Annotated in this window: 41 protein-coding genes and 2 pseudogenes (1 of these 43 cut by a window edge); 31 read left to right on the top strand and 12 right to left on the bottom strand. The window is 60.6% G+C overall.

The annotated features are described in order from the left end of the window. Positions 1-293: 293 nt before the first annotated feature. The 4 genes from GGD53_RS14215 to GGD53_RS14200 form a co-directional block, all read right to left on the bottom strand. On the bottom strand, positions 294-1067 hold the full coding sequence (locus tag GGD53_RS14215; RefSeq protein WP_038688615.1) for an amino acid ABC transporter ATP-binding protein: 774 nt from the start codon (positions 1065-1067) through the stop codon (positions 294-296). 17 nt (positions 1068-1084) lie between these two features. After that, positions 1085-2230, bottom strand: coding sequence for an amino acid ABC transporter permease (locus tag GGD53_RS14210; protein WP_184456958.1), 1146 nt, complete (start codon positions 2228-2230; stop codon positions 1085-1087). 1 nt (position 2231) lies between these two features. Next, positions 2232-3434 carry an amino acid ABC transporter permease gene (locus tag GGD53_RS14205; protein ID WP_184456956.1) on the bottom strand — a complete coding sequence of 401 codons (1203 nt, stop codon included), beginning with the start codon at positions 3432-3434 and terminating at the stop codon, positions 2232-2234. A gap of 94 nt (positions 3435-3528) precedes the next feature. After that, positions 3529-4554 (bottom strand): amino acid ABC transporter substrate-binding protein, encoded by a 1026-nt coding sequence (locus GGD53_RS14200; protein ID WP_184456954.1) that lies wholly within the window; start codon positions 4552-4554, stop codon positions 3529-3531. 346 nt (positions 4555-4900) lie between these two features. Here GGD53_RS14200 and GGD53_RS14195 point away from each other — a divergent pair, with 346 nt between their 5' ends. After that, complete coding sequence (locus GGD53_RS14195) at positions 4901-6091, top strand: cystathionine beta-lyase (protein ID WP_184456952.1); 1191 nt, start codon at positions 4901-4903, stop codon at positions 6089-6091. A gap of 141 nt (positions 6092-6232) precedes the next feature. Here the strand turns inward: GGD53_RS14195 and GGD53_RS14190 are convergent, their stop codons facing one another. Together GGD53_RS14190 and GGD53_RS14185 are read right to left on the bottom strand one after the other, a co-directional pair. Continuing rightward, complete coding sequence (locus tag GGD53_RS14190; protein ID WP_184456950.1) at positions 6233-7387, bottom strand: FAD-dependent monooxygenase; 1155 nt, start codon at positions 7385-7387, stop codon at positions 6233-6235. 29 nt (positions 7388-7416) lie between these two features. After that, positions 7417-7662 (bottom strand): zinc-finger domain-containing protein, encoded by a 246-nt coding sequence (locus GGD53_RS14185; protein ID WP_064802251.1) that lies wholly within the window; start codon positions 7660-7662, stop codon positions 7417-7419. Between the two features lie 155 nt (positions 7663-7817). Here GGD53_RS14185 and GGD53_RS14180 point away from each other — a divergent pair, with 155 nt between their 5' ends. The 6 genes from GGD53_RS14180 to clpA all read left to right on the top strand — a co-directional run bounded on the left by GGD53_RS14180 (position 7818) and on the right by clpA (position 13685). After that, entirely contained in the window at positions 7818-8603 is a 786-nt protein-coding gene (locus GGD53_RS14180) for an alpha/beta fold hydrolase (protein ID WP_184456948.1), read from the top strand. A 128-nt stretch (positions 8604-8731) separates the two neighbouring features. Then, positions 8732-9565 carry a serine O-acetyltransferase gene (gene cysE, locus GGD53_RS14175; RefSeq protein WP_184456946.1) on the top strand — a complete coding sequence of 278 codons (834 nt, stop codon included), beginning with the start codon at positions 8732-8734 and terminating at the stop codon, positions 9563-9565. Positions 9566-9697: 132 nt separating this feature from the next. Beyond that, positions 9698-9901: a DUF3126 family protein gene (locus tag GGD53_RS14170; RefSeq protein WP_008526943.1), complete on the top strand. Its 204-nt coding sequence runs from the start codon at positions 9698-9700 to the stop codon at positions 9899-9901. 272 nt (positions 9902-10173) lie between these two features. Further along, positions 10174-10554: a phasin family protein gene (locus tag GGD53_RS14165; protein WP_184456944.1), complete on the top strand. Its 381-nt coding sequence runs from the start codon at positions 10174-10176 to the stop codon at positions 10552-10554. A 277-nt stretch (positions 10555-10831) separates the two neighbouring features. Continuing rightward, positions 10832-11185, top strand: coding sequence for an ATP-dependent Clp protease adapter ClpS (clpS, locus tag GGD53_RS14160; protein ID WP_008526939.1), 354 nt, complete (start codon positions 10832-10834; stop codon positions 11183-11185). 10 nt (positions 11186-11195) lie between these two features. Continuing rightward, a complete protein-coding gene (gene clpA / locus GGD53_RS14155; RefSeq protein ID WP_064802257.1) occupies positions 11196-13685 on the top strand; it encodes an ATP-dependent Clp protease ATP-binding subunit ClpA in 2490 nt (829 codons plus the stop codon). Positions 13686-13760: 75 nt separating this feature from the next. On the opposite strand, the gene GGD53_RS14150 is transcribed toward clpA, so the two are convergent. The 4 genes from GGD53_RS14150 to GGD53_RS14135 all read right to left on the bottom strand — a co-directional run bounded on the left by GGD53_RS14150 (position 13761) and on the right by GGD53_RS14135 (position 16696). Beyond that, the gene (locus GGD53_RS14150) at positions 13761-14186 is read right to left on the bottom strand and encodes an HIT family protein (RefSeq protein WP_184456942.1); all 426 of its coding nucleotides are present in this window, start codon (positions 14184-14186) and stop codon (positions 13761-13763) included. 54 nt (positions 14187-14240) lie between these two features. Continuing rightward, a complete protein-coding gene (locus tag GGD53_RS14145; RefSeq protein WP_184456940.1) occupies positions 14241-15431 on the bottom strand; it encodes a GNAT family N-acetyltransferase in 1191 nt (396 codons plus the stop codon). A 78-nt stretch (positions 15432-15509) separates the two neighbouring features. Further along, positions 15510-16229, bottom strand: a complete 720-nt coding sequence (locus tag GGD53_RS14140; protein ID WP_184456938.1) for a glycerophosphodiester phosphodiesterase — start codon at positions 16227-16229, stop codon at positions 15510-15512. Continuing rightward, positions 16226-16696 (bottom strand): RidA family protein, encoded by a 471-nt coding sequence (locus tag GGD53_RS14135; protein WP_184456936.1) that lies wholly within the window; start codon positions 16694-16696, stop codon positions 16226-16228. Before GGD53_RS14135 ends, GGD53_RS14140 begins: the two co-directional genes overlap by 4 nt. A gap of 136 nt (positions 16697-16832) precedes the next feature. Between GGD53_RS14135 and GGD53_RS14130 the strand changes: the two genes are divergently transcribed. The 16 genes and pseudogenes from GGD53_RS14130 (at position 16833) to lpxB (ending at position 31963) form a co-directional block, all read left to right on the top strand. Continuing rightward, complete coding sequence (locus tag GGD53_RS14130) at positions 16833-17669, top strand: cell envelope integrity EipB family protein (RefSeq protein WP_085859393.1); 837 nt, start codon at positions 16833-16835, stop codon at positions 17667-17669. A gap of 197 nt (positions 17670-17866) precedes the next feature. Beyond that, positions 17867-18279 (top strand): annotated as a pseudogene (locus GGD53_RS14125) (toxic anion resistance protein); the annotation flags it as partial. Positions 18280-18281: 2 nt separating this feature from the next. Then, positions 18282-18505 (top strand): annotated as a pseudogene (locus GGD53_RS31695) (hypothetical protein); the annotation flags it as partial. 233 nt (positions 18506-18738) lie between these two features. Beyond that, positions 18739-19506: a 30S ribosomal protein S2 gene (gene rpsB / locus GGD53_RS14120; protein ID WP_003573382.1), complete on the top strand. Its 768-nt coding sequence runs from the start codon at positions 18739-18741 to the stop codon at positions 19504-19506. Positions 19507-19743: 237 nt separating this feature from the next. Then, complete coding sequence (gene tsf, locus GGD53_RS14115) at positions 19744-20670, top strand: translation elongation factor Ts (RefSeq protein WP_184456934.1); 927 nt, start codon at positions 19744-19746, stop codon at positions 20668-20670. A 96-nt stretch (positions 20671-20766) separates the two neighbouring features. Continuing rightward, positions 20767-21489: a UMP kinase gene (gene pyrH, locus GGD53_RS14110; RefSeq protein ID WP_064691480.1), complete on the top strand. Its 723-nt coding sequence runs from the start codon at positions 20767-20769 to the stop codon at positions 21487-21489. A gap of 163 nt (positions 21490-21652) precedes the next feature. Next, on the top strand, positions 21653-22213 hold the full coding sequence (gene frr, locus GGD53_RS14105; RefSeq protein ID WP_184456932.1) for a ribosome recycling factor: 561 nt from the start codon (positions 21653-21655) through the stop codon (positions 22211-22213). Positions 22214-22250: 37 nt separating this feature from the next. Further along, the gene (locus GGD53_RS14100) at positions 22251-22994 is read left to right on the top strand and encodes an isoprenyl transferase (RefSeq protein ID WP_088394209.1); all 744 of its coding nucleotides are present in this window, start codon (positions 22251-22253) and stop codon (positions 22992-22994) included. Continuing rightward, entirely contained in the window at positions 22994-23824 is an 831-nt protein-coding gene (locus tag GGD53_RS14095; protein ID WP_184456930.1) for a phosphatidate cytidylyltransferase, read from the top strand. The genes GGD53_RS14100 and GGD53_RS14095 overlap by 1 nt, the downstream gene beginning before the upstream one ends. A gap of 37 nt (positions 23825-23861) precedes the next feature. Further along, entirely contained in the window at positions 23862-24980 is a 1119-nt protein-coding gene (gene rseP / locus GGD53_RS14090) for an RIP metalloprotease RseP (RefSeq protein ID WP_184456972.1), read from the top strand. 202 nt (positions 24981-25182) lie between these two features. Beyond that, positions 25183-27522 (top strand): outer membrane protein assembly factor BamA, encoded by a 2340-nt coding sequence (gene bamA, locus GGD53_RS14085; RefSeq protein WP_184456928.1) that lies wholly within the window; start codon positions 25183-25185, stop codon positions 27520-27522. A 50-nt stretch (positions 27523-27572) separates the two neighbouring features. Then, on the top strand, positions 27573-28637 hold the full coding sequence (gene lpxD, locus GGD53_RS14080) for a UDP-3-O-(3-hydroxymyristoyl)glucosamine N-acyltransferase (protein WP_184456926.1): 1065 nt from the start codon (positions 27573-27575) through the stop codon (positions 28635-28637). Beyond that, on the top strand, positions 28630-29097 hold the full coding sequence (gene fabZ / locus GGD53_RS14075; protein WP_064802290.1) for a 3-hydroxyacyl-ACP dehydratase FabZ: 468 nt from the start codon (positions 28630-28632) through the stop codon (positions 29095-29097). Before lpxD ends, fabZ begins: the two co-directional genes overlap by 8 nt. Further along, positions 29094-29912, top strand: coding sequence for an acyl-ACP--UDP-N-acetylglucosamine O-acyltransferase (lpxA, locus tag GGD53_RS14070; protein ID WP_184456923.1), 819 nt, complete (start codon positions 29094-29096; stop codon positions 29910-29912). Before fabZ ends, lpxA begins: the two co-directional genes overlap by 4 nt. A gap of 3 nt (positions 29913-29915) precedes the next feature. Then, positions 29916-30797: an LpxI family protein gene (locus GGD53_RS14065; protein WP_184456921.1), complete on the top strand. Its 882-nt coding sequence runs from the start codon at positions 29916-29918 to the stop codon at positions 30795-30797. Continuing rightward, positions 30794-31963 carry a lipid-A-disaccharide synthase gene (gene lpxB, locus GGD53_RS14060; protein WP_184456919.1) on the top strand — a complete coding sequence of 390 codons (1170 nt, stop codon included), beginning with the start codon at positions 30794-30796 and terminating at the stop codon, positions 31961-31963. Before GGD53_RS14065 ends, lpxB begins: the two co-directional genes overlap by 4 nt. A gap of 28 nt (positions 31964-31991) precedes the next feature. Here lpxB and gltA read toward each other — a convergent pair whose 3' ends face one another. Continuing rightward, a complete protein-coding gene (gltA, locus tag GGD53_RS14055; RefSeq protein WP_008526864.1) occupies positions 31992-33281 on the bottom strand; it encodes a citrate synthase in 1290 nt (429 codons plus the stop codon). Between the two features lie 289 nt (positions 33282-33570). Here gltA and GGD53_RS14050 point away from each other — a divergent pair, with 289 nt between their 5' ends. Then, entirely contained in the window at positions 33571-36003 is a 2433-nt protein-coding gene (locus GGD53_RS14050; protein ID WP_184456917.1) for a ComEC/Rec2 family competence protein, read from the top strand. Here GGD53_RS14050 and lexA read toward each other — a convergent pair. After that, entirely contained in the window at positions 35984-36700 is a 717-nt protein-coding gene (gene lexA, locus GGD53_RS14045; protein ID WP_184456915.1) for a transcriptional repressor LexA, read from the bottom strand. The genes GGD53_RS14050 and lexA overlap by 20 nt on opposite strands. A gap of 198 nt (positions 36701-36898) precedes the next feature. On the opposite strand from lexA, the gene GGD53_RS14040 reads away from it, so the two are divergent. From GGD53_RS14040 to GGD53_RS14010, 7 genes are all read left to right on the top strand, one after another. Continuing rightward, complete coding sequence (locus GGD53_RS14040) at positions 36899-37795, top strand: VOC family protein (protein WP_184456914.1); 897 nt, start codon at positions 36899-36901, stop codon at positions 37793-37795. Continuing rightward, positions 37792-38637: a 3-deoxy-8-phosphooctulonate synthase gene (gene kdsA, locus GGD53_RS14035; RefSeq protein WP_184456912.1), complete on the top strand. Its 846-nt coding sequence runs from the start codon at positions 37792-37794 to the stop codon at positions 38635-38637. The genes GGD53_RS14040 and kdsA overlap by 4 nt, the downstream gene beginning before the upstream one ends. A gap of 141 nt (positions 38638-38778) precedes the next feature. Next, a complete protein-coding gene (gene eno / locus GGD53_RS14030) occupies positions 38779-40053 on the top strand; it encodes a phosphopyruvate hydratase (protein ID WP_184456910.1) in 1275 nt (424 codons plus the stop codon). 135 nt (positions 40054-40188) lie between these two features. Continuing rightward, a complete protein-coding gene (locus GGD53_RS14025) occupies positions 40189-40509 on the top strand; it encodes an FtsB family cell division protein (RefSeq protein WP_064802306.1) in 321 nt (106 codons plus the stop codon). 145 nt (positions 40510-40654) lie between these two features. After that, on the top strand, positions 40655-41701 hold the full coding sequence (pdhA, locus tag GGD53_RS14020; protein ID WP_011425209.1) for a pyruvate dehydrogenase (acetyl-transferring) E1 component subunit alpha: 1047 nt from the start codon (positions 40655-40657) through the stop codon (positions 41699-41701). 15 nt (positions 41702-41716) lie between these two features. Then, a complete protein-coding gene (locus GGD53_RS14015) occupies positions 41717-43099 on the top strand; it encodes a pyruvate dehydrogenase complex E1 component subunit beta (RefSeq protein WP_184456908.1) in 1383 nt (460 codons plus the stop codon). Between the two features lie 15 nt (positions 43100-43114). After that, positions 43115-43363, top strand: the 5' portion of a protein-coding gene (locus GGD53_RS14010) for a pyruvate dehydrogenase complex dihydrolipoamide acetyltransferase (protein ID WP_184456906.1). The gene runs 1104 nt beyond the window's last position; the window shows 249 of its 1353 coding nt (coding positions 1-249); the start codon lies at positions 43115-43117; its stop codon lies off the right edge, out of view.

Below are 43363 nucleotides of genomic sequence, written 5' to 3'. Positions count from 1 at the left end.
ATGAATGTTCATTCGCGGCGATCCCTCCGACTCGAGATGTGGTAGCTCCAGTCTCCTCGATCCGCTCCGAATGGACAACCTCCCGAAAGCTCACATCTAGGCATGGCCGAGACCGCGCCAGCGTGGCGGCCTCTCAATGAACCAATCCAGGAGATCGGCCCGCACTCGGGCGGCGGCGATTCCGGTCCTGCTGCCGGTATCTGCAATCTGTTACAGGCCGCCGCCCGCTGAACATGAAAGACCCGCCGAACCCAAAGGGTGCGGCGAGTCTTCAACAAGTTCAGCGTTCGGGGTCAGTGCAGGATCTGGCTGAGGAACAGCTTGGTGCGCTCGTGCTGCGGATTGTCGAAGAATTCGGCCGGCGAATTCTGCTCGACGATCTGCCCCTGATCCATGAAGATGACGCGGTTGGCGACTTGGCGCGCAAAACCCATTTCGTGGGTGACGCAGAGCATGGTCATTCCTTCTTCCGCGAGGCCGACCATAGTGTCGAGCACTTCCTTGATCATTTCCGGATCGAGTGCCGAAGTCGGCTCGTCGAACAACATGATCTTCGGGTTCATGCAGAGCGACCGGGCGATGGCCACGCGCTGCTGCTGACCGCCGGAAAGCTGGCCCGGATATTTATTGGCCTGTTCGGGGATCTTGACCCGCTTCAGGAAGTGCATGGCGATTTCTTCCGCCTGCTTCTTCGGCATCTTGCGCACCCAGATCGGCGCCAGCGTGCAATTTTCGAGGATCGTCAAGTGCGGGAAGAGGTTGAAGTGCTGGAACACCATGCCGACCTCGCGGCGCACCTCGTCGATCTTCTTCAGATCGTTGGTGAGCTCGGTGCCGTCGACGATGATCTGGCCCTTCTGGTGCTCTTCCAACCGATTGATGCAACGGATCATCGTGGATTTGCCCGAGCCGGACGGGCCGGCGATGACGATGCGCTCGCCGCGCATGACCTTCAGGTTGATGTCGCGCAGCACGTGGAAATCGCCGTACCACTTGTTCATGTTGATGATTTCGATCGCCACTTCCGTTGCGGAAACGGTGAGCTTCTTCGCTGGAGCTTCAGCCATGATTATTTCCCTCATTCTTATCGTTTGTGGCCGGTGTCGAGGTGACGTTCGATGAATGCTGAATAGCGCGACATGCCGAAGCAGAAAAGCCAGAAGGCGAAGCCGGCGAATATCAGCCCCGTCAGCGGCGTTACTGCGGTTGCCCAGTTCGGATCGACGAAGTTAAGGCGAACGATGCCGAGAAGGTCGAACATGCTGATGATCGATACCAGCGAGGTGTCCTTGAACATGCCGATGAAGGTGTTGACGATGCCAGGAATCACCAGCTTGATTGCCTGCGGCATGATCACCAACCGCATCTTCTGCCAGTAGCCCAGCCCGAGCGAATCCGCCCCCTCGAACTGGCCCTTGGGAATAGCCTGCAGGCCGCCGCGGATGACTTCCGCCATATAGGCGGAGGCGAAGATCGATACCCCGATGATAGCGCGCAGGAGCTTGTCTACCGTCCAGCCGGCCGGCAGGAAAAGCGGCAGCATGACGCTCGCCATGAACAGGACCGTAATCAGCGGCACGCCGCGGACGACTTCGATGAAAACGACGCAGAACGTGCGGATGACCGGCATCTGCGAGCGCCTTCCGAGCGCCAGGATGATGCCAAGCGGGAAGGAGACGGCGATGCCGACGAAAGAGAGCACCAGCGTCACCAGCAGCCCGCCCCAGAGTGGGGTCTCGACGATTTCCAGGCCAAATCCGCCGTAAAGCAGAAAGAAGGAAACAATCGGCAGCACGCCGAAGAGCAGGAGGGCGTTGATGCCCTTACGCGGCGCCGAAGGGATGAGCATCGGCACTAATAGGAGTACGAAAAGAATGCCGACCAGCGTCGGGCGCCAGCGCTCGTCGAGCGGATAACGTCCAAAGATGAACTGGTCGAATTTGGCACTGACGAAGGCCCAGCATGCACCGCTCCAGCCATCCGGCTGGATGCCACCCTGTACGGCAGTGGCGCAGAAGGTGCGGTCCGGGCCGCTCCAAACCGCCTGCACGAAGAGCCAGTCGAGCGCGTGCAGGAGGGCCCAAACGACAAAGACCAGCGCCAGGACGGTTAGGACGATGTCCTTGGGCGTCGCAAGCAGGTTACGGCGAATCCAAGCAACCGGGCCTTTCTCTGCCGAGGGCGGCGGTTCCGGCGCCAGTATGGCGGTTCTGACGAAAGCGTTGCTCATCTTACCTCTCCACCAGCGCCATCTTGGCATTGAACCAGTTCATCAACAGCGAAGTTACGACACTGAGGCTGAGGTAAATGACCATCCAGATGAGGATCACCTCGACAGCCTGACCGGTCTGGTTCAGCGTCGTGCTGCCGACGGCGACGAGATCGGCAAAACCGATGGCGATCGCCAGCGACGAGTTCTTGGTCAGATTGAGGTACTGGCTGCTCAGCGGCGGAATGATGATGCGGAAGGCCTGCGGAATGACGACCAGCCGGGTGATCGACGAGGGGTGAAGACCGAGTGCGCCTGCCGCTTCCGTCTGTCCCTTCGGCACGCCGCGAATGCCCGCGCGCACGATCTCGGCGATGAAGGCAGCGGTGTAGAAGGAAAGCGCCAGGAAGAGCGACATGAATTCCGGCCCGACGACGGAGCCGCCGGTGAGGTTGAATTTGCCCGCGATCGGATAATCGAAGGAAAGCGGCGCGCCTGCGACCAGGAAGACGATCAACGGTAGGCCGATCAGCAGGCCGATCGAAGCCCAGATCGTATGGAACGGCTGGCCTGTCGCTGCCTGCCGGCGATGCGCCCATCGGGCCGTGACGATAACGGCGATGATCGCGACGACCAAGGCGACGCCGACGAGCCAGAAAGTCTCGCCGAAAATCGGCTTGGGGAAGGAAAGCCCACGGTTGTTCAGATACGCCCCGAGCGGCAGATGCAGTGACTCGCGCGCATTAGGCAGAACCGCCAGAACACCCGAATACCAGAAGAAGATGACAAGCAGCGGCGGGATATTGCGGAAGACTTCGACATAAACCGTGCACAGTTTGGCAATCAACCAGTTCCGTGAAAGGCGGCCGATGCCGATGATGAAGCCGATGATGGTGGCGGTGATGATGCCGGTGATGGCGATCAGCAACGTGTTCAAAAAGCCGACCAGCAGCGCGCGGCCGTAGGTCGAATCGCTTGAATAGGCAATCAGCGACTGACCGACCTCGAAGCCGGCACGGCCGTTCAGAAAACCGAAGCCCGACGCGATGTTAGCGCGCGCCAGATTGACGGCAGTGTTGTGCGCAACCCACCAGACGAAGACGACCAGCAGGACGATGGTGAGAACCTGGAAGAAAATGCCCCGAATTGTCGGGTCGTAGAGGGCGGACTGAAAGCTCCAGCCGCTCCTGGATATACGTGTTGAATCCAAAGCCTGATGCGTCATGCTTGGCCAATTCCCCATTATGCTCCTTTTCGGAGCTTTTTTATTGGAGGGGAAAGGCGGTCGCCCGCCTTTCCGACTTCATGCGTGATGCCGCTCAGCGAACCGGCGGAGCGTACTGGATGCCACCCTTGTTCCACAGGGCGTTGAGGCCGCGCGCAATCTTGAGCGGGCTGCCCTGGCCGATGTTGCGCTCGAAGACTTCGCCGTAATTGCCGACGTTCTTGACGATATTGTAAGCCCAGTCGTTGGTCAGGCCGAGATCGGTGCCGATCTTGGTATCCGCCTCGACGCCGAGGAAACGCTTGATGTCAGGGTTCGGCGAGTTCTTCATGTCGTCGACATTGGCCTGGGTGATGCCGAACTCTTCAGCATTGATCATGGCATAGCCGACCCAGCTGACGATATCGAACCACTGGTCGTCACCCTGACGAACGGCCGGGGCGAGCGGTTCCTTGGAGATGATTTCCGGCAGAATCGCGTGTTCGTCCGGGTTCTTCAGCGTCAGGCGCAGCGAATAGAGACCGGACTGGTCGGTGGTGTAGACGTCGCAACGGCCGGCATCATAGGCGGCGTTGACCTCGTCCAGCTTTTCGAAGACGACCGGATTGTACTGAAGGTTGTTCGCCTTGAAATAGTCGGCGAGGTTGAGCTCGGTGGTCGTGCCCGACTGGACGCACACGGACGCGCCGGAGAGTTCCAATGCCGACTTCACGTTGAGGCTCTTGCGGACCATGAAGCCCTGGCCGTCATAATAGTTGACGAAACGGAAGTTCAGGCCGAGTGCCGTATCGCGGTTGATCGACCAGGTCGTATTGCGGGCGAGGACGTCGATTTCACCCGACTGCAGGGCAGGGAAGCGATTGGCGGCGCTGAGCGGCGTGAACTTCACCTTGGTGGGGTCGCCGAACACGGCAGAAGCGACGGCCTTGCAGAAGTCGACGTCGAAGCCCGCCCAATTGCCGGAAGCGTCAGGCGCGGCGAAGCCGGCGAGACCGGTGTTGACGCCGCACTGAATGAAACCCTTTGCCTTTACATCGCCGAGTGTGGTGGCCGAAGCAGCCGAGGTGCCAAGAGCGAAAACTGCTGCGCCGATCGCGGCGGACAGAAGCTTGTTCTTCATTTTTTTCCCAACCTTTTCCGTTGTATTATTTCTTGCGGGGCGTTCCGGCGGAAAAAACTCTGCCACCCCCATCGTCTCGACACCCTCCCGGCGCGAGTACCCTATCACAGTCGCAAATGTCACCATGGTCAAGTGTCGCCATCAATAATTGCGGCAAAATTCAGCATTTTGCCGGATTGCGCCACATTCGAAGGCGGTTGGCTAGGAAATGAGCGCCCAATTGCGGAAAAATAACGCGAATTTGGAAAAACCTAGCGACTGCGGTCCTCTCTTCGAGGGGTTGACCGGACCGGTCGAGGCGTCCAAAAGTCTGGTTTTGCGCCCCTCGCCAAAGGCTATTTCCCACATGAAAGACAAAGACAGCTTGCTGCAGACCGCCGGCATCAATACCCGCCTGACCCATATCGGCAACGACCCCTTCGACTATCACGGCTTCGTCAATCCGCCGGTCGTGCATGCCTCGACGGTGCTGTTTCCGAACGCGGCGACGATGGACAAGCGCTCGCAGAAATACACCTATGGAACGCGCGGTACGCCGACGACGGACGCGCTCTGCGAGGCGATCGATGCGCTCGAAGGTTCGGCCGGCACGATCCTCGTTCCCTCGGGGCTGGCGGCCGTCACCATTCCGTTCCTGGGCTTCGCAGCCGCCGGCGATCACGCACTCGTCGTCGATTCGGTTTATGGCCCGACCCGCCATTTCTGCGATACGATGCTGAAGCGGCTCGGTGTCGAGGTGGAATATTATGATCCGGCGATCGGCGCCGGCATCGAGGCGCTGTTCCGGCCGAACACCAGGCTCGTCCATACCGAGGCTCCAGGCTCCAATACCTTCGAAATGCAGGATATTCCGGCGATCGCGGCGGTCGCCCATCGCCATGGCGCCGTCGTCATGATGGACAATACCTGGGCGACGCCGCTCTATTTCAGGCCGCTCGATCACGGCGTCGACATCTCCATCCATGCAGCGACCAAATATCCATCCGGTCATTCCGACATCCTGCTCGGAACGGTGTCGGCCAATGCCGCGCACTGGGAGCGGCTGAAGGAGGCGAACGGCGTGCTCGGCATCTGTGGCGCGCCCGACGATGCTTATCAGATCCTGCGCGGATTGCGCAGCATGGGCCTGCGCCTCGAGCGCCATTATCAAAGCGCGCTTGATATCGCCGAGTGGCTGGAGGGCAGGGAGGATGTCGCCCGGGTGCTGCATCCGGCGCTGCCGAGTTTCCCCTCTCACAATATCTGGAAGCGCGATTTTACGGGCGCAAGCGGTATCTTTTCCTTCGTGCTTGCCGCGGAGAGCCCCGAGAAATTCAAGACAAAGGCACATGCTTTCCTCGACGCGCTCAGCATTTTCGGTCTCGGCTATTCCTGGGGAGGCTTTGAAAGCCTCGCGCTACAGGCCAATCTGAACGACCGCAAGGTCGCCAAGGCGCCGAAGGAGGGGCCGGTCATCCGCCTGCAGATCGGCCTAGAAGATGTGGCCGACCTCAAGGCCGATATCGAACGGGGTTTTGCGGCGGCAAGCGCCGTCTGAGCAGTTGCGGCTAAAGCATGTCGCGCAAAAGTGTGCAGCGGTTTTGCGGCAAGGACATGCGTAAAACAAACACCTAAAGCGCAGGGAGCGAATCTGAAAGATCGCGACGCGCTTTAGGGCGCTGCGGCCGCTTGCAGCGCCTTACAGCGTGCTCGGGGCCCGGTAGCCGTAAATCCAGTCGAGATCGGCCGCCAGGCTCTGTGGCGGCTTCAGGCCGAGCACGAGATCACGGCCGATCCGGATCGGCCCCTTCGCATGATAGGCAAATTTGTTGAAGGCGCCGCGCTGGCGAAGCTTTGCAATGCGCGGCGCGCGATGCCTTTCAAAGAGCGCCAGTGCTTCCGCCACCGGACGGTTTGAAAGAACCGCGGCAAGTTCGTAGGCGTCTTCGATCGCCATGGCCGCTCCCTGGGCGGCAAAGGGCATCATCGCATGCGCGGCGTCGCCGATCAGAACCGTCCTGCGGCCGTCCTGCCACGCGCCCGACGTGGTTCCGAAGAGCGGCCAGAACGTCAGCTTCGGCTGTTTTTCCAGCAGCGACACGATCGCGCTGTTCCAGCCGGAAAGCTGCGCCCTGAGCCTTGTGCGCTGCTCTGCCGTCGGCTCGTTTCCCCAGGCCTGCGGTGCGGCATTGCCCACGGTGATCGCCACCATGTTGATGCTGGCGGTCTCCCTCAGCGGGTAGCAGACGAGATGCGCCGATCCGCCGAGGAAAGCCGAAACGCTTGTCCGGTCGAGAAAACCCGGCGCCTCGCCTTCAGCAAGGGTGAAGCGATAGGCGATATTGCCGGAAAAGCGCGGTGAGGGGCTGCCGGGCACGGATTGCCGGAGCTTCGACCAGACGCCGTCCGCGCCGATGACGACATCGGCAGCCCGCTCGACAGGCGGCGAATTCGATTCCATTCGCACGCCGAGATGAAGCCGGCAGAGCGGATCGGCTTCGACTGCGGTGAGAAGTGCATTCTGCAATGTGGCGCGATGCAGCACGCCATAGGGTGCCCCCCAGCGCTCCCGCGCGAATTTGCCGGCCGGCACGGCCGCAAGCTGGCGCAGCGAAGCGCCTGACATCAGCCGGATCGCCTCCGGTTCGAGCCAGACTTTTGAAAGTCCCTCGAGGACACCGAGTTCTGCCAGAATGCGGGAGGCGTTCGGCGAAACCTGCAAGCCGGCGCCGACCTCGGCGAGTTCATCCGCCTGCTCGAAAATCTCCGAACTGATGCCCCGCCGCGAAAGCGCAAGCGCAGCGGTCAGCCCGGCAATGCCGGCGCCGATGATGGCGGCATGTTCGACCGGCATTATCAGGTCCGATCCGGATTCTGGACGGTTTACGCCGCCTTCACGTGGAAAACGCAGCCGGCCGGATTGGTCTGGCTCGGCTTGAGAGAAGGATTATAGCGGTAAAGCGTCGAGCAGTAGGAACAGACCTTCTCGTTGTCGTCGCCCATGTCGATGAAGATATGCGGATGGTCGAAAGGAACCGAAGCGCCGGTGCACATGAATTCCTTGACGCCGACTTCGATGACGCGATGACCGCCGTCGTTCTGGAAGTGGGGAATGTTGTGGCCGGCCATGTCGCTCTCCGAATGCTTTGAAAGTGCGCGGACCTTATAAGCCTTCGCCGCAAATGTGTAGAGCCAAAGCGCCGCGCCGGGCACAGTTTTTACCCACTATTTTGGCTTCACGCCGAGAGGCGGCTCGACTATGGTCGCGCCAAAAGGAAGGCCCGATGAACCTGAATACACCTGCATTTTCAAGCTTCACTCATGACGGATTGGAGATCGCCTTTTTCGATGAGGGCGACCCGTCCGGCGTGCCTGTCCTGCTGATCCATGGTTTTGCCTCGACGGCGAACGTCAACTGGGTGCATCCGGGATGGTTGAAGACGTTGGGAGATGCCGGCTATCGGGTGATCGCCATCGACAATCGCGGCCATGGCGCGAGCGACAAGCCGCACGATGCCGAAGCCTATCGCCCCTGGGTCATGGCCGGCGATGCGATCGCCTTGCTCGATCATCTCGGCATCCCTGAGGCCAATCTCATGGGCTATTCGATGGGCGCGCGCATTTCCGTTTTTGCGGCACTCGCCAATCCGCATCGCGTCCGCTCGCTGGTGCTCGGCGGCCTCGGCATCGGCATGACCGATGGGGTCGGCGACTGGGACCCGATCGCCGATGCGCTGCTTGCTCCGTCGCTGGAGGTCGTGACGCATGAGCGCGGCCGCATGTTCCGCGCCTTCGCCGAGCAGACGAAGAGCGACCGCACTGCGCTTGCCGCCTGCATCCGCGGCTCGCGCGACCTCGTCGCTCGCTCCGATATGGGCAAGCTCGACATGCCGACACTGATCGGCGTCGGCACCAAGGACGATATCGCCGGCTCGCCGCAGGAACTGGCCGCCCTGATGCCCGAGGCCGAAGCGCTCGATATTCCCGGCCGTGATCACATGCTCGCCGTCGGCGACAAGGTTTTCAAGCAGGCGGTGCTGGCCTTCTACGCAAGGGTCGCCGAGGGGTGACATCATCGTGATGCCGAAAAATCATGCTAAAAAACCATGGTGACGGCACCCATTTATGTTATTGGCGTTTTCCACTATATATGGGCATTCCGAAAACGGCATTCCGGCTGGCAACGAGGAGAGCGGCGATGGTCGCCAAGACAGATATTCGTGCTTTTGAGACTGGCCATCCGCTGAAGGTGATGGACCCCATCTGGGACAGCCTGCGCGAGGAAGCTCGGATCGCGGCCGAAAAAGACCCGGTTCTTGCCGCCTTTCTCTACTCGACGGTCATCAATTACCATTCGCTTGAGGAATGCGTCATCCACCGCATCTGCGAACGTCTCGATCATCCCGATATGCAGGCGAACCTGCTGCGTCAGACTTTCGAGGAAATGCTCATCGACTGGCCGGAGTGGAGTTCCATCCTGCGCGTCGACATCCAGGCCATCTATGACCGCGATCCGGCCTGCCTGCGCTTCATGGAGGCGGTGCTTTATTTCAAGGGTTTCCATGCGCTGCAGACGCATCGTCTCGCCCACTGGCTGCTGAACCGCGGCCGGCGCGATTTTGCGCTCTATCTGCAGAGCCGCTCCTCCAGCGTCTTCCAGACCGACATCAATCCCGCGGCTCGTATCGGCAAGGGCATCTTCCTCGATCATGCGACCGGCCTGGTCGTCGGCGAGACGGCCGTCATCGGCGACAATGTTTCGATCCTACATGGTGTGACGCTCGGCGGCACCGGCAAAGAGGGCGCCGACCGTCACCCGAAGATCGGCAGCGGCGTCATGATCGGCGCCGGCGCCAAGATCCTCGGCAATATCGAGATCGGCTATTGCTCGCGCGTTGCCGCAGGTTCCGTCGTGCTGAAGGCGGTGCCGCCGAAGAAGACGGTAGCAGGCGTTCCGGCCAAGGTCGTCGGCGAGGCCGGTTGTTCCGAGCCGTCGCGCAACATGGACCAGGTGATTGGCGCCGATATCTGAGCGCTAAGGGATGAGGGAAGGTCGGCAGGCACCGGACGGGGACAGGCCACGCCAAGTGGCAACCTTGCCTTTACACCGCTGCTTTTCCTGTGCAAGAAGCGGCCAATCAAGACCGCTTACGGAGATGACAGAGTGAAGCCAGAAGAAATCAAGAAGCTCGACGCCTACTTCAAACGTACGCTCAACCCGCAGATCGTCGTCAAGGCGCGTCCGCGTAAGAATGATTCTGCGGAAGTCTATCTCGGCGAAGAATTTCTGGGCGTCGTCTATGTCGATGACGAAGACGGCGACCGCTCCTACAACTTTTCGATGGCGATCCTCGACGTCGATCTTTGATCGTGCATGAGAGCTTGAAGTGGACCGGGCGGCGACATCCGCCCGGTCTTTTTTGTTTTTTTGCTGCCGAATCAAATTTTTTTTAAAACGCCTGGTTGTGGCATTGTACCATATATTAGCAAAAACCGTTAAAGAGGTACGTTCACCGGCTCGCTCGCTTTGTCTTACTGCTGTAACACAACCGTGAGATGTTTTGCGCCGCACAAGACTACTTGACTATTTGTGCATTGCGGCTACCCTGCCGCCATCCAACAGCCCAACGGAGGACGGCCATGTTCAACTTTGACGAAGCCAACAAAAAGAGCAAGGAAGCCGTCGACACGGCGCTGAGAACCTATTCCGACACGACCAGGGGCTTTCAGGCGATCGCCGCCGAAGCTGCTGAATATTCGAAGAAGTCCTTTCAGGATGCCGTAACGCATTTCGAAACTTTGGCGGGCGTCAGGAGCTTCGAGGCCGCTTTCGAACTGCAGACCAGCTACGTCAAGTCGGCCTATGAGAGCTTCGTCTCCGAAACGACGAAGCTCGGCGAAATGTACGCCGATCTCGCCAAATCCGCGTACAAGCCCTATGAGGCGCCGATCGCTGCTGCTGCCGCTGGCGTAGTCAAGTCGCCGAAATCGCCGCAGCCGGCGACCCCCGCTGCTGCCTGAAGCAACGTCGAATGCGCAACCTGCGCTACATATTGAAAAATTAAGGCCGGCTACGCATCTGTAGCCGGTCTTTTTTGTTTCCACTTTCATTGCTGCGCCCGCATGCGGGCCGTCCGGGGACTTTTTAGGTCTTTCCCGTGCATGCCGGCATTTCTTGATTGCAGTGTCTGACAGGGGGCTTAAAATCGGCCCATTATGAACTAAGTTAGTGTTTCAGATATTCGACGGGAAAAGCACCCTCCCATGCTCCGCCGGATTGATCGAGGAATGAATGACAATGATCGCAAAGCCGATCCGGATGCAGAACGATAGCGAAAGGAACGGGGACAACGGAAATCGCGGAACCTCGGTCATCACGCGCACCAAGCCGAAGACCAAGAAGCCCAACCTCTATCGCGTGCTGCTTTTGAATGACGATTATACGCCCATGGAATTCGTCATTCATATTCTGGAGCGTTTTTTTCAGAAGGACCGTGAAAGTGCCACCCGCATCATGCTCCATGTCCACAATCACGGCGTCGGCGAGTGCGGAATATTCACATACGAGGTAGCGGAAACGAAGGTCAGCCAGGTGATGGACTTCGCCCGGCAACACCAGCATCCGCTGCAATGCGTCATGGAAAAGAAGTGAGGATCTGAACGTGCCAACATTTTCGCCTAGTTTAGAGAAGGCGCTCCATCAGGCACTGACCTTTGCCAACGAGCGGCATCATGAATATGCGACGCTCGAGCATCTGCTGCTCGCACTGATCGACGATGCCGATGCGGCCGCGGTCATGGGCGCCTGCAATGTCGATCTCGATGCGCTGCGCAAGACGCTCGTCGAATATGTCGACAACGAACTTTCCAATCTGATCACGGGTTACGACGAGGATTCCAAGCCGACCTCCGGTTTCCAGCGTGTCATCCAGCGCGCCGTCATCCATGTGCAGTCATCCGGCCGCGAGGAAGTGACCGGCGCCAACGTGCTCGTTGCGATCTTCGCCGAGCGCGAAAGCCATGCCGCCTATTTCCTGCAGGAGCAGGAGATGACCCGCTACGATGCCGTCAACTACATCTCCCACGGCATCGGCAAGCGGCCGGGCGCGTCGGAGACCCGCACTCCGCGCGGCGCCGAAGAAGAGGCCGAGAGCAAGCCGACGGCGCGCGGCGGCGAGGAAGAGGGCGGCCCCAAGAAGCAGCAGGATGCGCTCAAAGCCTATTGCGTCAATCTCAACGAGAAGGCCAAGGGCGGTAAGATCGACCCGCTGATCGGCCGTCATGCCGAGGTGAGCCGCACCATTCAGATCCTGTGCCGCCGTTCGAAGAACAATCCGCTCTATGTCGGCGATCCCGGCGTCGGCAAGACGGCGATCGCCGAAGGCCTTGCCAAGCGCATCGTCGAAGGCAAGGTTCCCGAGGCGCTCGCCGATGCGACGATCTTCTCGCTCGACATGGGTACGCTGCTCGCCGGCACACGCTACCGTGGCGACTTCGAGGAACGCCTGAAGCAGGTTGTCAAGGAGCTGGAAGAATATCCGGGCGCCGTGCTGTTCATCGACGAGATTCATACGGTGATCGGCGCCGGAGCCACCTCGGGCGGCGCGATGGATGCATCGAACCTGTTGAAGCCGGCCCTGTCGTCGGGCGCGATCCGTTGCATTGGTTCGACCACCTACAAGGAATACCGCCAGTTCTTCGAGAAGGACCGGGCGCTGGTGCGTCGTTTCCAGAAGATCGACGTCAGCGAGCCGTCGATCAATGATGCGATCGAGATCATGAAGGGCCTGAAGCCCTATTTCGAAGAGTATCACCACCTGCGCTATTCGAACGACGCCATCAAGTCGGCCGTCGAACTCTCGGCCCGCTACATCTCCGACCGCAAGCTGCCTGATAAGGCGATCGACGTGATCGACGAAACGGGTGCGGCCCAGATGCTGCTGCCGCCGTCGAAGCGCCGCAAGCTGATCACCGAAAAGGAGATCGAGGCGACGATCGCGACGATGGCCCGCATTCCGCCGAAGACCGTCTCCAAGGACGATGAGGCCGTGCTTGCCAATCTCGAGCAGGAACTGCGTTCGGTCGTCTACGGCCAGGACATCGCAATCGAAGCGCTTTCGACATCGATCAAGCTGGCGCGTGCCGGCCTTCGCGAGCCGAACAAGCCGATCGGCGCCTATGTCTTCTCCGGTCCGACCGGCGTCGGCAAGACCGAGGTGGCAAAGCAGCTGGCAGCATCGCTCGGCGTCGAGCTCCTGCGCTTCGACATGTCGGAATATATGGAGCGGCACACGGTCTCGCGCCTGCTCGGCGCACCTCCCGGCTATGTCGGCTTCGACCAGGGTGGTCTCCTGACCGATGGCGTTGACCAGCATCCGCATTGCGTGGTCCTGCTCGACGAAATCGAGAAGGCGCATCCGGATATCTACAATATCCTTCTGCAGGTTATGGACCACGGCACCCTGACCGACCATAACGGCAAGAAGATCGACTTCCGCAACGTCATCCTGATAATGACGACGAATGCGGGCGCTTCCGAAATGGCCAAGGCCGCGATCGGCTTCGGCTCGTCCAAGCGCACCGGCGAGGACGAGGAGGCGCTGACCCGTCTCTTCACGCCGGAGTTCCGCAACCGTCTCGACGCGATCATTCCGTTCGCGGCGCTGCCGACGGCGGTCATTCACAAGGTCGTGCAGAAGTTCATCATGCAGCTGGAGGCCCAGCTTTCCGAAAGGAACGTCACCTTCGACCTGCACGAGGATGCGATCGCCTGGCTTGCAGAAAAGGGTTACGACGAGAAGATGGGCGCCCGCCCGCTGGCCCGCGTGATCCAGGACACGATTAAGAAGCCGCTCGCCAACGAAATCCTCTTCGGCAAGCTGAAGAAGGGCGGCGTCGTCAACGTCACCGTCGGCCCGAAGGAAGATGGCAAGCCCGGTATCCTGCTGGAAGCCATTCCGGATACGGCGCCGATCAAGCCGAAGCCGGAAGCCGAGGTCGTGCATCCCGAAGCCGACGACGAGGATGATGGCGAGCTGAAGACGAAGACGGCCCGCAAGACCCGCGCCAAGACGGTGCCGCAGGCCGAGCCCGAGGTCCGCGACGCTCCCAAGAAGGGAAGCACGGTTCCCAAGGTTCCGCGCAAGAAGTGAGAGCTCGTCACCGAATTAAAAAAGGCCGCGTCACCCGCGGCCTTTTTTGTTTCCCGTCGTTGCCAGGAATTCGCGTTATGCCAGGGCCGCCCGGATCTTTTCGGCATGGGCGGCAAGCACGGCGCCGTCCTCCATCCTGCCGGAATGCGGCTTGAGCGCCACGCCCTCATGGCGGGGGATGATGTGGAAATGCAGATGGAACACCGTTTGTCCGGCTGCCGGTTCGTTGAACTGGGCGATGAACACGCCATCGGCGTCGAAAACTTCCTGGACCGCCTGGGCGACCTTTTGAACGACGGTAATGGCATGGACGAGGGTGGCGGGATCGGCATCGAGAATATTGCGCGAAGGCGCCTTCGGAACGACGAGCACGTGGCCCGGCGCTTGCGGCATCACATCCATGAAGGCCACCGTATGCTGGTCCTCGTAGATTCGGTTCGAGGGAATTTCGCCGCGCAGGATCTTGGCGAAGATATTGTTGTCGTCATAGGCGCTGGTCATCGCGAAATCTCCTCACGTTCCATTTGATCGGGTAGCGCGCTCGGCAGGGCGGCGTCAATCCTCCTGCTGACGCTCACCCTTGCGGAAGGGGCTGTGCTCGCTCAGCAGTTCACTCATCTGTTCGACATCGGCGCGCTCGCGCGCGAGATAATCGCCGATCGCGCGGCGCAGCCCGCCATGGGCGATATAATGGGCGGAATGCGTCGTCACCGGCAGGTAACCGCGAGCGAGCTTATGTTCGCCCTGCGCTCCGGCCTCGACCCGTTTCAACCCCTTCGCCAGGGCGAAGTCGATCCCCTGGTGATAGCAGACCTCGAAATGCAGGAAGGGGTGGTCCTCGATGCAGCCCCAGTGACGGCCGTAGAGCGCATCGCCGCCGATGAAATTGATCGCGCCGGCAATATAGCGCCCGTCGCGCTTGGCCATGACGAGCAGGATATCGTCGGCCATGCGCTCGCCGATCAGAGAGTAGAATTTGCGGGTGAGATAGGGCCGGCCCCATTTGCGGCCGCCGGTATCCATGTAGAATTTGAAGAACTGGTCCCAGATCCGCTCCGTCAGATCGCGCCCGGTCAGCCAGTCGATGCTGATGCCGTTTTCGAGCGCGGTGCGACGCTCCTTGCGCAATGCCTTGCGTTTGCGCGAAGCGAGCGTTTCGAGGAACTCGTCGTGATTGGCATAGCCGTCATTGATGAAATGAAACTGCTGGTCGGTCCGGTGCAGATAGCCATCCATCTCGAAGACGCCGATCTCCTCGTCCGGCACGAAGGTAATATGGGCCGAGGAAATACCGAGCCGGCGCACGACCTCCTTCAGGCTTTCGGCAATCGCGCTCTGGATCGGCAGCCGCTGCAGCCCTTCGGCGACGAGAAGACGCGGGCCGGTCGCGGGTGTAAATGGGATCGAGCACTGCAGCTTGGGATAATAACGCCCGCCGGCCCGCTCGAAGGCGTCGGCCCAGCCGTGGTCGAAGACATATTCGCCCTGGCTGTGGCTCTTGAGGTAGCCGGGCAGGGCGCCGATCAGCTCGCCGCGATCGGTTTCGAGCAACAGGTGGTGGCCGAGCCAACCGGTTTCGGCCGTGGCCGAGCCGGATTCTTCCAGCGATGATAAAAAGGCATGCGAAACGAAGGGGTTATAGGCAAGCGTGTTGCCACCCTTCGACGCCCCGGAAAGCCTGGACCAGCTCTCCGGGAAAATCGCGGTGAAGGAGCGTTCTACGCGAATGGACAGTTCATCGGTCATGCGGCGGATGCGAAGCCTGTGGGAGGAGGGTTTCGGCTCTGTTTCAGTCTGCGCATGATCTTGGCCAAAAAGCGAGCGTCAAACGGCCACGCGCGGATCGAAGCCTTCGAAAGTCATCTGGTCTGCATTGGCAAAAGTGCGCCGGCGCGCCTCTTCGTCTCGCACCGTCCAGGTGATAACCGGAATGCCCTTGTCGCGTTCGCCCGTGATGAAGGCATTCGGCAGGTCGTCATAATAATAGGAGATGAAATCGAGACCGATCTCCATCGCCTTGGCATGGGTCTCAAACTCCTCCGGCGTGTTGCCATTGGCGGTCAGCCCGAGCGGATAGGGCGAGCCAAGCGCCTTCAGATCGCGCAGCAGCCAATGGTCGAAGCTCATCAGCGCAACCTTGCCCTCATAGCCTTCCAGCACTTCGAGGACGGATTCGGCAAAACCCTCGTCATCGGCCTCACGGCCCTTCAACTCCAGCACCAGCGGAACCTTGCCCTGCACAAGATCGAGGAGTTGGCGGAGCGTCGGCACCTTGTCGCCCGTGCCGCCGACGGCGATCAGCCCGAGTTCCCGGGAGGTGCGCTCGCGGATGTCGCCGTTCAGATTGCACAGACGCTGAAGATCCTCGTCATGAAAGATGATCGGCACGCCGTCGGAGGCGTAATGCAGGTCGCATTCGATCGCAAAGCCGGCTTCGGCAGCGCGCGAGAAGGCCGAAAGCGTATTCTCCCAGACAAGCTTATTCAGGTCGTGATAGCCGCGATGGGCGACCGGCACGTCCTTGATCCAGTCCGCATTGGTCATTCTGCGATTTCCATGATAGCGTCGATCTCGACGGCGGCGTTCAGCGGCAGAGCGGCCATGCCGACGGCGGCGCGCGCATGTTTGCCGGTCTCGCCGAGCACACCGGCGATCAGGTTCGAAGCACCGTTGATGACGAGATGCTGCTCGATGAAATCGGGCGCCGAGGCGACGAAACCGTTCACCTTGATGACGCGCCGAATGCGGCCGAGGTCGCCGCCGAGCGCGGCCTTGGCCTGGGCCAGGATGTTGATGGCGCAGAGTTCGGCGGCGCGCTGGCCGCTCGCTACGTCGACGGTCTTGCCGAGATGGCCCGATACGGCGACTTTGCCGCCGTCGAGCGGCAGCTGCCCGGAGATGTAGAGAAGATTGCCGCTGATGACATAGGGAACGTAGTTTGCGGCAGGTGCTGCGGCTTCAGGCAGGGTTATCCCCATCTCAGTCAGGCGCGCTGCAATTTCGTCGGACATTTTCGTCTCCGCTTTTGTTGTCAATTCTTCAAAAATTATGCATCAAGACTGGAATCTTTAATATGACAGTTTCGAGCCTCGATTTGGCCGAAAGTGTTCTTATAACATCGCGGCCGAGTCCAACAGGAGTTAATGAATGTTCCGATCGAGTCTAGTCGCTCTGCTTCTCGCCGGCCTTTCCGCCCATGCATGGGCGGCTGCGCCTGCGGCAAGTGCTGCGATCGCGACCGGCCTCATCGCCCATCGCGCGGTCTACGATCTGGAATTGAAGGATGCGTCGGACCGCTCCGGCATCGCCTCCATGTACGGCCGCATGGTCTATGAATTCGACGGCAGCTATTGCCAGGGCTTCACCACCAATTTCCGCTTCGTGACGCAGATCGACACTGGCGACAGCGTGCGCGTCAGCGATCAGCAGACAAAGACCTTCGAGAACCTGAAGGACCGCAAGTTTACCTTTGACACCAAATCCTTCACCGACGACCAGCTCGACAAGGAGGTCAACGGCGCGGCCGAGAATCAGGCCAATGGCGTCAAAGTCGATCTCAAGCAGCCGGCGAGCCGCGAGCTGCAGCTTGGCGAAAGCCGCTTTCCGACAGAGCATATGCTCGATGTGATCCAGAACGCCAAGGAGGGAAAACGTTTCTTCGAAGCCCGCGTTTTCGACGGTTCCGATGACGGCGACAAGTCGCTGGTGACGACGACGATCGTCGGCAAGCAGGAAACGCCCGCTGCCGAGGAGGCCGATGCCGGCAATGCCGGCGCCTTCTCGAAGACGGCCTTCTGGCCGGTGACCATCGCCTATTTCAACGAGAATGCAAAATCGGATTCGCTGCCGGTCTATCGCATGTCGTTCAAACTCTACGAGAACGGCATCACCCGCGACCTGACGATGGATTATGGCGATTTCGTCCTGACCGGCAAGCTCGCCAAGCTCGAGCTGCTGGATCACAAGGCTGAGGTCTGCAAGTAGGCCGCGGTTTTTCCGCTGTCATAAAACTGTATCGTAAAGTTCATTATTGTGTCGGCGACCAGCGATGATTGAGTCGCCTTCTGTCGTCCTGCTCTTGTGATCGGTGCGATTCCAGCGGCCAGTCCATTGCGACGGGGCCTGCAGTTGCGAAATAGGCCTCCAGACCATTACCCGCCGCAAGCCTGGAAAGCCTCACTATGGCCGATACCGATCTCGCGACTGTACAGAATGCCGTCCTGCCGGTTGCGCCGCCGATCCGGCGGAAGTTGCCCGCATTTCCGATAGCATCGATATCACCGACCGAGCCGGCATTTCGGTCTATGGCGACCGCGCCCAGCAGGCTGTCAGCGATTATGCCGACAGGATCCTGCGCGAGGTCCGCAACAAGGATCTCGGCGAGGTCGGCCGGCTGCTGACCGACATCATCCTCAAGTCGAAGAGCCTCGATCCGGCATCGCTGAAAGACAAGGGCTTCCTCAGCCGCATGTTCCTCTCCGCAAAAGCGCGGCTCGAACGCTTTAAGGAGGAGTTCGAGGACGTAGCCGGCCAGATCGACCGGATTGGCCTGGAGCTCGACCGTCACAACGACACGCTGAGGCGCGACATCGCGCGCTGATCGTCGTCGACGAGAACGCCAACCGCCTGATCGAGGCGCTGATCAGCCCGCGGCTGCAGGAGCTCGCCTGGACGCGGCACGGCTTCCGTGGTCCGCTGGGACGGCGACCGGAAACGCCGACAGCGCAATCACCAGCCTGCTGTCCGCGGAGATCGACGCCGTCCTGCCGATGCCCGATGCCGGCGTCGTGCTGGCGCTGCTGCCGACACTCGCAAGCTGAGCGGCGGTATTTTCAGGGCAGGGCAGTCGGCCGGAAATCCGGCATAATCCTTGTTTTTATGCCGAATGGAATGTTTCCCTTGCTTTTATGCCCAACGGAATGTATGGGCACCGGCATTCCACACGTAAGGCATGGGATCGTCCGGGAGAAATCCGGGCTGTTCCGCCGGTGGCATCCTCGACGAGGGTGCTGTTCGCCTTGCGGAGGTTCAACCGGAAAAGGAGTAACAAGGCATGGCATTGCCTGATTTTTCTATGCGTCAGCTGCTTGAAGCAGGCGTCCACTTCGGCCACCAGACCCATCGCTGGAACCCGAAGATGAAGCCGTATATCTTCGGCGATCGCAACAACATTCACATCATCGATCTGGCTCAGACCGTTCCGATGCTGTCGCGCGCCCTTCAGGTCGTCAGCGACACCGTTGCCCGTGGCGGCCGCGTTCTCTTCGTCGGCACCAAGCGCCAGGCGTCCGAGATCATCGCCGACAGCGCCAAGCGCTCGGCCCAGTACTACGTCAACTCGCGCTGGCTCGGCGGCATGATGACGAACTGGAAGACGATCTCCAACTCGATCCAGCGCCTGCGCAAGCTCGACGAAATCCTCAATGGCGAAGCCCAGGGCTTCACCAAGAAGGAACGCCTCAACCTCGAGCGCGAGCGTGAAAAGCTCGACAAGGCTCTCGGCGGTATCCGCGATATGGGCGGCACGCCCGACCTGATGTTCATTATCGACACCAACAAGGAAAAGATCGCGATCGACGAAGCCAAGCGCCTCGGCATCCCGGTCGTCGCCATCATCGATTCGAACTGCGATCCGGACCTGATCGACTATCCGATCCCGGGCAACGACGACGCATCGCGCGCCATCGCCCTGTACTGCGAGCTGATCTCCCGCGCTGCCATCGACGGCATTGCGCGCCAGCAGAGCTCTTCCGGCCGTGATCTCGGCGCATCCTCCGAAGTTCCGGTCGAGCCGGCTCTCGAGGAAGCAGCCGAAGGCTGATGAAGGCGGGCGGAGACAAAACTCCGTCGAAGCTTGCATAGACTGGGAAGGCCGCTCGCGACTCATCGAAGTTCGGCGGCCTTACCTGTTTCAAGGCGGAGGCGTCAGGCGCTCCGCCAGTAAAGTTTCGTTATGGCGCGTCTTCATCACGCTGTCATACATACAGGTACATTTCGTGCCTCAATCCGGTGCCGCGCCGCTTTGCGGTCCACCGTTTGAACCGACAAGAGGAAGATAATGAGCGAGATTACGGCTGCAATGGTGAAGGAACTGCGCGAAAAGACCGGCGCAGGCATGATGGACTGCAAGAAGGCTCTTGCTGAAACCAGCGGCGACATGGAAGCGGCGATCGACTGGCTGCGCGCCAAGGGCATCGCCAAGGCCGACAAGAAGTCGGGCCGTACCGCCGCTGAAGGCCTCGTCGGCGTTTCGAGCGAAGGCACGAAGGCCGTCGTCGTCGAAGTCAACTCCGAAACCGACTTCGTCGCCCGCAACGATGCCTTCCAGGATCTCGTCCGCGGCATCGCCAAGGTCGCCGTCTCGACGGATGGCACTGTCGAGGCCGTCGGTGCTGCGACCTATCCGGCATCCGGCAAGTCCGTTTCCGACACGATCAAGGATGCGATCGCAACGATCGGCGAGAACATGAACCTGCGCCGTTCGATCGCTCTGTCCGTCGAAGACGGCGTCGTCGCCACCTATATCCACAATGCGGTTTCCGACGGCCTCGGCAAGCTCGGCGTTCTCGTCGCGCTGAAGTCGACCGGTGACAAGGAAGCCCTGAACGCAATCGGCCGCCAGGTCGCCATGCATATTGCGGCGACCGCGCCGTTGGCGATCCGCCCTGAGGAAGTCGATGCCGCCGTCGCCGAGCGCGAGCGCAACGTCTTCATCGAGCAGTCGCGCGCTTCCGGTAAGCCCGACAACATCATCGAAAAGATGGTGGAAGGCCGCATGCGCAAGTTCTTCGAGGAGGTCGCCCTTCTCTCGCAGGCTTTCGTCATCAATCCTGATCTGACGGTCGCTGCCGCCATCAAGGAAGCTGAAAAGGCCGTCGGCGCGCCGATCGAAGTTGCCGGCATGGCCCGTCTTCTGCTCGGCGAAGGCGTCGAGAAGGAAGAGACCGATTTCGCAGCCGAAGTCGCGGCTGCCGTCAAGGGTTGATCTTCCAGCCATAATTCTGAAAACAAGAAGGGCATCGCGTGACAACGCGGTGCCCTTCGTGTATCGGGCATTCACGGCAATTTACGAGGAGCCAAGATGTCTTTAGAGCCTGTCTATAAACGCGTTCTGCTCAAGGCTTCCGGCGAAGCGCTCATGGGTGGCCAGGGTTTCGGGATCGATGTCGCGGTGGCGGACCGCATTGCATCCGATATCGCCGAGGCAAGGCATATGGGCGTGGAAGTCGGCGTCGTCGTCGGTGGCGGCAATATCTTCCGCGGTGTTGCAGTCGCATCCAAGGGCGGCGATCGGGTGACCGGCGACCATATGGGCATGCTCGGCACCATCATCAACGCGCTCGCGCTCGCAACCTCGCTGCGCAAGCTGAACATCGATACGGTGGTGCTTTCGGCCATCTCCATGCCGGAGATCTGCGAGAGCTTCTCGCAACGAGCGACCCTTTATCATCTGTCGATGGGACGCGTGGTGATCTTTGCCGGCGGCACCGGCAATCCCTTCTTCACCACCGATTCCGCCGCCGCACTGCGTGCTGCCGAAATGGGCGCCCAAGCGATCTTCAAGGGCACGCAGGTGGACGGCATCTATACCGCCGACCCGAAGAAATATCCCGATGCGACCCGCTTCGACCGCCTGACGCACCAGGAAGTGCTGGACAGGGGCCTTGCGGTGATGGACGTTGCCGCCGTGGCGCTTGCCAGAGAAAATTCCATTCCGATCATCGTCTTCTCGATCCACGAGAAGGGTGGTTTTGCTGAAATCTTGACGGGCGGTGGCCTCAAGACCATCGTCTCCGACAACTGATACAAGCCGCGCCGCGGTTTCGGCGCAGCCCTCGCTAGAACATGATTGAGCTTTAGGTCCGGTTGGCCTGAAATCTGAAACATGTTCTACATTAAAGAATTAGAGCATGAGACGTGCCGAAAACCGCTGACTTTTCGGCATCGCTCTAAACGGGAGCATCGACATGAGTGAAGGTATCGATATCAAGGAACTGAAGCGCCGGATGGACGGCGCGGTCTCCGCATTCAAGAGCGACATCGCATCGCTGCGCACCGGCCGTGCTTCGGCCAACATCCTCGATCCGGTCACGATCGAGGCCTATGGTTCGCGCGTGCCCTTGAACCAGGTCGCCAACATCACCGTGCCCGAGCCGCGCATGCTGACGGTTTCCGTCTGGGACAAGTCGATGGTCAGCGCCGTCGAACGCGGCATCCGCGAATCCAATCTCGGCCTCAACCCGATCGTCGACGGCCAGAGCCTGCGCATTCCGCTGCCGGAATTGAACGAGGAGCGCCGCAAGTCGCTCGTCAAGGTGGCGCATGACTATGCCGAGAAGAGCAAGGTGGCGATTCGCCATGTCCGCCGTGACGGCATGGACGGCCTCAAGAAAGCCGAAAAGGACGGTGTAATCGGCCAGGACGAGAGCCGTGCGCGATCCGAACGCGTACAGAAGATGACGGACGAGACGATTTCCGAAATCGACCGCTTGCTTGGGGAGAAGGAAAAGGAAATCATGCAGGTCTAGTGGACCTGTGCCTTTGCCTGGAAAGACCGGACGGGAAATGTCGGAATCTGTATTTGTAACTGTGCCAGAGCATGTTGCCATCATCATGGACGGCAATGGCCGTTGGGCCAAGCAGCGCGGCTTGCCGCGCACGATGGGCCATCGCAAGGGCGTCGAGGCGGTCCGCGAGACAGTACGCGCCGCCGGCGCGGCCGGTATAAAATATCTCACCCTCTTCGCCTTTTCCTCGGAGAACTGGCGCCGGCCCGAAGCCGAGGTTTCCGATCTGCTCGGTCTGCTCAAGGCTTTCATCCGGCGTGACCTTGCCGAGCTTCATCGCCAGAATGTGCGCATCAAGGTGATCGGCGACCGCCACAGCCTGCGCAGCGACATTCTCGGCCTGCTGCTTGAGGCGGAGGAGACCACCAGGGACAACACGGCGCTGACGCTGGTCATCGCCTTCAATTACGGCTCGCGCGATGAAATCTCGCGCGCCGTCGTGAGTCTCGCGAGGGACGTCGAGTCCGGCCGCCTGCGGGCACAGGACATCACTCCCGCGCTGATCAACGCCCGTCTCGACACGGCCGGCATCCCGGATCCGGATCTCATCATCCGCACCAGCGGCGAGGAACGGCTTTCCAACTTCCTGCTTTGGCAGGCCGCCTATTCGGAATTCATCTTCATCCCGGAATATTGGCCCGATTTCAGCCCGGAGATTTTCCGCTCGGCGCTGGAAAAATTCGCCTCCCGCGACCGGCGCTTCGGTGGCCTGTCATCGCAGGCAGCCGCGGTCGGCACCTGATGCAGAGGGAATTGAAGCTCCGCATCGTTTCAGGATTGATTCTCGCGGTCATCGTTCTTGTCGCCACCTGGTATGGCGGCCCTGCCTTTCGCACCCTGGCGGTGGTGATCGGTCTGCTGATCTACTATGAATGGTCTAAGATAACCGGCATTGCGCGGGATTGGGTCGCCAATGTGGTCGGTTGGATCGGCGAAGCGGCGATCGCCTTCCTTGTGCTTGTCGGCAATTTCGAATTCGCCGCCGGCATGCTGGCCGGCGTCACCGCCGTCGGCATAGCCCTGATCATCCTGCACGGCACGAGTCGCTGGCTGCCGGTCGGCCTCTTCTATGCCGGCGCCACAGGCCTGGCGCTCGCCGCGATCAGAGGCAACGACCAGCCCGGTCTTTACGCCATGCTTTTCGTCTTCGCCGTCGTCTGGGCGACCGATATCCTCGCCTATTTCGTCGGCAGGGCGCTCCGCGGACCGAAGCTTGCCCCGTCGATCTCGCCGGGAAAGACATGGTCTGGCGCTATCGGCGGCGCCGTTTCCGCGGTCGCAGCCGGCGTCCTTCTCGCCCATTTCCTCCTTCCGGGCACTGAAGTCGTCGCCGCCGGCGTGGCGCTCATCCTGTCGGTCTGCAGCCAGTCGGGCGATCTTTTCGAATCCGTCATCAAGCGAAAATTCGGCGTCAAGGATTCGAGCCGTCTCATTCCGGGCCATGGCGGCGTCATGGACCGCGTCGACGGACTGATTTTCGCCTGTTTTGCGGCGTTCTTGCTTGCTACACTATTTTCCCTGATAAAGGGGGCTGGCATGACGTCGCTCGGAGCGGCATTGTTCGGCCTCTGATGACGCGGCAGCCTGACAGAAGGAACCCACAGACGTGATGACCGGCATATATGCATTCGTGATGGGGAATATCGTCACCTTCATCCTGGTGCTCTCGCTGCTCGTCTTCGTGCATGAGATGGGCCATTATCTTGTCGGGCGCTGGAGCGGCATCCGTATCCTTGCCTTTTCGGTCGGCTTTGGTCCCGAGCTATTCGGCTTCACCGACCGCCATGGAACGCGCTGGAAGATCTCAGTGATCCCGCTCGGCGGTTACGTCCGCTTCTTCGGCGATGAGGATGCGTCGAGCAAACCGGACAGCGACAAGCTTGCCGCCATGTCCGAGGAGGAGAGGGCGCGCTCCTTTGCCGGCGCCAAGCTGTGGAAACGTGCCGCGACCGTCGCAGCCGGTCCGATCGCCAATTTTCTGCTGGCGATCGCCATCTTCACGGTTCTCTTCACCGTCTATGGCCGCATGATCGCCGACCCGGTCGTTGCCGAGGTCAAGCCGGAGAGCTCGGCGGCCGCCGCCGGCATCCTTCCCGGCGACCTCCTGGTTGCCATCGATGGCGGCAAGGTCGAGACGTTTGAAGATGTGCGCCGCTATGTCGGCATGCGCCCCGGCCAGAGGATTGTCGTTACAGTCGAGCGCGGCGGCCAGAAGCTCGATGTGCCGATGGTGCCGCAGCGCGTCGACCAGACCGATCAGTTCGGCAACAAGATGGAAGTCGGTCAGATCGGCATCGCTACCGACAAGAACTCCGGCAATTTCCGGCTGCAGACCTACACTCCGCTCCAGGCGCTGCGTGAGGGCGTGATCGCCAGCGGGCAAATAGTCACGGACACCTTCAAATATATCGGCAACATATTCAGCGGATCGATGCGGGCCGATCAGCTGGGCGGGCCGATCCGTGTGGCTCAGGCTACCGGCCAGATGGCGAAGCTTGGCGTTGGGGCAGTGTTGCAGCTTGCTGCGGTGCTGTCGGTTTCGATAGGATTGCTTAACCTGATGCCGGTTCCGGTACTTGATGGCGGCCACCTGATGTTCTATGCGGTGGAAGCGGTCAGAGGAAAACCGCTGGGTGCCAAGGCTCAGGAAATTGCATTTCGTATAGGCCTGGCAATGATATTGACATTGATGGTTTTCACGACCTGGAACGACATCAGCCTGAGCTGAAGGTAAACGCGTAAGGCAAGGGAATTACTATTTATTTACGATGTTTCAAGGCTGTAGTGGCGAATGGGTCACGCTTGGAAATGAAGTAAACAGAAATTAACGCCCTCCCTTGCTTGTATGTCAAAAGCGGGTAAAACGACACACGTGACCGGAATCGGGTTCTCCCGGGGACGGGGACGAGGGAAAAAAGGTAATAGGTGAAATGAAGGCTGGTTCAAAGTTTTTGAACGCAGTATCGGCGGTTGCGCTGTCTGCTAGTGTTGTTGCTTCGGGCGCAGGTGCTTTGACGTTCGTTTCCGCTACGGCCGCCGAGGCCGCGGTCATCCAGCGCATCGATGTGCGTGGCGCAAGCCGCGTCGGCGCGGAAGCCGTCCGGTCGAACCTCACCATCACGCCCGGCAAGAGTTTCTCGAACACTGATATCGATAACTCGGTCAAACAGCTTTACGGCACGGGCTACTTCTCCGATGTGAAGATTTCGGTTTCTGGTGGCACGCTGGTCGTCAACGTCCAGGAGGCCCAGCTCGTCAATCAGGTCGTCTTCAACGGCAACCGCAAAATCAAGGACGACAAGCTCGCGACGATCGTCCAGACGCATGCTGCCGGTCCTTACAGCGACACGCAGATTCAGTCCGACATCCAGGCGATCAAGGATGCCTATGCCGCCACCGGCCGCAGCGAAGTCGAAGTGACGACGCAGGTGGTGCCGCTGGGCGAAGGCCGCGTCAACCTTGCTTTCGTCATCAACGAAGGTGACCGCACCAAGATCGATGCGATCAATTTCGTCGGCAACAACGCCTATAGCGCCGGCCGCCTTGCTGCCGTAATTCAGACAAAGCGTTCGAACTTCCTTTCGTTCCTGACCCGCAAGGACGTCTACAACGAAGACAAGCTCCACGCCGACGAAGAAGCGCTGCGCCAGTTCTATTACAATCGCGGCTATGCCGACATGCGCATCGTCTCTTCCGATGCCAGCTTTGACGAGGCAACCAACAAATACACGCTCACCTTCAACATCGAGGAAGGCCAGCGCTACAATTTCGGACCGGTGACTGTTCAGTCCACCGTTGAAGGCGTCGGCTCGGATCAGCTGCTGCCGCTGGTGCGCACGAAAGAAGGCCACCTCTACAGCGCCAAGGAAGTTCAGAAGTCGATCGAAGCGATTTCCGATCAGGTGGCCTCCGCCGGTTATCCCTTTGCGCGCGTCACGCCGCGCGGTAACCGCGACCTCAACAACAACACGATCGGCGTCGAATATCTCGTCGACCAGGGCGAGCGCGCCTATGTCGAGCGCATCGAGATCCGCGGCAACAGCCGCACGCGCGACTACGTCATCCGCCGCGAATTCGACATGAGCGAAGGCGACGCCTTCAATCAGCAGATGATCACCAAGGCCAAGCGCCGCCTGGAAGCGCTCGGTTACTTCTCTTCGGTCAATATCTCCACCCAGCCGGGTAGCTCCCCGGATCGTGTCGTGGTGGTGGTCGACGTGCAGGATCAGTCGACCGGTTCGTTCGGTGTCGGCGCGGGTTATGCCGCCGGCGGTGACGGTCTGCTGCTCGAAGCATCGATCGAAGAAAAGAATTTCCTTGGTCGCGGTCAGTACATCCGCATCTCGGCCGGCGGCGGTCAGGAAGGCTCGCGCGCCTACGGCGTCAGCTTCACCGAACCCTATTTCCTCGGCTACCGCCTGGCGGCGGGCTTCGACGTCAACCACAGCGAAACGTCGAGCAACGACAATTACGACTACGAGGAAACCAGCGTCGTTCTGCGCGTCACGGCGCCGATCACCGAAGATCTGGCGACGACTTTCCGCTATAACTACAAGCAGATGAAGTACGACGCTGACAACAGCGACCTTTCCGATCTGTCCGCTCCGTATCAGCACCTGGTTGAGGACAGCCCGTGGACACGTTCTTCCGTCTCGCAGACGCTGACCTACAACACGCTCGATGACACGGTTCTGCCGCGCGAAGGCATCTACGCGACGGCGACGCAGGAAATTGCCGGCCTCGGGGGCGACTCGCAGTTCTACAAGATCTACGGCAAGGCCCGCTACTACCACCTGCTCGCCGACGATGCCGATATCATCGGCTCGGTTTCTGCTTCGGCGGGTTATGTCGTCGGCTTCGGTGAGCACCTGAACGTCTTCGACCAGTTCACGCTGACCAATGGCGACATTCGTGGCTTCGAGAACAAGGGTATCGGCCCGCGCGTCAGGGGTGACAACGACGATCCGCTGGGCGGTACAACCTACTTCACCGCATCGGCCGAAGCGACTTTCCCGATGCCGGGCTTCCCGCGCGACTTCAACCTGCGCGGCGCGGTCTTCGCCGACGCCGGCACGTTGTTCGGCAACGACGTTGATCTGAGGGGCGACGGCATTGAGGGCGAAGACGCCTCGCTGCGCGCTTCCGTCGGTGTCGGTGTCGTTTGGCAGTCTCCTTTCGGTTCATTGCGTCTGGATTACGCAATCCCGGTCCTCAAGGAAGACTTCGACAAGACGCAAAACTTCAAGTTTGGCATCAACAACCAATTCTGATATCGGCAGTCCGGAACTGTAAGACTCAATTCCGTTCTGGAGCATTGCCGATGGAGCAAAACGTTTTTTTTCTGCCCCATGAAGGTCTGAAGCTCGCTGAGCTGGCAGGGTTTCTTGGGGCGGAACTCGCCAATTCCGATCATGCCAATGTCATCGTCAGGTCCGTCGCCCCCATCAGCCGGGCGCGGGCAGGCGATGTCTGCTATATCCTGTCTCGCCGCAACCGCGAGGAGTTTGCGACATGCGAGGCCTCGGCGGTGATCTGCGACAAGGCGCTTGCCGATCTCGTTCCTCCGCATCTTCCGGTTATCCTTTCGTCCAATCCGCATGCTGCCTTCGCAATGGCGGGCGGCCTGTTCTACCCCGCAGCATTGCGTCCGGTCGCTCTTTCGGGTGAAAGCGGGATTGCTCCGAGCGCAGTGATTGATCCGAGCGCCAAACTCGAAAAGGGCGTGATCGTCGAACCGCTGGCCGTCATCGGTGCGCAGGCCGAGATCGGGGAAGGAACCCGCATCGGCGCGAACAGCGTTATCGGTCCGAACGTCAAGATCGGCCGGGATTGTTCGATTGCGGCTGGAGCGAGCATTCTTTGTGCGCTGATCGGCAATGGCGTCATCATCCACAACGGTGTTCGAATCGGCCAGGACGGTTTTGGTTATGCACCGGGTCCGCGCGGCATGATCAAGATCGTTCAGATCGGCCGGGTGATCATCCAGGACAATGTCGAGATCGGCGCCAACACGACCATCGACCGCGGTGCCATGGACGACACGGTGATCGGCGAGGGGACCAAGATCGACAATCAGGTCCAGATCGGCCACAACGTCCAGATCGGCCGCCATTGCGCCATCGTTTCGCAGGTCGGCATCGCCGGCAGCACGAAAATCGGCAATGGCGTGCAGATCGGCGGCCAGGCGGGAATCAAGGGACATGTGACGATCGGCGATGGCGTGCAGATCGCTGCCAAAAGCGGTATCATGACCGACCTTGCCGCCGGCGGACAATATGGCGGTATACCTGCACGTCCGCTAAAAGACTATCTGAGAGAGGCCGCGCAACAGGTATCGAAATCCAAGTTGCGCGGGAGGAACCCTGGAGGCAAGCAAAATGACTGAGGAAGCCACGACCACGCTTTCTTCGGCTGATATTACCGAGATCATGAAGCTGCTGCCGCATCGCTATCCGTTTCTCATGGTCGATAAGATCATCGGGATCGACGGAGACAACACGGCGATCGGCATCAAGAACGTCACGGTGAACGAACCGCATTTCACCGGCCATTTTCCGGAAGCGCCGATTATGCCCGGGGTTTTGCTGATCGAGGGCATGGCTCAGACGGCGGGTGCCATCTGCGCCAAGAAGGAAGGTCAGACCGGTAACCTCGTCTACTTCATGACCATCGAGAATGCGCGCTTCCGCAAGCCGGTCGTGCCCGGCGACCGCGTCGAATTCCATGTCAAGAAGAACAAGCAACGCGGCAATATCTGGAAATTCCATTGCGACGCCAAGGTTGACGGCGCACTTGTCGCCGAAGCTGACATCGGCGCGATGATCGTTCGTAAGGATCAGGCATGAGCAAGATCGCCGAAAGCGCCCGTATTCATCCGATGGCTGTCGTCGAAGACGGGGCTACCATCGGCGAGGGCGTCAAAATCGGTCCTTTTTGCCATGTCGGGCCGCATGTCGTCCTGCATGCGAATGTCGAGCTCCTGGCGCATGCGGTCGTCACCGGCCGCACTGTGATCGGCAATGGCACGCGCATCTTCCCGATGGCCGTCGTCGGCGGTGATCCGCAGAGCGTGCACCACGGCGGTGAGGAAACGACGCTGACGGTCGGCGCCAATTGCACGATCCGTGAAGGTGTGACGATGAACACCGGCACGGCCGATTTCGGCGGTGAGACGATCGTTGGCGACAACAATCTTTTCCTTGCCAATTCCCACGTCGCGCATGACTGCCGGGTCGGCAACCATGTGATCATGTCGAACAACGTCATGCTCGCCGGCCATGTCGTCATCGAGGATCGCGTGATCCTAGGCGGCGGCTCGGCTGTTCACCAGTTTACCCGCGTCGGCCGCCACGCCTTCGTCGGCGGCCTGTCGGCGGTGAGTTACGATGTCATTCCCTATGGCATGCTGAACGGTAATCCCGGTCTGCTGGGCGGCCTCAACGTCGTCGGCATGACGCGGGCCGGCATCGACCGCGCCGTCATCCACCGGGTGCGCCGCGCCTACAAGGCGATCTTCGAAGGAACGGGTTCCGTGCGCGAAAACGCCGCCGCGATCCGCGAGGAATATGCCGATTGCGAGCAGGTCGTGCAGATCCTCGACTTCATTGCGGCCGAGAGCGACCGCGCGCTGTCCTCGCCGACCCGGGGGCAGAAGGGCTAGTCCGTGGCTTTAACAGGCGACACCGCTGCGGGCCGGCTGGCGATCATCGCCGGCGGTGGCCTTCTGCCTTCCTATGTCGCCGAAGCCGCGCGCGCGGCTGGCGAAAATCCCGTTATCGTCGCGCTGAAGGACGAGAGTGATCCACGCTGGGAAGGCTATGATCACGCTGTTATCGGCATCGGCGATTTCGCCGCCCTCGAGGGTCTCTTCAACCGATACGGCGTCGGACGTGTGGTGATGTCGGGAAGCGTGCGCCGCCGGCCGGAATGGCGCGAGGTGCGCCCGACGTTGCGCATCCTGATGAAGGTTCCGGCCGCCATTCGCACACTGCTCTCCGGCGGCGACGATACGGTTCTGCAGATGGTGATCCGGTTGATCGAGGGGAACGGCCGGCGCGTCGTCGGCGCCCACGAGATCGCCCCCGACCTGCTCGCTTCCGTTGGCCCGCTTGGCGCCGCCGCGCCCGGCGAGGAAGACCGGCGCGATATCAGCCAAGCCGCCAATGCCGCCGAGACGCTTGGCCGGCTGGATGTCGGCCAGGGTGCAGTCAGCATCGGCGGGCGCGTCGTCGCGCTGGAAGGACTTGAGGGCACAGATGAGATGCTGGACCGTGTCGCCGGCCTGAGGGCCGCCGGACGGATCTCGCCGCGCCGCCGCGGCGTGCTCGTCAAGCTCTGCAAGCCGCAACAGGACATTCGCGCCGACCTGCCGGCGATCGGCGTTGCCACAATTTTGAACGCTGCGAAAGCCGGCCTTGCCGGCATCGCAATCGAAGCCGGTCGCTCGCTGGTGCTCGATCGGGCCGCAGTCATCAGCGCCGCCGACGAGGCTGGGTTGTTTGTCTGCGGCATCGACCGCGGTCTGCCGGCATGGGGGCTCGAATGAACGGAGCGCCGCTGAAGATCGCCGTCATTGCCGGGGAAGTGTCGGGCGATCTGCTCGGCGCTGATCTCATCGCTGCGCTGAAGCGGATTTACAGTGGACCGGTGGAGCTTGTCGGCGTTGGCGGCGAGGGGCTGCAGGCGGAGGGGCTGAACTCCCTGTTCGATTTTTCCGAGCTGTCGATCATGGGCGTCACCCAGGTGCTGAGCCGGCTGCCAAGGCTGTTTGGCCTGATCCGTCGCACCACGGCTGAGATCATCGCCGCAAAACCGGATATCCTTGTCATCATCGACAGTCCCGATTTCACCCATCGCGTCGCCAAGCGGGTGCGCACCGCGTTGCCCGATCTGCCGGTCGTCAATTACGTCTGTCCAAGCGTCTGGGCCTGGAAGGAATATCGCGCCACGCGCATGCTCGGCTATGTCGATCACGTGCTTGCCGTCCTGCCCTTTGAACCGGCAGCCATGCAGCGCCTCAATGGTCCGACGACAACCTATGTCGGGCATCGTCTGGTCGCCGATCCAGCGCTGCTGGAGACACGTCGCCTGCGCGTGGGAAGGCAGCCAGGCAATGGCCCGATCCTGCTTCTTCCCGGATCGCGCTCCTCCGAGATCCAGAAGCTTCTGCCTTACTTCGAGGTCGCCACGAATGAACTCGTCGCCCGCAACGGGCCGACACGCTTCATTCTGCCGACGGTGACGCACAGGCAAGCGCTTGTCCGCGAAATGACGGCTGGGTGGGCCGTAAAGCCGGAGATCGTCGTCGGCACGCAAGCAAAATGGAAGGCCTTTGCCGAGGCCGATGCAGCCATGGCGGCGTCCGGAACCGTTATTCTCGAACTCGCCCTTGCCGACGTTCCGGTCGTCTCTGCCTACAAGGTCGACTGGATCATGCGCATGCTGACATCGGGCATCAAGACCTGGACCGGCGCGCTGCCGAACCTGATCGCCGATTACCCGGTCGTGCCGGAATATCTGAACGATGTCGTTCGCGGCGCAAGCCTTGCACGCTGGATGGAAAGGCTGTCGGTCGATACCTATCAGCTGAAGGCGATGAAGGAAGGTTACGATCTCATCTGGCAGCGCATGCAGACGGAAAAGCCGCCCGGCGAACAGGCCGCCGAAATCCTTCTCGACGTTTTGAAAAAGAAAAAACCCGGCCATTCCTGACCGGGTTTCTTTTTGAGCTCTGAAGCGATCAGCGCTTCGAAACCGGGATGTAGTCGCGCTTGGGTTCGCCGACATAGAGCTGGCGGGGACGGCCGATACGCTGTTCCGGATCCTCGATCATCTCGTTCCACTGAGCGATCCAGCCGACGGTGCGGGCAAGCGCGAAGAGCACGGTGAACATGGTGGTGGGGAAGCCCAGCGCCTTCAGCGTGATGCCGGAATAGAAGTCGATATTCGGATAGAGTTTCTTCTCGATGAAATATTCGTCGGTGAGCGCGATGCGCTCCAGCTCCATCGCCACTTCCAGCAACGGATCGTCCTTGATGCCGAGTTCGCCGAGCACTTCATGCGTCGTCTTCTGCATGATCTTGGCGCGTGGATCGTAGTTCTTATAGACGCGGTGACCGAAGCCCATCAGGCGGAACGGATCGTTCTTGTCCTTGGCGCGGGCGATATATTCCGGAATGTGGTCGACCGTGCCGATCTCGTTCAGCATGTTGAGCGCGGCTTCATTGGCGCCGCCGTGCGCGGGGCCCCAGAGGCAGGCAATGCCGGCGGCGATGCAGGCGAACGGATTGGCGCCCGACGAACCGGCGAGACGGACGGTCGAGGTCGAGGCGTTCTGCTCGTGATCGGCATGCAGGATGAAGATGCGGTCCATGGCGCGGGCAAGCACCGGATTGACCACATATTCCTCGCAGGGGACGGCAAAGCACATGCGCAGGAAGTTCGACGCATAGTCGAGGTCGTTCTTCGGGTAAACGAAGGGCTGGCCGATATGATACTTGTAGGCCATGGCGGCAAGCGTCGGCATCTTGGCGATCATGCGCAGGCTGGCGACCATGCGCTGGTGCGGATCGGTGATGTCGGTCGAGTCGTGATAGAAGGCCGACAGCGCGCCGACGCAGCCGCACATGACGGCCATCGGATGCGCATCACGGCGGAAGCCGGTGAAGAAGCGGCTCATCTGCTCATGCACCATCGTGTGGTGCGTGACGCGATAGTCGAAATCCTTCTTCTGCGCAGCCGTCGGCAATTCACCGTAGAGCAGGAGGTAGCAGACCTCGAGGAAATCGCCATGCTCGGCGAGCTGCTCGATCGGATAGCCACGGTGCAGCAGCACACCTTCGTCACCGTCGATATAGGTGATTTTCGATTCACAGGATGCGGTCGAGGTGAAGCCCGGATCGTAAGTGAAGGAAGCGGTGTTCTTGTAGAGGGCACCGATGTCGATGACGCTCGGGCCGATCGTGCCGCTTTTGACGGCGAGGTCGACTGATTTGTCACCGATTTTTATTGTAGCGCTTTGATCCGTCATGCTGTCCTCCGAAATGTCGGTGGCGCCACAAAAGCGCCATAGGGGTTAAGCGTCCTTTCCGATAGCTATATGATCGTGACGCTAATGCCAAGTTACCGTGATGGCATTTTGTGCATTGCGGCATCACCTTTTAGGCACTGCAGCGATGAGCCGCACGCATAGCGGAAGCCGATGATTCGACTGACCTTTTGCTCCTTTGGTTTTTGCGTCTTATTTCAACCGATTATTCTTGCCGGATTTACGTGAAGGTTGCATTCTGACGACTTCGCGGGGTGATCTTGGGCGGGGCATGCAGGAATTGACGACAGCCGAATTGCGGCCGCAAGCGGGCGTCGGCCTTGCCGATCCGCCGGATTTTCCTGCGCCTGCGGTGGTGACTCAATCGGTAAGGACGCAGTCGCAGACCCCATTGCGTCGTCGGCTGCTGGCCGCCACCTGGCAATCGCTGCGTGCCGGAGCCTGCATGCTGGGCGAAGAGGCCGATCATGGCCGCCTGCTGCTGTTCTCGCCGGTCTTCCTCGGCGCCGGCTCGGCCTTCTGGTTTCTCGGCGGATCGGATTTTCCCCTCGTTGCATCGCTGCTCTGCCTGCTGGCGTCGGCGGCCGCGGTTTTCCTCACCGGTCCCAGCCGGCCGGCCTTGCGCGCAAGTTTCATGGCGCTCGCACTTTTCGCCGGCGGCATGCTCTCGGCTCAGTTCGAGAGCTGGCGGGCTTCGACGGTGATCCTCGATTCATCCGTGACAACGACGGTGACCGGCCGCGTCGAACGGCGGGAAGGCGACGGCAGCGGGCGCTGGCGCTACATTCTTGCCGTCACCGGCACCGAGGCGCCGGAGTTGAAACGGCCGCCAAGACGCATCACCGGGATCGTCCGGGGCGCCGATGTGCCTTTCGAGATCGGCGACATCATCACCGGCAGGGCACGGCTGACGCCGCCGGCAGGCCCCGCACTTCCCGCGCTCAACGACTTCTCCTTCGGTGCCTATTTCGACGGCATCGGCGCCAACGGTTTCTTCTACGGTGCGCCGGAGAAGCTCGACGCGCAGGTCGGCCCGCAGGCGGCCAGGTGGACGTCGGACGCGCTGCTCGAATGGCTCTACCGGCTGCGCAGCAGCATCGGCGACCGCATAAGATCGATCCTGCCCGGCGACACCGGCGCTTTTGCCGCTGCCCTGGTGACGGATGAACGGCGCGCCATCTCGAAGACGACGACGGAGGCGCTGCGCCAGTCCGGCCTTGCCCATATCGTCGCAATCTCGGGCCTCAACATGGCGCTGTCGGCCGGCATCTTCTTCGTCGGCTTCCGGATGCTGCTCAGCCTCTTTCCCGGTGTCGCCCAAGCCTGTCCGACAAAGAAGATCGCCGCTGCCGGTGCGCTCATCGCCGTCACCGCCTATTACCTGATCTCCGGTTTCGGGGTTTCGGCCGAGCGCGCTTTTATCATGATGGCCATCATGCTGATTGCCGTCTTCTTCGACCGGCCGTCGATCAGCCTGCGCAATGTCGTTCTCTCCGCGCTCATCATCATCGCCATTTCACCTTCGGAAGTATTGGGACCGAGCTTTCAGATGTCCTTTGCCGCGACATTGGCTTTGGTATCGGGCTATCAGCTGTGGAAGGACAGGCGTGTCCGCGAAAACGCTTTTCCGAAATTGCCGATCATCAGGCCGGTGGCCGTAGTCGCCAGTTTCTTCGGCGGCGTCTTCCTCACCTCGCTGATCGGCGGCTTTTCCACCGCACTGTTTTCGATCGAGCATTTTCATCGCCTGACGGCTTATGGCCTGCCGGCAAATCTTGCGACGATGCCGATCATCTCCTTCATCGTCATGCCGGCCGGGTTGCTGGCGATGTTGCTCATGCCTTTCGGTCTGGACGCTCCGCTCTGGAAGGTGGTCGGATTCGGCCTCGATCTGGTGATTGCGGTTGCCAAGACGGTGTCCGGCTGGGGCGGGGATATCGGCATCGGCCGCTTGCCCGGCTGGTATTTCGCAATGGCGGTGGCAGGCTTTCTGCTGCTGACGCTGCTGCGTACCCGGCTGCGCCATATCGGCACATCGATCATCGCCATCTCGACCCTTATCGTGCTGCTTCTGCCGGTTCCCCGGCCGCCGGATCTGGTGATTTCGGAGGATGGCAGTCTGGTTGCGGTCGTCGCGGCTGAGGCAATAGCGTCCAACCGTGAAAACCCGCCGGATTTCATCTTCGACCAGTGGCAGCGAGCGCTGGTCCTGCCGACACATGATCCGCCGAAGATGCTGGATGGTCCGGCTATCCCGGCGGAAGGAGAAGACCGCCGTGTCAGGCTTTCCCGCGATCAGCAGAACGAAGCGAGTGCAGCGATGCGGGCAGCCGCAGCAGGCGGTGAAGCAAACCGCTTTTCCTGCGTCAAGAAGGCCTGGTGCACATCAAGACTCGGCAATGGCCATATCGTCACCGTCATCGACAATGCCGCCTATCTTGGCCCGGCCTGCGATACGGCCGATATCGTCGTGACCTCGGTCCGTCTGCGTTTCAACAACTGCCGTTCAGGTGGCGCGCTTTTCACCGGCGAGACGCTACGCAGGACCGGTTCCGTCGAATTGCGCTTCGCCGACAGCGGCCCGGAGGTCACCACCGCCTTCGATGCTTTGTCGCGACCATGGATGCGCCATCGCGCCTATGATTGGCGCAACGATCGTTTTACCGATTCCAGCCTATCCGGCGTCAGTGATAGCGACGGATGAGGCCGACGAGCTTGCCCTGCACCTTGACCCGGTCGGGCCCGAAGATGCGGGTCTCGTAGGCCGGGTTGGCGGCCTCGAGCGCGATCGAGGCACCCTTGCGGCGGAAACGCTTCAGCGTTGCTTCCTCGTCATCGACGAGGGCAACGACGATATCGCCGGGACTTGCGGTGCTGCCGTTGCGGATGATCACGGTATCGCCGTCGAAGATGCCGGCGTCGATCATCGAATCGCCTTTGACCTCCAGCGCATAGTGCTCACCGGAGCCGAGCATATCCGCGGGAACGACGATATCGTGAGTGTTGTTCTGGATCGCCGAGATCGGAACGCCGGCGGCGATACGCCCCATGACCGGCACGGAGATGGAGTTGCCATTGTCGGCGACCGGCTTTGGCGCAGCGGGGGCGGCGACCGGCTGGGGCTTGCCGAGGCTGCCCTCGATGACGCTCGGCGAAAAACCGCGACGCTGAAGACTGGGGTTATAGGCCTCCGGAAGCTTGATCACTTCGAGCGCCCGGGCGCGGTTCGGTAGGCGGCGAATGAAGCCGCGCTCCTCGAGCGCCGTGATCAGCCGGTGAATGCCGGATTTCGAGGCGAGATCCAGGGCATCCTTCATTTCGTCGAAAGAGGGAGGAACGCCGGATTCCTTCATGCGCTCATGGATGAAAAGGAGAAGCTCCTGTTGTTTGCGCGTGAGCATCGACGTCAGACCCCGTGATTGAAACAAATCCAGAACGGACACTATATGTTCCATATGTGTTCCGCAAGTAGCTAAATTTCCGTAAAACTTCGCGCCAACTCGTCGAGATTTTTATTTTCATTCGCCGGATTGGCACACATGTCTTGCATTGAGTGAGGTGCTGTCGCACATCTCTTGCCGGTTTCAGGAGGGATATTCATGAACGCGCATTCCGCCAAGTCGCACCCGCTGGATCATGTCGTGCTGCCCGTGGTCAATATCGATCTGGCGCGTGAAAGGCTCGGCAAGCTCGGTTTCACCGTCGCCGCCGATGCGCGCCATCCCTTCGGAACGGAGAATGCCTGCGTCTTTTTCGCCGACAAGACCTATCTGGAGCCGCTCGGCGTGGCGAGTGTCGAGGAGAGCGAGGCAGCGGCCCGCCAGGGCAATGTCTTCATCGCCCGCAATCGCGCCTTCCGTTTCCGCTGCGGCGAGGAGGGACTTTCTGCGCTGGCCTTCCTCAGCGAGGATGCCGGCCTCGATCATAAGCGCTTCGTCGGCAACGGCGCGAGCGCCGGTGAGATGTTGCAGTTCAGCCGACCGATGCGGATGCCGGATGGTTCGGAGAGCGTCGGCAGCTTCAAGCTGGCCTTTGCAGCTGATTTGCGCGCCCCCGATTTCTTTCTCTTTACCTGCCAGCGCATCAATTCGTTCCCGACAGATCGCGCCGCGCTGGAGACGCATGCCAATGGCGTGATCGGCATTGCCGAGATCGCGCTTTGTGCGCCGGAGCCGGCGGCATTCGCCGCCTTCGTCGGACTTGCGATGGGGCAGGCGGCGGTGGAGAAAACCGGTTTCGGCATGAATATCGCGGCATCGAATGCGAAGATCAGCCTGATGACGCCGGAAGGGCTGGAGGCCTATTTCGAGACTGCAGTCTCGTCAGCCGATCGCGGCCTGCGGGGGCGGGCAATCCTCTTCACTGTCGTCGATCTTGCCGTGACAGAAGCGCATTTGGCTGCTAACGGGGTGACCTACACGCGCAAGAACAACCGTATTCTGGTGAAGCCCACGCCCGGGCAGGGTGCGCTCTTCGCCTTCGAGGAAACACGATGAGCATCGACACGAATTCCGAAGTCAGGATCGGCGAAGGCGCAGGCCAGGTCACCTTTTCCAATACCGCCCGTCTGTCGCTGATTGCCGGCCCCTGCCAGATGGAGAGCCGCGACCACGCCTTCATGGTAGCCGGCACGCTGAAGGAGCTTTGCGCAAAGCTTGACATCGGGCTGGTCTACAAGAGCTCATTCGACAAGGCCAACCGGACCTCGCTTTTGGCCGAGCGCGGCATTGGCCTGGAAAAGGGCATGGAGGTCTTTGCCGACCTGAAGAAGGAATTCGGCTTTCCCGTCATAACCGACGTCCATACGGCCGAGCAATGCGCCGAGGTGGCCAAGGTGGTCGATGTCCTGCAGATCCCGGCCTTCCTTTGCCGCCAGACCGACCTTCTGATCGCCGCCGCCAGAACCGGCCGCGCCGTCAATGTCAAGAAGGGCCAGTTCCTGGCGCCGTGGGATATGAAGAACGTCCTGAAGAAACTCAACGCCAGCGGCAATCCGAATGTGCTGCTGTGCGAGCGCGGCGCTTCCTTCGGCTACAATACGCTGGTCTCCGACATGCGCTCGCTGCCGATCATGGCGGCGATGGGCGCTCCCGTGATTTTCGACGCCACCCATTCCGTGGCGCAGCCGGGCGGGCAGGGCGATTCCTCGGGCGGCCAGCGCGAATTCGTGGAAACGTTGGCGCGCGCGGCGGTGGCGACGGGAATTGCAGGCGTCTTCCTCGAAACCCACCAGGACCCCGACAACGCACCGTCCGACGGCCCGAACATGGTTTATCTCAAGGACATGCCGCGATTGCTTGAGAAGCTGCTTGCCTTCGACGCGATCGCCAAGGCCTGACGTTCAACAGACTGACATGATCGTGGTTTAGGCCACGACGGCATGCTGGTTCGAAGGCCGGAAATTGCAGCATTGTAATTTGCACGCCTTCGATTATGACAGGCTTCGACCGACTTATCACCCACCGAGCAGGAAGAACCCATGACTGCAATCACCGATATCATCGCCCGCGAGATCCTCGATAGCCGTGGCAACCCCACCGTCGAAGTCGACGTCTATCTCGAAGACGGCAGCATGGGCCGCGCGGCCGTTCCCTCGGGCGCCTCGACGGGCGCGCATGAGGCGGTCGAGCTGCGCGACGGCGGCAAGCGCTATCTCGGCAAGGGCGTCGAAAAGGCGGTCGAGGCCGCCAACACCGAGATCTTCGACGCGATTGGCGGCATCGACGCCGAAAACCAGATCCAGATCGACAACATCATGATCGAGCTCGACGGCACGCCGAATAAGTCGCGCCTCGGCGCCAACGCCATCCTCGGCGTGTCGCTCGCCGTTGCCAAGGCTGCCGCGCAGGCATCCGGCCTGCCGCTTTACCGTTACGTCGGCGGCGCTTCCGCCAGCCTGCTGCCGGTGCCGATGATGAACATCATCAACGGCGGCGCCCATGCCGACAACCCGATCGACTTCCAGGAATTCATGATCATGCCAGTCGGCGCCGATTCGATCGCTGAAGCCGTGCGCATGGGTTCGGAAGTCTTCCATACGCTCCGCAAGGAGCTTGCCGCGCAGGGCCACAACACCAATGTCGGCGACGAAGGCGGCTTCGCCCCCGGCCTGAAAAGCGCGCCCGAAGCCCTCGACTTCATCATGAAGTCCATCGACAAAGCCGGCTACAAGCCGGGCGACGACATGTGCCTCGGCCTCGATTGCGCCTCGACGGAGTTCTTTAAGGACGGCAAATACGTTCTCGAAGGTGAAGGCCGCACGCTCGAATCGGGCGCCATGGCCGAATATCTGGCCGAGCTTGCCGCCAAGTACCCGATCATCTCGATCGAAGACGGCATGGCCGAAGACGATTGGGACGGCTGGAAGACGCTGACCGACCTGACCGGCAAGAAGACCCAGCTCGTCGGCGACGATCTCTTCGTCACCAACTCCGCCCGTCTTCGCGACGGCATCCGCATGGGCGTGGCTAACTCGATCCTCGTCAAAGTCAACCAGATCGGTTCGCTGACGGAAACGCTCGATGCCGTCAACACGGCGCACAAGGCGGCCTATACCGCCGTCATGTCGCACCGCTCCGGCGAAACCGAAGATTCGACCATCGCCGATCTTGCCGTCGCCACCAACTGCGGTCAGATCAAGACCGGTTCGCTGTCGCGTTCCGACCGTCTCGCCAAATACAACCAGCTGATCCGCATCGAGGAAGGCCTCGGCCCCCAAGCCCAGTATGCCGGCCGCTCGATCATCAAAGGCTGATCGTTCCGATTTTCAACGGCTCGACCCGCGCCTCCCGGCGCGGGTTTTTTCTTGCGCGCTTATTACGGTCAATGAACGGTTAATCTCTGCGCGTTATGCTGAACGAATTGGTAATGCGTTCAAGAGCATGCGTGTATGTGGACAAAGCATCATAAGAAGAGAAAGCTCGGCCGCTTCGTCATCCCGGCTATGACGGTCGCCTTCCTTTCCTATTTCGGTTATCATTGCATCCATGGCGATTATGGCCTGCGGGCGACAGAGACGTTCGAGCGTCAGCGCGTCGCGCGCGAAAGAGAGCTTGCCGTCCTGAAGGCGAAGCGCGAACATCTGGAAAGCCAGGTCGCGCTACTGAGTGACGGCTCGCTCGACAAGGATATGTTGGACGAAAAGGCGCGATATCAGCTGAATATGTCGCGTGCGGACGAGATCGTCATATTCAACCATTATTCCAATTAACCGGAATCCGGTTAATTGGAATTTCTGATTAATTTCCAATAGCTTAGTGCCGAATACGAGCCATGCAATTATGGCATTGCTGTGGTCATATTTCTTCCCTATGGTACGCGCCACCGAGAAACGACAAACCCATAGGGAGGGTTGAATGGCGCCGCGAAAGACCGCGACCGTTTCCAGCCGCAAAACTGCAGCAAAACCAGCAGCCAAAGCATCGAATGGAGGCCCGGTAGCCGACTTCGATCGGGATGAGGAACTCAAGGCCTATCGCGAGATGCTACTGATCCGCCGCTTCGAGGAGAAGGCCGGTCAGCTTTACGGCATGGGCTTCATCGGCGGCTTTTGCCATCTTTATATCGGTCAGGAAGCTGTCGTCGTCGGCATGCAGATGGCGCAGAAGGAAGGCGATCAGGTCATCACCGCCTATCGCGACCACGGCCACATGCTGGCAACCGGCATGGAAGCGCGTGGCGTCATGGCGGAACTGACCGGGCGCCGCAGCGGCTATTCCCACGGGAAGGGCGGCTCGATGCACATGTTCTCGAAAGAGAAGCATTTCTACGGCGGCCACGGCATCGTCGGCGCCCAGGTTTCGCTCGGAACGGGGCTTGCCTTTGCAAACCACTACCGCGGCAACGGCAATGTCGCCATCGCCTATTTCGGCGACGGCGCTGCCAACCAGGGCCAGGTCTACGAGAGCTTCAACATGGCGGCTCTCTGGAAGCTGCCGATCGTCTATATCGTCGAAAACAACCGTTACGCCATGGGCACCTCGACCGCCCGTGCCACCGCCCAGTCGAATTACTCGCTGCGCGGCTCCGGCTTCGGCATCCCCGGCATCCAGGTCGACGGCATGGACGTTCGCGCCGTCAAGGCGGCGGCCGATGAGGCGCTCGAACATTGCCGCTCCGGCAAGGGCCCGATCATTCTCGAAATGCTGACCTATCGTTATCGCGGCCACTCGATGTCCGATCCGGCGAAATATCGCACGAAGGAAGAAGTGCAGAAGATGCGCTCCGAGCAGGACCCGATCGAGCAGGTAAAAGCACGCCTCATCGAAAAGGGCTGGGCTTCCGAAGATGATCTGAAGGCGATCGACAAGGATGTCCGCGACATCGTCGCCGACAGCGCCGACTTCGCCCAGGCCGATCCGGAGCCGGATGCATCCGAGCTCTACACCGACATTCTGCTCTAATCGGGGAGGGAACCCATGCCTATCGATATCCTCATGCCCGCCCTTTCTCCGACGATGGAAGAAGGTACGCTGTCCAAATGGCTGAAGCAGGAAGGTGACAAGGTCACTTCAGGCGACGTCATTGCCGAAATCGAAACCGACAAGGCGACGATGGAAGTCGAAGCCGTCGACGAAGGCGTCATCGGCAAGCTGCTCGTTGATGCCGGCACCGAAGGCGTCAAGGTCAACACCAAGATCGCCGTGCTGCTGCAGGACGGCGAATCCGCTTCGGATATCTCCGCCGCCAAGCCGGCCGCCGCCGCTCCGCAGGTGGCCCAGGAAGAGAAGCCGACCAATACCGGTTCTGCTTCCGCGCCGCTTCCGGCCGAGCCGAAGGCTGTCGTTCCGAACGACCCGGAAATCCCGGCCGGCACAGAAATGGTGTCGATGACCGTGCGCGAAGCGCTGCGCGACGCCATGGCCGAAGAAATGCGCGCCAGCGACGACGTCTTCGTCATGGGAGAGGAAGTCGCCGAATATCAGGGCGCCTACAAGGTTACGCAGGGCCTGCTGCAGGAATTCGGCGCCCGCCGCGTCATCGATACGCCGATCACCGAGCACGGCTTTGCCGGCGTCGGCGTCGGTGCCGCCATGGCCGGCCTTCGCCCGATCGTCGAATTCATGACCTTCAACTTCGCCATGCAGGCGATCGACCACATCATCAACTCGGCCGCCAAGACGCTCTATATGTCCGGCGGCCAGATGGGCGCTCCGATCGTCTTCCGCGGCCCGAACGGTGCCGCCGCCCGCGTCGGCGCCCAGCACAGCCAGGACTATGCCGCCTGGTACAGCGCCATCCCCGGCCTGAAAGTCGTCATGCCCTACACGGCATCCGACGCCAAGGGCCTGCTCAAGGCGGCAATCCGCGACCCGAACCCGGTCATCTTCCTCGAGAACGAAATTCTCTACGGTCAGCACTTCGACGTGCCGAAGCTCGATAATTTCGTCTTGCCGATCGGCAAGGCGCGCATCCATCGTCCGGGTAAGGACGTCACCGTCGTCTCCTTCGGCATCGGCATGACTTATGCGACGAAGGCAGCCGCCGAACTCGAACAGCTCGGCATCGACGTCGAACTGATCGACCTTCGCACCATCCGCCCGATGGACCTGCCAACGGTTATCGAATCGGTGAAGAAAACCGGCCGCCTCGTCACCGTCGAGGAAGGTTATCCGCAATCATCCGTCGGTACCGAAATCGCCACCCGCGTGATGCAGCAGGCCTTCGATTATCTCGATGCGCCGATCCTGACGATCGCAGGCAAGGACGTTCCGATGCCTTACGCCGCCAATCTCGAAAAGCTGGCACTTCCGAACGTCGGCGAAGTCGTCGATGCGGTGAAGGCTGTCTGCTACAAATAAGGGGAGGGTATCTCGATGCCGATCAATATCACGATGCCCGCCCTCTCTCCGACCATGGAAGAAGGCAATCTTTCCAAGTGGCTGGTCAAGGAAGGCGATAAGGTCAAGTCTGGCGATGTGATTGCCGAGATCGAGACCGACAAGGCGACGATGGAAGTCGAAGCCATCGATGAAGGCACGGTCGCCAAGCTCGTCGTTCCGGCCGGCACCGAAGGTGTCAAGGTCAATGCGCTGATCGCCGTTCTCGCCGCCGATGGCGAAGAT

Origin of the sequence: Rhizobium aethiopicum, from assembly GCF_014197535.1 — a bacterium.
In the GTDB taxonomy this organism is placed as follows: domain Bacteria; phylum Pseudomonadota; class Alphaproteobacteria; order Rhizobiales; family Rhizobiaceae; genus Rhizobium; species Rhizobium aethiopicum_A.
The sequence above is the reverse complement of the archived record's forward strand: the minus strand, read 5'-3'. Positions and strand labels throughout refer to the sequence as shown.

Coding starts and splice junctions, on each gene's coding strand:
- lpxB (WP_184456919.1), top strand. CDS start 30,794: ATGAACGGAGCGCCGCTGAAGATCGCCGTCATTGCCGGGGAAGTGTCG.
- rpsB (WP_003573382.1), top strand. CDS start 18,739: ATGGCATTGCCTGATTTTTCTATGCGTCAGCTGCTTGAAGCAGGCGTC.
- GGD53_RS14210 (WP_184456958.1), bottom strand. CDS start 2,230: ATGAGCAACGCTTTCGTCAGAACCGCCATACTGGCGCCGGAACCGCCG.
- GGD53_RS14025 (WP_064802306.1), top strand. CDS start 40,189: ATGTGGACAAAGCATCATAAGAAGAGAAAGCTCGGCCGCTTCGTCATC.
- GGD53_RS14135 (WP_184456936.1), bottom strand. CDS start 16,696: ATGTCCGACGAAATTGCAGCGCGCCTGACTGAGATGGGGATAACCCTG.
- fabZ (WP_064802290.1), top strand. CDS start 28,630: ATGACTGAGGAAGCCACGACCACGCTTTCTTCGGCTGATATTACCGAG.
- GGD53_RS14200 (WP_184456954.1), bottom strand. CDS start 4,554: ATGAAGAACAAGCTTCTGTCCGCCGCGATCGGCGCAGCAGTTTTCGCT.
- GGD53_RS14205 (WP_184456956.1), bottom strand. CDS start 3,434: ATGACGCATCAGGCTTTGGATTCAACACGTATATCCAGGAGCGGCTGG.
- lexA (WP_184456915.1), bottom strand. CDS start 36,700: ATGCTCACGCGCAAACAACAGGAGCTTCTCCTTTTCATCCATGAGCGC.
- GGD53_RS14215 (WP_038688615.1), bottom strand. CDS start 1,067: ATGGCTGAAGCTCCAGCGAAGAAGCTCACCGTTTCCGCAACGGAAGTG.
- GGD53_RS14015 (WP_184456908.1), top strand. CDS start 41,717: ATGCCTATCGATATCCTCATGCCCGCCCTTTCTCCGACGATGGAAGAA.
- GGD53_RS14150 (WP_184456942.1), bottom strand. CDS start 14,186: ATGACCAGCGCCTATGACGACAACAATATCTTCGCCAAGATCCTGCGC.
- clpS (WP_008526939.1), top strand. CDS start 10,832: ATGATCGCAAAGCCGATCCGGATGCAGAACGATAGCGAAAGGAACGGG.
- cysE (WP_184456946.1), top strand. CDS start 8,732: ATGGTCGCCAAGACAGATATTCGTGCTTTTGAGACTGGCCATCCGCTG.
- frr (WP_184456932.1), top strand. CDS start 21,653: ATGAGTGAAGGTATCGATATCAAGGAACTGAAGCGCCGGATGGACGGC.
- tsf (WP_184456934.1), top strand. CDS start 19,744: ATGAGCGAGATTACGGCTGCAATGGTGAAGGAACTGCGCGAAAAGACC.
- GGD53_RS14190 (WP_184456950.1), bottom strand. CDS start 7,387: ATGCCGGTCGAACATGCCGCCATCATCGGCGCCGGCATTGCCGGGCTG.
- pyrH (WP_064691480.1), top strand. CDS start 20,767: ATGTCTTTAGAGCCTGTCTATAAACGCGTTCTGCTCAAGGCTTCCGGC.
- GGD53_RS14095 (WP_184456930.1), top strand. CDS start 22,994: ATGCAGAGGGAATTGAAGCTCCGCATCGTTTCAGGATTGATTCTCGCG.
- GGD53_RS14165 (WP_184456944.1), top strand. CDS start 10,174: ATGTTCAACTTTGACGAAGCCAACAAAAAGAGCAAGGAAGCCGTCGAC.
- bamA (WP_184456928.1), top strand. CDS start 25,183: ATGAAGGCTGGTTCAAAGTTTTTGAACGCAGTATCGGCGGTTGCGCTG.
- lpxA (WP_184456923.1), top strand. CDS start 29,094: ATGAGCAAGATCGCCGAAAGCGCCCGTATTCATCCGATGGCTGTCGTC.
- eno (WP_184456910.1), top strand. CDS start 38,779: ATGACTGCAATCACCGATATCATCGCCCGCGAGATCCTCGATAGCCGT.
- GGD53_RS14050 (WP_184456917.1), top strand. CDS start 33,571: ATGCAGGAATTGACGACAGCCGAATTGCGGCCGCAAGCGGGCGTCGGC.
- lpxD (WP_184456926.1), top strand. CDS start 27,573: ATGGAGCAAAACGTTTTTTTTCTGCCCCATGAAGGTCTGAAGCTCGCT.
- GGD53_RS14185 (WP_064802251.1), bottom strand. CDS start 7,662: ATGGCCGGCCACAACATTCCCCACTTCCAGAACGACGGCGGTCATCGC.
- GGD53_RS14100 (WP_088394209.1), top strand. CDS start 22,251: ATGTCGGAATCTGTATTTGTAACTGTGCCAGAGCATGTTGCCATCATC.
- rseP (WP_184456972.1), top strand. CDS start 23,862: ATGACCGGCATATATGCATTCGTGATGGGGAATATCGTCACCTTCATC.
- kdsA (WP_184456912.1), top strand. CDS start 37,792: ATGAGCATCGACACGAATTCCGAAGTCAGGATCGGCGAAGGCGCAGGC.
- GGD53_RS14180 (WP_184456948.1), top strand. CDS start 7,818: ATGAACCTGAATACACCTGCATTTTCAAGCTTCACTCATGACGGATTG.
- pdhA (WP_011425209.1), top strand. CDS start 40,655: ATGGCGCCGCGAAAGACCGCGACCGTTTCCAGCCGCAAAACTGCAGCA.
- GGD53_RS14130 (WP_085859393.1), top strand. CDS start 16,833: ATGTTCCGATCGAGTCTAGTCGCTCTGCTTCTCGCCGGCCTTTCCGCC.
- GGD53_RS14040 (WP_184456914.1), top strand. CDS start 36,899: ATGAACGCGCATTCCGCCAAGTCGCACCCGCTGGATCATGTCGTGCTG.
- GGD53_RS14140 (WP_184456938.1), bottom strand. CDS start 16,229: ATGACCAATGCGGACTGGATCAAGGACGTGCCGGTCGCCCATCGCGGC.
- GGD53_RS14145 (WP_184456940.1), bottom strand. CDS start 15,431: ATGACCGATGAACTGTCCATTCGCGTAGAACGCTCCTTCACCGCGATT.
- GGD53_RS14195 (WP_184456952.1), top strand. CDS start 4,901: ATGAAAGACAAAGACAGCTTGCTGCAGACCGCCGGCATCAATACCCGC.
- gltA (WP_008526864.1), bottom strand. CDS start 33,281: ATGACGGATCAAAGCGCTACAATAAAAATCGGTGACAAATCAGTCGAC.